Annotated in this window: 55 protein-coding genes, 1 tRNA gene and 1 pseudogene; 9 read left to right on the forward strand and 48 right to left on the reverse strand. The window is 70.4% G+C overall.

The annotated features are described in order from the left end of the window. Positions 1 to 201, forward strand: a pseudogene (locus tag JOB34_RS00225) (hypothetical protein); the annotation flags it as partial. On the opposite strand, the gene JOB34_RS00230 reads toward JOB34_RS00225, so the two are convergent. From JOB34_RS00230 to JOB34_RS00255, 6 genes are all read right to left on the reverse strand, one after another. Continuing rightward, positions 193 to 265 (reverse strand) — tRNA-Ala (locus JOB34_RS00230). The pseudogene JOB34_RS00225 and the gene JOB34_RS00230 overlap by 9 nt on opposite strands. A 69-nt stretch (positions 266 to 334) precedes the next feature. Continuing rightward, complete coding sequence (locus tag JOB34_RS00235; RefSeq protein ID WP_179479899.1) at positions 335 to 853, reverse strand: DUF4442 domain-containing protein; 519 nt, start codon at positions 851 to 853, stop codon at positions 335 to 337. Next, positions 850 to 1,512, reverse strand: coding sequence for a histidine phosphatase family protein (locus tag JOB34_RS00240; protein ID WP_208050851.1), 663 nt, complete (start codon positions 1,510 to 1,512; stop codon positions 850 to 852). The genes JOB34_RS00235 and JOB34_RS00240 overlap by 4 nt, the downstream gene beginning before the upstream one ends. Further along, positions 1,509 to 1,865, reverse strand: a complete 357-nt coding sequence (gene rsfS / locus JOB34_RS00245) for a ribosome silencing factor (protein WP_208050852.1) — start codon at positions 1,863 to 1,865, stop codon at positions 1,509 to 1,511. Before rsfS ends, JOB34_RS00240 begins: the two co-directional genes overlap by 4 nt. Further along, positions 1,866 to 2,468 (reverse strand): nicotinate-nucleotide adenylyltransferase, encoded by a 603-nt coding sequence (nadD, locus tag JOB34_RS00250; RefSeq protein ID WP_343048601.1) that lies wholly within the window; start codon positions 2,466 to 2,468, stop codon positions 1,866 to 1,868. 2 nt (positions 2,469 to 2,470) lie between these two features. Then, on the reverse strand, positions 2,471 to 2,665 hold the full coding sequence (locus JOB34_RS00255) for a hypothetical protein (RefSeq protein ID WP_179479892.1): 195 nt from the start codon (positions 2,663 to 2,665) through the stop codon (positions 2,471 to 2,473). Between the two features lie 62 nt (positions 2,666 to 2,727). On the opposite strand from JOB34_RS00255, the gene JOB34_RS00260 reads away from it, so the two are divergent. Then, on the forward strand, positions 2,728 to 3,744 hold the full coding sequence (locus tag JOB34_RS00260; RefSeq protein WP_208050853.1) for a glycosyltransferase family 2 protein: 1,017 nt from the start codon (positions 2,728 to 2,730) through the stop codon (positions 3,742 to 3,744). Here JOB34_RS00260 and JOB34_RS00265 read toward each other — a convergent pair. The 31 genes from JOB34_RS00265 to JOB34_RS00415 form a co-directional block, all read right to left on the reverse strand. Beyond that, entirely contained in the window at positions 3,741 to 5,012 is a 1,272-nt protein-coding gene (locus tag JOB34_RS00265; RefSeq protein ID WP_208050854.1) for a glutamate-5-semialdehyde dehydrogenase, read from the reverse strand. The two genes, JOB34_RS00260 and JOB34_RS00265, sit on opposite strands and share 4 nt — an antisense overlap. A 42-nt stretch (positions 5,013 to 5,054) precedes the next feature. Next, positions 5,055 to 5,882: a VTT domain-containing protein gene (locus JOB34_RS00270; RefSeq protein ID WP_208050855.1), complete on the reverse strand. Its 828-nt coding sequence runs from the start codon at positions 5,880 to 5,882 to the stop codon at positions 5,055 to 5,057. Continuing rightward, complete coding sequence (gene proB / locus JOB34_RS00275; protein WP_208050856.1) at positions 5,879 to 7,024, reverse strand: glutamate 5-kinase; 1,146 nt, start codon at positions 7,022 to 7,024, stop codon at positions 5,879 to 5,881. Before proB ends, JOB34_RS00270 begins: the two co-directional genes overlap by 4 nt. Beyond that, entirely contained in the window at positions 7,014 to 8,564 is a 1,551-nt protein-coding gene (obgE, locus tag JOB34_RS00280) for a GTPase ObgE (RefSeq protein WP_208050857.1), read from the reverse strand. The genes proB and obgE overlap by 11 nt, the downstream gene beginning before the upstream one ends. Positions 8,565 to 8,639: 75 nt before the next feature. Next, complete coding sequence (gene rpmA, locus JOB34_RS00285; RefSeq protein WP_179479886.1) at positions 8,640 to 8,912, reverse strand: 50S ribosomal protein L27; 273 nt, start codon at positions 8,910 to 8,912, stop codon at positions 8,640 to 8,642. A 52-nt stretch (positions 8,913 to 8,964) separates the two neighbouring features. Then, positions 8,965 to 9,273, reverse strand: coding sequence for a 50S ribosomal protein L21 (gene rplU / locus JOB34_RS00290; RefSeq protein ID WP_179479884.1), 309 nt, complete (start codon positions 9,271 to 9,273; stop codon positions 8,965 to 8,967). A gap of 103 nt (positions 9,274 to 9,376) precedes the next feature. Next, on the reverse strand, positions 9,377 to 11,848 hold the full coding sequence (locus JOB34_RS00295) for an Rne/Rng family ribonuclease (protein ID WP_208050858.1): 2,472 nt from the start codon (positions 11,846 to 11,848) through the stop codon (positions 9,377 to 9,379). 327 nt (positions 11,849 to 12,175) lie between these two features. Next, positions 12,176 to 13,438: a glycosyltransferase gene (locus JOB34_RS00300; protein WP_208050859.1), complete on the reverse strand. Its 1,263-nt coding sequence runs from the start codon at positions 13,436 to 13,438 to the stop codon at positions 12,176 to 12,178. Between the two features lie 101 nt (positions 13,439 to 13,539). Then, the gene (locus tag JOB34_RS00305) at positions 13,540 to 14,508 is read right to left on the reverse strand and encodes a glycosyltransferase (protein WP_208050860.1); all 969 of its coding nucleotides are present in this window, start codon (positions 14,506 to 14,508) and stop codon (positions 13,540 to 13,542) included. A 64-nt stretch (positions 14,509 to 14,572) separates the two neighbouring features. Beyond that, complete coding sequence (locus tag JOB34_RS00310) at positions 14,573 to 15,334, reverse strand: TIGR03936 family radical SAM-associated protein (RefSeq protein WP_347813666.1); 762 nt, start codon at positions 15,332 to 15,334, stop codon at positions 14,573 to 14,575. A gap of 139 nt (positions 15,335 to 15,473) precedes the next feature. Next, positions 15,474 to 15,758 carry an excalibur calcium-binding domain-containing protein gene (locus JOB34_RS00315; RefSeq protein WP_208050861.1) on the reverse strand — a complete coding sequence of 95 codons (285 nt, stop codon included), beginning with the start codon at positions 15,756 to 15,758 and terminating at the stop codon, positions 15,474 to 15,476. A 90-nt stretch (positions 15,759 to 15,848) separates the two neighbouring features. Beyond that, on the reverse strand, positions 15,849 to 17,804 hold the full coding sequence (locus tag JOB34_RS00320) for a TIGR03960 family B12-binding radical SAM protein (RefSeq protein ID WP_208050862.1): 1,956 nt from the start codon (positions 17,802 to 17,804) through the stop codon (positions 15,849 to 15,851). A gap of 49 nt (positions 17,805 to 17,853) precedes the next feature. After that, entirely contained in the window at positions 17,854 to 19,683 is a 1,830-nt protein-coding gene (locus JOB34_RS00325; protein ID WP_208050863.1) for a long-chain fatty acid--CoA ligase, read from the reverse strand. 54 nt (positions 19,684 to 19,737) lie between these two features. Beyond that, positions 19,738 to 20,676 (reverse strand): bifunctional riboflavin kinase/FAD synthetase, encoded by a 939-nt coding sequence (locus tag JOB34_RS00330; protein ID WP_208050864.1) that lies wholly within the window; start codon positions 20,674 to 20,676, stop codon positions 19,738 to 19,740. Positions 20,677 to 20,685: 9 nt separating this feature from the next. Then, positions 20,686 to 21,807 (reverse strand): HoxN/HupN/NixA family nickel/cobalt transporter, encoded by a 1,122-nt coding sequence (locus JOB34_RS00335; RefSeq protein ID WP_347813667.1) that lies wholly within the window; start codon positions 21,805 to 21,807, stop codon positions 20,686 to 20,688. A 74-nt stretch (positions 21,808 to 21,881) separates the two neighbouring features. Beyond that, positions 21,882 to 22,790, reverse strand: a complete 909-nt coding sequence (gene truB / locus JOB34_RS00340; RefSeq protein ID WP_208050893.1) for a tRNA pseudouridine(55) synthase TruB — start codon at positions 22,788 to 22,790, stop codon at positions 21,882 to 21,884. Positions 22,791 to 22,794: 4 nt separating this feature from the next. Then, positions 22,795 to 23,214 carry a 30S ribosome-binding factor RbfA gene (gene rbfA / locus JOB34_RS00345; protein ID WP_179479866.1) on the reverse strand — a complete coding sequence of 140 codons (420 nt, stop codon included), beginning with the start codon at positions 23,212 to 23,214 and terminating at the stop codon, positions 22,795 to 22,797. Between the two features lie 43 nt (positions 23,215 to 23,257). Next, on the reverse strand, positions 23,258 to 24,283 hold the full coding sequence (locus JOB34_RS00350; RefSeq protein WP_208050865.1) for an SAM-dependent methyltransferase: 1,026 nt from the start codon (positions 24,281 to 24,283) through the stop codon (positions 23,258 to 23,260). A 243-nt stretch (positions 24,284 to 24,526) separates the two neighbouring features. Continuing rightward, positions 24,527 to 27,406, reverse strand: a complete 2,880-nt coding sequence (infB, locus tag JOB34_RS00355) for a translation initiation factor IF-2 (RefSeq protein WP_208050866.1) — start codon at positions 27,404 to 27,406, stop codon at positions 24,527 to 24,529. Between the two features lie 180 nt (positions 27,407 to 27,586). Beyond that, the gene (locus JOB34_RS00360; RefSeq protein ID WP_208050867.1) at positions 27,587 to 27,904 is read right to left on the reverse strand and encodes a YlxR family protein; all 318 of its coding nucleotides are present in this window, start codon (positions 27,902 to 27,904) and stop codon (positions 27,587 to 27,589) included. A gap of 8 nt (positions 27,905 to 27,912) precedes the next feature. Next, entirely contained in the window at positions 27,913 to 28,986 is a 1,074-nt protein-coding gene (gene nusA, locus JOB34_RS00365; RefSeq protein WP_208050868.1) for a transcription termination factor NusA, read from the reverse strand. Beyond that, positions 28,986 to 29,528: a ribosome maturation factor RimP gene (gene rimP, locus JOB34_RS00370; protein WP_208050869.1), complete on the reverse strand. Its 543-nt coding sequence runs from the start codon at positions 29,526 to 29,528 to the stop codon at positions 28,986 to 28,988. Before rimP ends, nusA begins: the two co-directional genes overlap by 1 nt. A 122-nt stretch (positions 29,529 to 29,650) precedes the next feature. Then, positions 29,651 to 30,559 carry an ABC transporter permease gene (locus JOB34_RS00375; RefSeq protein ID WP_208050870.1) on the reverse strand — a complete coding sequence of 303 codons (909 nt, stop codon included), beginning with the start codon at positions 30,557 to 30,559 and terminating at the stop codon, positions 29,651 to 29,653. Then, a complete protein-coding gene (locus JOB34_RS00380; protein ID WP_179479858.1) occupies positions 30,546 to 31,325 on the reverse strand; it encodes an ABC transporter ATP-binding protein in 780 nt (259 codons plus the stop codon). The genes JOB34_RS00375 and JOB34_RS00380 overlap by 14 nt, the downstream gene beginning before the upstream one ends. Next, positions 31,325 to 32,431, reverse strand: a complete 1,107-nt coding sequence (locus JOB34_RS00385) for an ABC transporter substrate-binding protein (protein WP_208050871.1) — start codon at positions 32,429 to 32,431, stop codon at positions 31,325 to 31,327. The genes JOB34_RS00380 and JOB34_RS00385 overlap by 1 nt, the downstream gene beginning before the upstream one ends. A gap of 50 nt (positions 32,432 to 32,481) precedes the next feature. Next, complete coding sequence (locus JOB34_RS00390) at positions 32,482 to 33,771, reverse strand: GTP-binding protein (RefSeq protein ID WP_208050872.1); 1,290 nt, start codon at positions 33,769 to 33,771, stop codon at positions 32,482 to 32,484. Then, positions 33,771 to 34,694, reverse strand: coding sequence for a sulfate adenylyltransferase subunit CysD (cysD, locus tag JOB34_RS00395; protein WP_208050873.1), 924 nt, complete (start codon positions 34,692 to 34,694; stop codon positions 33,771 to 33,773). Before cysD ends, JOB34_RS00390 begins: the two co-directional genes overlap by 1 nt. Further along, positions 34,691 to 35,227: an adenylyl-sulfate kinase gene (cysC, locus tag JOB34_RS00400; RefSeq protein ID WP_347813668.1), complete on the reverse strand. Its 537-nt coding sequence runs from the start codon at positions 35,225 to 35,227 to the stop codon at positions 34,691 to 34,693. Before cysC ends, cysD begins: the two co-directional genes overlap by 4 nt. Then, positions 35,224 to 35,916, reverse strand: a complete 693-nt coding sequence (locus JOB34_RS00405) for a phosphoadenylyl-sulfate reductase (protein ID WP_208050875.1) — start codon at positions 35,914 to 35,916, stop codon at positions 35,224 to 35,226. Before JOB34_RS00405 ends, cysC begins: the two co-directional genes overlap by 4 nt. Then, positions 35,913 to 36,071 carry an Insertion element protein gene (locus JOB34_RS00410; RefSeq protein ID WP_179479853.1) on the reverse strand — a complete coding sequence of 53 codons (159 nt, stop codon included), beginning with the start codon at positions 36,069 to 36,071 and terminating at the stop codon, positions 35,913 to 35,915. Before JOB34_RS00410 ends, JOB34_RS00405 begins: the two co-directional genes overlap by 4 nt. Further along, positions 36,068 to 37,717, reverse strand: a complete 1,650-nt coding sequence (locus JOB34_RS00415) for a nitrite/sulfite reductase (protein WP_243757434.1) — start codon at positions 37,715 to 37,717, stop codon at positions 36,068 to 36,070. Before JOB34_RS00415 ends, JOB34_RS00410 begins: the two co-directional genes overlap by 4 nt. A 92-nt stretch (positions 37,718 to 37,809) precedes the next feature. Here JOB34_RS00415 and JOB34_RS00420 point away from each other — a divergent pair, with 92 nt between their 5' ends. From JOB34_RS00420 to JOB34_RS00435, 4 genes are all read left to right on the forward strand, one after another. Next, entirely contained in the window at positions 37,810 to 38,724 is a 915-nt protein-coding gene (locus tag JOB34_RS00420) for a hypothetical protein (protein ID WP_208050877.1), read from the forward strand. After that, the gene (locus tag JOB34_RS00425) at positions 38,721 to 39,644 is read left to right on the forward strand and encodes an aminoglycoside phosphotransferase family protein (protein WP_208050878.1); all 924 of its coding nucleotides are present in this window, start codon (positions 38,721 to 38,723) and stop codon (positions 39,642 to 39,644) included. The genes JOB34_RS00420 and JOB34_RS00425 overlap by 4 nt, the downstream gene beginning before the upstream one ends. A 64-nt stretch (positions 39,645 to 39,708) precedes the next feature. Further along, on the forward strand, positions 39,709 to 40,575 hold the full coding sequence (locus JOB34_RS00430) for a DUF929 family protein (RefSeq protein WP_208050879.1): 867 nt from the start codon (positions 39,709 to 39,711) through the stop codon (positions 40,573 to 40,575). A gap of 3 nt (positions 40,576 to 40,578) precedes the next feature. Beyond that, positions 40,579 to 41,100, forward strand: coding sequence for a vitamin K epoxide reductase family protein (locus JOB34_RS00435; protein WP_208050880.1), 522 nt, complete (start codon positions 40,579 to 40,581; stop codon positions 41,098 to 41,100). A 3-nt stretch (positions 41,101 to 41,103) separates the two neighbouring features. On the opposite strand, the gene JOB34_RS00440 is transcribed toward JOB34_RS00435, so the two are convergent. The 3 genes from JOB34_RS00440 to JOB34_RS00450 all read right to left on the reverse strand — a co-directional run bounded on the left by JOB34_RS00440 (position 41,104) and on the right by JOB34_RS00450 (position 45,362). Continuing rightward, positions 41,104 to 41,820 carry an HAD family hydrolase gene (locus JOB34_RS00440; protein WP_208050881.1) on the reverse strand — a complete coding sequence of 239 codons (717 nt, stop codon included), beginning with the start codon at positions 41,818 to 41,820 and terminating at the stop codon, positions 41,104 to 41,106. Continuing rightward, positions 41,817 to 43,583: a proline--tRNA ligase gene (locus tag JOB34_RS00445; protein ID WP_208050882.1), complete on the reverse strand. Its 1,767-nt coding sequence runs from the start codon at positions 43,581 to 43,583 to the stop codon at positions 41,817 to 41,819. The genes JOB34_RS00440 and JOB34_RS00445 overlap by 4 nt, the downstream gene beginning before the upstream one ends. Positions 43,584 to 43,694: 111 nt before the next feature. Then, the gene (locus tag JOB34_RS00450; protein ID WP_208050883.1) at positions 43,695 to 45,362 is read right to left on the reverse strand and encodes an acyl-CoA dehydrogenase family protein; all 1,668 of its coding nucleotides are present in this window, start codon (positions 45,360 to 45,362) and stop codon (positions 43,695 to 43,697) included. Between the two features lie 40 nt (positions 45,363 to 45,402). Between JOB34_RS00450 and JOB34_RS00455 the strand changes: the two genes are divergently transcribed. Beyond that, positions 45,403 to 46,170, forward strand: coding sequence for a maleylpyruvate isomerase family mycothiol-dependent enzyme (locus JOB34_RS00455; protein WP_179479844.1), 768 nt, complete (start codon positions 45,403 to 45,405; stop codon positions 46,168 to 46,170). After that, positions 46,161 to 47,126: a dihydropteroate synthase gene (gene folP, locus JOB34_RS00460; RefSeq protein ID WP_347813669.1), complete on the forward strand. Its 966-nt coding sequence runs from the start codon at positions 46,161 to 46,163 to the stop codon at positions 47,124 to 47,126. The genes JOB34_RS00455 and folP overlap by 10 nt, the downstream gene beginning before the upstream one ends. A 19-nt stretch (positions 47,127 to 47,145) precedes the next feature. On the opposite strand, the gene JOB34_RS00465 is transcribed toward folP, so the two are convergent. Both JOB34_RS00465 and JOB34_RS00470 read right to left on the reverse strand, forming a co-directional pair. Continuing rightward, complete coding sequence (locus JOB34_RS00465; protein ID WP_208050884.1) at positions 47,146 to 47,538, reverse strand: DoxX family protein; 393 nt, start codon at positions 47,536 to 47,538, stop codon at positions 47,146 to 47,148. A gap of 35 nt (positions 47,539 to 47,573) precedes the next feature. After that, a complete protein-coding gene (locus JOB34_RS00470) occupies positions 47,574 to 48,413 on the reverse strand; it encodes a GNAT family N-acetyltransferase (protein WP_347813670.1) in 840 nt (279 codons plus the stop codon). A gap of 76 nt (positions 48,414 to 48,489) precedes the next feature. On the opposite strand from JOB34_RS00470, the gene JOB34_RS00475 reads away from it, so the two are divergent. Continuing rightward, positions 48,490 to 49,029, forward strand: a complete 540-nt coding sequence (locus tag JOB34_RS00475) for a DUF402 domain-containing protein (RefSeq protein ID WP_208050885.1) — start codon at positions 48,490 to 48,492, stop codon at positions 49,027 to 49,029. Positions 49,030 to 49,045: 16 nt separating this feature from the next. Here JOB34_RS00475 and ispG read toward each other — a convergent pair whose 3' ends face one another. The 6 genes from ispG to JOB34_RS00505 are packed head-to-tail and all read right to left on the reverse strand — an operon-like array spanning position 49,046 to position 54,403. Continuing rightward, a complete protein-coding gene (ispG, locus tag JOB34_RS00480) occupies positions 49,046 to 50,203 on the reverse strand; it encodes a flavodoxin-dependent (E)-4-hydroxy-3-methylbut-2-enyl-diphosphate synthase (RefSeq protein ID WP_208050886.1) in 1,158 nt (385 codons plus the stop codon). A gap of 29 nt (positions 50,204 to 50,232) precedes the next feature. Next, positions 50,233 to 51,555: a site-2 protease family protein gene (locus tag JOB34_RS00485; protein ID WP_208050896.1), complete on the reverse strand. Its 1,323-nt coding sequence runs from the start codon at positions 51,553 to 51,555 to the stop codon at positions 50,233 to 50,235. 40 nt (positions 51,556 to 51,595) lie between these two features. Continuing rightward, positions 51,596 to 52,789 (reverse strand): 1-deoxy-D-xylulose-5-phosphate reductoisomerase, encoded by a 1,194-nt coding sequence (dxr, locus tag JOB34_RS00490; protein ID WP_208050887.1) that lies wholly within the window; start codon positions 52,787 to 52,789, stop codon positions 51,596 to 51,598. Between the two features lie 41 nt (positions 52,790 to 52,830). Next, positions 52,831 to 53,496 carry a hypothetical protein gene (locus JOB34_RS00495; protein ID WP_208050888.1) on the reverse strand — a complete coding sequence of 222 codons (666 nt, stop codon included), beginning with the start codon at positions 53,494 to 53,496 and terminating at the stop codon, positions 52,831 to 52,833. After that, the gene (locus tag JOB34_RS00500; protein ID WP_208050889.1) at positions 53,493 to 54,107 is read right to left on the reverse strand and encodes a hypothetical protein; all 615 of its coding nucleotides are present in this window, start codon (positions 54,105 to 54,107) and stop codon (positions 53,493 to 53,495) included. Before JOB34_RS00500 ends, JOB34_RS00495 begins: the two co-directional genes overlap by 4 nt. Continuing rightward, on the reverse strand, positions 54,104 to 54,403 hold the full coding sequence (locus JOB34_RS00505) for a hypothetical protein (protein ID WP_208050890.1): 300 nt from the start codon (positions 54,401 to 54,403) through the stop codon (positions 54,104 to 54,106). The genes JOB34_RS00500 and JOB34_RS00505 overlap by 4 nt, the downstream gene beginning before the upstream one ends. Positions 54,404 to 54,720 lie beyond the last annotated feature (317 nt).

The raw sequence follows: 54,720 nt of genomic DNA on the forward strand, positions 1-54,720 counted from the left end.
GGGCCGGCGAGTCCCGACCGGGTGCCACAGTGGCCCCGCCGGAAGACTCTCAAGGAGTCACCGATGCCTCGATTCATGGATGTCCACTCGATCGACGGCGGCGTGAGGGTCGAGGACGTGGCGAAGGCCCACGCCGCCGACCGCATGCGAGAAGTCCCGGACCACGTGGTCCGGGACTTCTCGTGTGTGAAGTGGAGCTGAGGGGATTCGAACCCCTGACCCCTTCCATGCCATGGAAGTGCGCTACCAACTGCGCCACAGCCCCGTGGTCCACCGCGGTGGACGACCGGCACACTCTATCCGGCGCCTCAGCGCGAGCCAAATCGGCGTCGTATCAAGCCGATCCAACCCCTTCTGGCGTGTCCCGCTCCATCGCCTCGCGCTTCTTGCGCGCGTAGACCTGACGGCGCGCACGGGCGACGACGGTGCCGTCGGCGAGGGTCAGGTCGACCTCGAACCAGTGCAGCACCTTCTCCCCCGCGTCACAGCGCTCCCGGATCTGTGCAGCGACCGACGTCGGCACCTCGAAGACTCCGTAGACCGTCCCGGTGCCCGGTGAGACGTACTCCAGCTGCGCGGCCTGGTCCCAGACCTTGTAGTCCTTGCCGAGCTGGTGCATGAGCAGCAGCGCGTAGAACGCGTCGGTCATCGCGCCGATGGAGCCGCCGAAGGCCGTCCCGTGCTGGTTGCGGTTGATCCGGGTGAGCACGAGCTTGACCCGCGCCCGGGTCCAGTCGTCGTTGATCTCCTGCACTCGGATCCCCGCGCCGAGCATCGGCGGCCACAGGTTGAGCAGCCGGTTCAGCCGTTGCGGGGTGAAGTGTCTGCGCGACTTCGTCGGCTGATCGCTCATCGGTCGGCGTTCCAGCGTTCGATGCGCCACCCGGAGCGGTGCTCGACGAGTTGCGCCCAGTGGCAGTTGAACAGGCCGCCCAGGCAGTGCCACGCGACGCCCTGCTGCATGCCGACCAGTTGCGCGGCCAGCGCGCGGCCGGTGACACCGTGCGAGACGACGGCCATGGTCGCGCCGGGTGGGAGCGTCGACACGACATCCTCGATGAAGGCGTCGACACGCGTCGCCACGTGGGCGACCGACTCGCCGGTGCGGCCGCGTCGCAGGTCGTCACCGGCCGTGATGGCCGCCTGCTCGTCGGGGAACTGCTCGGTGACCTCGGTGGTCGTCATGCCGGCCCACTCCCCGACATCGATCTCGCGCAGCCGCGCGTCGCAGACCGGGTCGATTCCGACGGCCGCGCCAAGGGCCCGAGCGGTATCGAGAGCGCGTGAGAGGTCGGAGGTGTAGATGACCTCGATGTCGTACGCCGCGAGAGCGGCCGCCGCGTCCTGCGCCTGCCGCCGGCCGAGGTCGGACAATGGTGCGTCCAGCCGTCCCTGCCAGATGCCGGCGGCGTTGAAGGTGGTCTGCCCGTGCCGCAGCACGATGATGCGGCGGGGTGGGACCGCTTCCGCCGCCCGGGAGCCCGCGGACTCCCCACCGGCGGTGGTACTCATGCCTCGAGCTCGATCACCGGACAGTCACGCCACAGTCGGTCGAGCGCGTAGAAGTCGCGCTCCTCCTCGTGTTGCACGTGCACCACGATGTCTCCGAAGTCCAGGAGAACCCACCGGTCCTCGCGCTGGCCCTCACGCCGGATCGGCTTCACGCCGAGGGTGTGCAGGCGCTCGAGCACGCCGTCGACGATGGAGGCGATCTGCCGTTCGTTCCCGGCCGCGGCCACGACGAAGACGTCGGTGAGGGCCAGTTGGTCGCTCACGTCGATCGCGATGACCGACGTCGCGAGTTTGTCGTCCGCGGCCGCGGCGGCGGCCCTGGCCAGATCGACGGCCTGCTGCGTGGCAGCCACTCAGTCCTCCCTGATCTCACCGGCACCTGGCCGGTAGAGGTTGTACTTCCCGATGTACTGCACGACGCCGTCCGGCACGAGGTACCAGACGGGTTGACCCGACTGGACCCGTCGCCTGCAGTCGGTGGAGCTGATGGCCATGGCCGGGATCTCCTTCAGGATCACCCGTTCCCGCGGCAACCCCGCGTCCGAGAGCAGATGCCCCGGCCGGGTCACGCCGATGAACTGGGCCATGTCCCACATCTGATCGACCCCGCGCCAGGACAGGATCTGCGACAACGCGTCGGCGCCGGTGATGAAGAAGAGTTCGGCGTCCGGGCGCTGGCGCTGCAGGTCCTTCAGCGTGTCCAGGGTGTACGTCGGGCCCTCCCGGTCGATGTCGACCCGGCTGACGCTGAACCTGGGGTTGGACGCCGTAGCGATCACCGTCATCAGATACCGGTGCTCAGCGGGCGTCACCCGCTGGTTGGCCTTCTGCCAGGGCTGACCGGTGGGCACGAAGACCACCTCGTCCAGTCCGAGCAGCGTCTGGACCTCACTGGCGGCGACCAGGTGGCCGTGGTGGATGGGGTCGAACGTGCCGCCCATCACCCCGAGCCGGATGGTCAGTGGTCGATCTTCCGACCGGCCTGCGAGCGCGGCTTGCCGGCGGTGTTGCGGAAGGACCACAGCACCGCGAGGAGCGCCAGGAAGACACAGAACGCGATGGCCCCGTAGGCCAGGTGCGCCATCGGCAGTTCGTGCTCTTTGAGCGCGGGCACCGAGTCGTCCGTCGCGAAGGAGACGAGCGAGGATTTCATAGCCGCAGCGTAGCCGGTTAGCTCAGCAATCCCGCAGCCGCGCCGGATACTCTGACCCTGCCATGAGAGTCGAGCTGTCCGTCGTCGTCCCGATGTTCAATGAGGAGGCGGTCCTCCCGCTGTTCGTCGAGAGGCTGCGGCCGGTGCTCGACCGGATCGGCGCGACGTACGAGGTGGTCGCCGTGGACGACGGGTCCGGTGACCTCACCGCCGCGACGCTGCAGAGGATGAAGCGGACCTGGCCGGAGCTGCGGGTGCTGCGCCTGCGCACCAACTCCGGGCACCAGGCGGCGATCTCGGCAGGGCTGGTCGCCGCGCGGGGCGACTGGATGGTCACCATCGACGCCGATCTGCAGGACCCGCCCGAGGTGATCGCCGAGATGCTCGACGTGGGGCGTCGTGAACGGGTCGACGTCATCTACGGCGTGCGCACCGACCGCAGCACCGACACCGCCTTCAAGCGCGGCACCGCCAGACTCTTCTACCGCACCATGCGACGCATCTCCGGTGTCGATGCTCCGGTCGACGCCGGCGACTTCCGGATGATGTCGCGGGCCACGGTCGATGCGGTGAACGCGCTGCCCTCCCACGGCCGGGTCATCCGCCTCGTCGTGCCGACGCTGGGCTTCCCCTCCGCATCCGTCGGCTACCGGCGCGACGAGCGCGCGGCGGGCAGCTCGAAGTACCCGCTCGGCAAGATGCTCCGACTGACCCTCGACTCCATCACCGGCTTCTCCCAGGCCCCCCTGCGCTTCGCCACCTGGTTCGGGTTGGGCGGCTTCGTGCTCGCCTTCGCGATGCTGGTGCTCGCCGTGGTCCGCAAGCTGGAGGGTGACGCCGTCTCGGGGTGGCCCTCCACCGTGGTGATCGTGGCCGGTTTCGCCGGCCTGCAGCTGCTGTGCCTGGGCATCCTCGGGGAGTACGTCGGACGCATCCACGCGAGCCTGCAGGGCCGGCCGACGTACTACGTCGCGTACGACTCGCTCATCGCGGACCAGGGCGCCCGCTCCGGGCCGACCTCCGGGGAGGCGCTGCTCCCTTCGGAGACGGCGACGCGTCACCCGTCCGCGGAGTTCTAGCGCCGGATCTGCCCGTCGCCCTCGACGACCCATTTGGTGCTGGTCAGCTCCTGCAGCGCCATCGGGCCGCGGGCGTGCAGCTTCTGGGTGGAGATGCCGATCTCGGCGCCGAAGCCGAACTCCCCGCCGTCGGTGAAACGGCTCGACGCGTTCACCATGACCACCGCGGCGTCCACCTGTGCGACGAACTGCCGGGCCCGCGCCCGGTCCTCGGTGACGATGACCTCGGTGTGACCGGTGCCGTAGCGGTCGATGTGCGCGATCGCGTCCTCGAGCGAGTCGAGCACTCCCACACTCATCTCCAGCCCGTGGAACTCCGCCGCCCAGGCCTGCTCGGTCACCGCGCGGTACGGCGTACCCGACCGGTCGGCGTACGCTGCAGCGCGCGCGTCGAGGTCCAGGACCACCCCCGCGGTGTGCAGGTCTGCCAGGAGCTCTGGGAGTACTGCGTCCGCCGCGTCGCGGTGCACGAGCAGCGACTCGGCGGCGTTGCAGACGCTGGGCCGCTGGGTCTTGGCGTTGAGCGCGATGTCGCGGGCCATCGCCGGGTCGGCGCCGGCATCGACGTACACGTGGCAGTTGCCGACGCCCGTCTCGATCACCGGCACCGTCGCGCCGAGGACTACCGTCCGGATCAGGTCCGCGCCACCACGCGGGATGACCAGATCGACGAGCCCGCGTGCCGTGATCAGCGCGGTGACCTCGTCGCGGTCGCCCGAGAGCAACTGCACCGCATCCGCCGGGAGGTCGCGTTCCTCCAGGGCGCGCCGCATCGTCGCCACCAGGACGGCGTTGCTGTCGGCGGCCGCGGAGCCGCCGCGCAGGATCATCGCGTTGCCGCTCTTCAGGCCGAGGCCGGCCGCATCGACGGTGACGTTGGGGCGGGCCTCGTAGATCATCCCGACGACGCCCATCGGCACCCGGACCTGACGTATCTGCAGACCGTTGGGCAGGGTCGAGCCGCGGACGACCTCGCCCACCGGGTCGGCGAGTCCGGCCAGGTCACGCAGGGCGGCCGCGATGGCCTCCACCCGTCCGGAGGTCAGCCGCAGGCGGTCCTGCAGGCTCTGGGGCATGTCGGCCTCGGCGCCGCGGCGCAGGTCGCAGGCGTTGGCGCGCACGATGTCGTCGCTCGCCGCCACGACCGCGTCGGCCAGCGCCATGAGCGCCGCGTCCTTCTCGGCGCGCGACAGCAGCGCGAGCCGGCGGCTCGCCGTGTGGGCGCGCTCCCCCGCGGCGCGTACGCGGGCGTCCGCGGTGCTCGTCATGGCGCGATTCTAGGGCGGGGCTGCCCGCGCCCCGAGTGCATCTCAGGCGCGCCGGATCGGCTGTCGCCGGCTGCGCACGATGGTGCCGACCACCACGATCGCGATGGTGGCGTACGTGAGGTAGGTGCTGTAGCGGGACAGGGTGTGCACGAAGTCCTTGGCGGGAGCGCCGATCTGATAGCCGGCGTACATCCAGATCCCCCGGTAGACGATGGCGGCCGCGAAGTCGATCAGCAGGAACCTGCGCAACCGCATACCCACGTCGCCGACGAACGCGTTGACGATGGCAGAGGGGAGGAAGGGCACGAACCAGACGAGGAAGACGGCCGGGCCACCGAACCGCTTCGCCAGTCGCTCGGCGATGGCAGCCGTCCGGGCGGCCCAGCGCGATCGCCCGGCGACGACCTCGATGATGCCGTGCCCCCACAGGCGCCCGGCCCACCAGAAGATCCAGTCGAACTTGATCGACGTGAGAGCGGCCATCAGCAGGCCGACCCACCAGTACGGCTGGTGCCCGGTGCGCAACCGGGCGCCGATGTCGACCATCGCGATGTTGGAGCCGCTGAATGCCGCGAGGGCGTAGGTGTTGAGGCCGAGCAGGAAGGCACGCAGGGGCAGCGTGGCCAGGCCGTAGATGCCGAGGACCGCGATGCACCCCCAGCACCAGAGGTCCTTGCGTCCGGGTTTGCCGGTCCATGGCATCCGCGGGTCGTCCCACCATTCCCGGGGCGCGTCCTCCTCGACGGGCGGAAGTTCGCCGGGCTCGGAGCGGACCCTCTGGCGCACGGGCTTGGTCAGGTCCACCGCGGCCGGCGGCTTCTGCCCCGGCGGCAGATCGGGGCGTGCCGACCACGGATCGGTGCCACTCATCGACGCCTCCTGCTCAGCACCACGAGATCGTCGCGATGGATCACTTCACGTTCGTACGCGGGCCCGAGCTCCCGGGCGAGCTCCTTGGTGCCCCGCCCCAGCAGAGCGGGCAGCTCGCGGGAGTCGTAGTTCACCAGTCCTCGTGCGACGACCCCACCGGAGGGGTCCACGACGTCAACGGCGTCACCGGTGCTGAAGGTTCCCTCCACGGCTCGGATCCCGGCGGGCAGCAACGACTTACGCCGCTCCGTGACCGCGGCGACCGCTCCGTCGTCGAGCACCAGCCGGCCCTGGGGAGCGGTCGCGTGCTCGAGCCAGATCCTTCGGGCGCGGCCACGGCCGCGGGTCGGCGCGAAGACCGTGCCCACGTCGGCCGCCGACAGTGCGGCACGGGCCTGGGTGGCGGAGGTGAGCAGCGTGGGCACACCGGCCGAGGTCGCGATCGCAGCCGCTTCCACCTTGGTCACCATGCCGCCGGTGCCGACTCCCGACTCCGACCCGCCGATCCGCACGTCCTGCAGCGCATCGACCGTCGGGACGAACGGCACGCGCACGCTCCCGGGCAGCGACGGCGGACCGTCGTAGAGCGCATCGACGTCGGAGAGCAGCAGCAGGCCGTGCGCGTCGATGAGCTGCGCGACCAGCGCAGCGAGCCGGTCGTTGTCACCGAAGCGGATCTCCTGCGTGGCGACCGTGTCGTTCTCGTTGACGACCGGCACCACGCCCATCGTCAGCAGTCGCTCGAGGGTGCGCCGCGCGTTCAGGTAGTGACCGCGCCGGGTCACGTCGTCGGCGGTCAGCAGCACCTGCCCGACGACCAGGCCGCGCGCCGCGAACGCCGCGGTGTACGCCGCGAGCAGCACTCCCTGCCCGACGCTCGCCGCGGCCTGCTGGGTCGGCAGGTCGCTGGGCCGCCGCGGCAGGTCCAGGGGCGCCATCCCGGCCGCGATGGCGCCGGAGGAGACCAGCACGACCGAACGTCCCGCGGCGCGGTGCGCTGCCAGGGTGTCCACCAGCGCGGTGAGCGCGGCGAGGTCGAGGCGCCCGCGGGCATCGGTCAGCGAGCTGGAACCGACCTTGACGACCAGGGGCGAGGCAGCTGCGAGTCGCTGCCGCAGCCCCTGCTCGTCCTCAGCCGTCATCGTCGGAATCCGCCGACTCGGTCACCTCGACGGGATCGCGGTGGGTCCAGACCTCGGCGCGTCGTTCGGCGGCCAGATCCTCGCGGGCCTCGCGCTGGCCGTCCTTGCGGGCGTGGAACTGATCACGCCGCTCGGCGCGGGTCGGGCGGGCCGGCTCGTCGAGCCGCAGGTCACTGCCGCGCGCGCCCAGCAGTTCCGCGCCGGCGGCCATCGTCGGCTCCCAGTCGAAGACCACGGAGTTCTCGACCGGCCCGATGAGCACGGTCGACCCGGGCACGGCGCCGGCCTTGAAGAGCGCGTCCTCCACGCCGAGCCGCGCCAGGCGGTCGGCGAGGTAGCCGACGGCCTCGTCGTTGGCGAAGTCCGTCTGACGCACCCACCGGGTGGGCCTGTCGCCCACGATCCGGAAGAGCTCGCCGTCCGGCGTGTTCTCGCGGCGCACCTCGAAGCCGGAGTCGTCCACGGCCCGGGGGCGCAACACGATCCGCTGGGGCACGATCTCGGCGGCCTCGGCGCGGGCCTCCTGTACGTGCGCGGCGAGCGCGAAGCTCAACTCCCGCAGGCCCACGTGCGAGGCGGCCGAGACGATGAACACCTGCAGTCCGCGGGCCTCCAGGTCCGGTCGCACCATCTCGGCCAGCTCCTGGGCGTCCGGTACGTCGGCCTTGTTCAGGATCACGATGCGGGTGCGCTCGGACAGCGGCCGGCCGCCGAGGGAGTCGTCCGCGACGTACTCCGAGAGCTCGTGCTCGATGGCGTCCAGATCCGACATGGGATCGCGGTCCGGTTCCAGCGTGGCGCAGTCGACGACGTGGGCGAGCACCGAGCAGCGCTCCACGTGCCGCAGGAACTCCAGCCCGAGGCCCTTGCCCTGGCTCGCGCCGGGGATCAGACCCGGGACGTCGGCGATCGTGTACCTCAGGGACCCGGCGGTCACGACGCCCAGGTTCGGCACCAGCGTGGTGAAGGGGTAGTCGGCGATCTTCGGCTTGGCCGCCGACATCACCGACACCAGGCTGGACTTGCCGGCGGACGGGAATCCGATCAGCGCCACATCGGCGAGCGTCTTCAGCTCGAGCACGATGTCGAGCGCGTCCCCCGGCTCCCCCAGCAGCGCGAACCCGGGCGCCTTACGACGCGGCGAGGCCAGCGACTTGTTGCCCAGGCCGCCGCGACCGCCGCGCGCGACGATGTAGCGGGTGCCCATCCCTACCAGATCGGCCAGCACCGTGCCCTGACCGTTGGTCACGACCGTGCCCTCCGGGACCGGCAGCACCAGATCTTCGCCGTCGGCGCCGTTGCGCTCGTCACCGGCGCCGGGACGGCCGTTGCCGGCGACACGGTGCGGACTGCGGTGGTACTCCAGCAGGGTCGTCGACTGCGGGTCGACCTCGAGGACGACGTCCCCGCCACGGCCACCGTTGCCGCCGTCCGGTCCACCGAGCGGCTTGAACTTCTCGCGTTTCACGGACGCGACGCCGTGACCACCACTGCCCGCACCCACATGCAACTGCACGCGATCGACGAAATTAGTGGCCACGGAGGTACTCCTTCAAAGAAAAATCGGGGGCGGGTCCGACCCGGACCCGCCCCCGTCACAACGTGGCTGAACGTCTCAGACGGAGACGTCCGCCAGCTGTGCATCGACGATGTTGACAGTCTTGCGACCGCCCTTCTGCCCGAACTTCACAGCGCCGGGAACGAGCGCGAACAAGGTGTCGTCCTTGCCGCGGCCGACGTTCACACCGGGGTGGAAGTGGGTGCCGCGCTGGCGGACGATGATCTCGCCGGCGCTGACGACCTGACCGCCGAAGCGCTTCACGCCGAGTCGCTGCGCGTTGGAATCGCGGCCGTTCTTGGAGGACGACGCGCCCTTCTTGTGTGCCATGTCTGAAGCCTTACGTGTGGAGGGGAGAGACGATCAGTCGGTCAGACCGAACTCAAGAATTGATCTCGGTGACCTTGACCTGCGTCAGCGGCTGACGGTGGCCCTGGCGCTTGCGGTAACCGGTCTTGTTCTTGTACTTGATGATGGTGATCTTGGGGCCCTTGGCCGCCTTCACCACCTCAGCCTTCACGGTGACCTTCGCCAGCTTGGCGGCGTCACTGGTGACGGTCTCGCCGTCCACCAGGAGCAGCGGCTTGAGGTCGATGCTCTGACCGGCCTCCACGGAGACCTTGTCGATGATGAGGACGTCGCCCACGGAGACCTTCTCCTGGCGACCGCCTGCGCGAACAATCGCGTACACGTCGAAACTGCCTTTCGTTGAGGCGCACTCGCTCTGGTGAGACCGCCCGACAGCGACCCTGCGGTGCAGGACGTCGGGACGGTGGGCGCGCCAGCGTTCGATTCTACTGGTCGGTGATGGCGGCTTCCAAATTCGCCGCATCCCCGGCGACGGGGGGTCCGGCGGGCGCCACGACCCGCTTACGCTTGCGACGCGCCGGCGGGGCCGTCGCGGGGGCGGTCGCCACCACGGGTGCCGGCTGCGCCACGGCGGGTGCCGGGGCCTCGGAGGCCAGCACGGTAGCGGGCTGCTCGGGGGCGGGCTCGGCCTGGGGGGCGGGACCGGCCGCGGCCTCGACCCGGCGCACGTCGTCGTGCACGGCCTCGATCGATTCCTGCGCCGCGTCGCCGGCCTTCTCCCCCGCGCTCAGCGCGGCGGCGTGCGCGGCCGCGGCGATCTGCGCCGCCGACGGGCCGGTGGGTGCGGGCTGCTGCGGCGGTGCCGCAGGGGCCTCGGAGCGGTTCTTGCCGCGCCGGCCGCGACCGCCGTTGCCGATGTTGTTGCCATTGCCGTTGCTGCTGCCCGAGCCGCTGGTGGAGCCCGAGGTGTCCCCACCCTTGTCGACCGGGTGGTCGTGCACGATGATCCCGCGTCCACCGCAGGCGGTGCACTCCTCGGAGAAGACCTCGATCAGGCCGGATCCGACCCGCTTGCGGGTCATCTGCACCAGCCCCAGCGAGGTGACCTCGGCGACCTGGTGCTTGGTGCGGTCGCGCCCCAGGCACTCCAGCAGGCGGCGTACGACCAGATCCCGGTTGGACTCCAGCACCATGTCGATGAAGTCGACCACGATGATCCCGCCGATGTCGCGCAGCCGCAGCTGGCGCACGATCTCCTCGGCGGCCTCGATGTTGTTCTTGGTGACCGTCTCCTCCAGGTTGCCGCCGGAGCCGACGAACTTGCCGGTGTTGACGTCGACGACGGTCATCGCCTCGGTGCGGTCGATGACGAGCGATCCGCCGGAGGGCAGCCAGACCTTGCGGTCCATGGCCTTGGCGAGCTGCTCGTCGACGCGGTGCACGGTGAACAGGTCCTGCTCACCGGTCCACTTCTCCAGGCGTCCGGCGAGGTCGGGGGCGACGGCCTGCAGGTAGCCCTGCACCTGGTCCCAGGCCCGGTCACCGGAGATGACGAGCTTGGTGAAGTCCTCGTTGAAGACGTCTCGGATGACGCGGAGCGCAAGGTCCGGCTCACCGTGCAGCAGCGACGGGGCGTGTCCGGTCTTGGCGTCGGACTGGATCTTGTCCCAGGTGCCCTGCAGTCGCTCGACGTCGGCCTTGAGGTCCTCTTCGCTGGCGCCCTCGGCCGCCGTACGGACGATCACACCGGCGTCCGCGGGCACGACCTCCTTGAGGATCTTCTTCAGCCGGGCTCGCTCGGTGTCGGGCAGCTTGCGGGAGATGCCGGTCATGGCGTGACCCGGCACATAGACCAGGAAGCGGCCGGGCAGGGAGATCTGCGAGGTGAGGCGGGCGCCCTTGTGACCGATGGGGTCCTTGGTGACCTGGGCCAGCACCGTCTCGCCCGACTTCAGGGCGTTCTCGATGCGCTTGGCCTGCCCGTTCTCCAGGCCGGCGGCATCCCAGTTGACCTCGCCGGCGTAGAGGACGGCGTTGCGACCGCGACCGACGTCGACGAACGCCGCCTCCATGCTGGGCAGCACGTTCTGCACGCGGCCGAGGTAGATGTTGCCGGCCATCGAGGACTGCTGGGAGTCGCGGGAGACGTAGTGCTCGACGAGGACGCCGTCCTCGAGGACGCCGATCTGGGTGCGGCCGTCGCGCTCACGCACGACCATCACCCGGTCGACGCTCTCGCGACGGGCGAGGAACTCGGCCTCGGTGATGACGGTCCGGCGACGACCGGCCTCGCGGCCCTCGCGGCGGCGCTGCTTCTTGGCCTCCAATCGGGTGGAGCCCTTGATCGCGGTGACCTCGTCGCGGCCGGCGCGCGGCTCGCGCACCTTGGTCACGGTGCCGGGCGGGTCCTCGCTGTCCCCTCCCCCGGAGCCGCTGCGCCGACGGCGGCGGGTGCGGCGGCGGCCGTCACCCTCGGCGCGGCCCTCGGAGTCGGTGGCTTCGTCGGGGCCGGTCTCGTCGACCGAGGCGTCGCCGGCGTCGGCGTCGGCGTCATCCCCGCCGGACTGCTTCTTCGCCGTACGCGGCGGGTTCTTGCGACCGCCCTCGTCCTGAGTGCCGTCACCCTGTTCGGTGTCAGCCGACGGCGCACCCTCGCTCTTGCTCTTGCGTCCGCGTCCACCGCGGCGACGGGGCCGGGCACCGTCGCCCGCGTCCGGGTCGGCGTCAGAGTTGGACCCGTTGGACACGTTGGAGCGGTCGCGGTTGTCCTCCGGGGCCCGCCAGCGCTCGTCGGAGGTGTCCTCCGGCGGGGGCGAGGCGGGGATGCGCGGCGCCCGTGCGGTGGTGTCGGGTGCTTGGAACAGCAACCCGAACGCCGGGGGCACCACCGGGGCGGACGGCGCGTTCGCGGTGTCGTCGGTGTTGTTCGTGCTGGTCTGGTCGTTCTCGGGGCCCATGGCCCCTCCTTCGCGTCAGCACGCGGTGCGTCCACAACAAGGGGGCCCGAAGGCCCGCACGCCCGCGTGGTGCGGGTATGGCCGGTCGCGGGATGTCGCGACCGAAAAGTCGGCTGTTGCGGTCTGCCTGGCTCGCGCGGAGCGCGGCACCGAGGTGACCGTCGTCCTTGGACCCGGCTTCAGGAGCGGCGAAGTCAGCGCCGCCGCTGAGTGCGGGGAGGACGGGGCATTCGACACGTTGTGCTGCGCCGAACGACCGATGCGATTGTCTCATACGCGCGGGTGCGGATCGCGAACCTGGAGGACGACACCACGCGCCGGAGGATCTCAACGACCGAAGAACCGCGATCCGATGTAGGCCCAGGGCCCGGACAGCAGAGCGCGGTGTTCGATCGACGACACGTCGACGACGCCGGGCGCCTGCGGCCGGGGAGTGCGTGCGAGCAGGGGGCGGTGTGCACGCAACCTCCCGCGTGCGCGGGCCTCCCGACGGGCGAGCACCCGCACCCCACGCACCAGGTCCTGAGGACTGAGCAACAGCTTGGTCGCCCACGCCGCCAGCCCACAGCCGTACCCGTCGATCTGCGACTCCAACGCCTCCTGGGTGTCGCGATGCCGGTGCCAGACCAGCGCCGACGGTTCGTAGACGAGGGAACCGCCTCGGGCGATCACGCGGTAGAACAAATCGATGTCCTCCCCTCCCTTGCTGCGGGTGCCCGCACCGAGGTCGGGGTCGAAGCCGCCGAGCCGCAGCACCGCCGAGCGGCGCACCGCGAAGTTGGCGCCGGTGCCGTAGCGGCCCACCTCGAAGGGGAAGTACGGAACATCCTGCGGCGGTTCGCGCAACATGTAGGTCCGCGGCAGCAGATCCCGGCTCCATCCGACGCGCTGGTCGAACCAGGCCTGCGGCGGGGTACGCAGTTCGCCGGTGGGCACCAGACCGCTCACGCACCACGCGTTGTCTCCTTCGCGAGCGAAGGCGCACGCGAGCCCTGTCAGCCACAGCGGATCGGTCACGACGTCGTCGTCGGTGAACGCGATGAGCTCGTGGCGCGCTGCCGCCACCCCCGCGTTCCGGGCCCGCGAGACACCGGGCGCCGGCTCGGTGACGAGCCGGATCCTCTCGTCGCCGAGCGCACGGACCACCTCGCGGGTGGCGTCGGTGACCGGTGCGTTGTCCACCACGACGATCTCGTACTCGCCGTCGTACTCCTGATGGAGCAGGGACCGCAGTGCGGTGCGTACGTCGGTCGGTCGGTCGCGCGTGCAGAGCACCACGCTGATTGGCTCGGACCTGGCCGGTCGCTGGTCCGTTTGCGGCGCGGCGGCCTCCGGCAGTCGCGCGATCTCGGCCGCCAGCCGATCGGCATCGACCCTCCCGTTTGACAGGTCGACGGTCACGAAACCCCACACCTGGTGCCGACCCCGCACGAGCAGACGCGCCCGGGCGAATCCGTCGGCACCGTCCAGGACCAAGTCGACAGGAGCCTCCTGCGAGGGCACATCGTCGAGAAACACCTCACCCACCCACGTGGCGCCGGCCCAGACGGGCGCGGTCGGCACAGCGAAGATCGGCCCCTTGATGCGCATGCCGAGGCGACCTCTTCCCGTCGAGTTGATGAATGTCTCGGACCCTAACCGAGTGTCGGCGCGATCCGCCGGGCAACGTCCAACGCCGCCCTCGGGCACGGTCATGTCGGCCAGACAGCCCCGGCGCGCATCCACCGCTGACGCACCGGCAGCACCGTCCAGGTGAGCTTGCGACTCACCTCTGCCAGGACTCGATCGCGTCTGGGGAGGCCCCAGGCCGGGTCGGCGCAGATCCGCCTGACCAGCTCGCCCAACTCCTGGTACTGCTCGGGCGAGTGCGCGGCTGAGAGCGCCTGCGGGCTGACCCGGAAGGCCGCGAGCTCGTCGGGCTGCCCGATGAAGCTTCCCCTGCTCAACAGCCGCACCCACAGGTCCAGGTCCATCGGGTGCACCAGCGAGCCGTCCCATCCGCCGACGGCGTCGTAGTCCCGCCGGCGGAACGTCACGGCGGCCGGCTCCCCCACCGGATTCACGCCGCCACCGAGCACCGTTCGTCGCGCGATGCGCCGACCGGTCTGCGGTCCGAGCAGGCCGTACAGTCCCATGGCGTGGGCGAGTACCCGCCCGTCCTCGTTGATCAGGGCGCGCCTGCTCGCGACCACGCTGACCTCGGGGTGTTCCGCGAGCACCGCAGCCTGCAGCCGGGTGGCCGAGCGATGGATCAGGTCGTCGGCGCAGAGCAGCTTCACGTACCGACCGCGGGACACCTCGATGACGCGCCGCCAGTTGGTCGGCAGGTCGACGGTCTCGTGATTGCGCTGCACGACGAGTCGCGGATCGTCGAAGCCGTCCAGGATCTCAGGAGTCCGATCGGTGCTCGCGTTGTCGAGGACCACGACCTCGAAGTCGTCGCTGTCCTGGGCGAGCGCGGAGCGGACGGTCTCGGCGAGGAACCGCTCACCCTGGTAGGTGGGTATGCAGATCGAGATCAGCGGCGCCTCGCCGCATTCCCGTTCCCCAGCCGAATGTTCGTCGGTGCCCATCCCCTCGTGACCGTCCTGCGGGCCGGAGACCGTGCTGGTCCGCTCGTGCGAGAGCCGCCGGTGGCTCTGGAACGCCTCTGAATGCACCCGACCCTAAACCCGGCCGACTCCCTACCGGGTCCGGTTGTGCGCATCCGATTCCGCGGCAACATCAGTCCGGCGCGCGGACCTCGTCCGGCGTGGCCGCGAGCGGATCGGCGACGGTCCCATCCGGGCGCAGCGGTCCCTGACGGGACCGGGTGACCAACGGGGGGCGTGCCGGGCGAAGGTCGGCCACCTCCACGAGCGCGCTGAGGACGTCGTCCGGGCGCACCGCGGGGGTCAGGTGGCGCAGTCGCAGACCCAGTCGGGAGGCGTAGGGCGGGCCGTCGGCCGGTCCGGCCTGCGCGTGCAGCACCGCCTCGCGGACGTCGAAGGTGCGTGGACCGCGCTTCATCATCCGGGTCACCTCGATGCGGTCGCTCGCCAGGAGTTGGTCGGTGGCCGCGGTGAGGGTCGCGAGGTCCACGTCGGCGAAGTCCAGCACCCAGTCGCTCGCCTCCAGCAGGTCCGCGAGCGCGCCGGTGGCCGCCTCCCGTACGACGACCACGTCCAGGCCGTCCGGGAGCGCCTCGTCCAGGTCGCGGTGCAGCACCGCCGGGTCGCGGTGCTCGCGCAGCTGTATCTCGAAGTACTCCGCCTCGCTCGCCGTACCCGTCGGGGCGGCGTTCGCGTAGCTGATCCGGGGGTGGGGGTGGAAGCCGGCCGAGAACGCCATCGGCACCGACGCCCGTCGCAACGCACGCTCCAACGCGCGCTGGAAGTCACGCGTGGAGGAGAACCGCAGCCGTCCGCGTTTGGCGTACTGGATGCGCAGCTTCTGGACGGCCGGGTCGGGGGCGGGCCCGTCCGGGACGCGTTGACGGGGTGGCACGGGAGGCCACGGTAGCCGTCGGCCGGCGTCGCACGCTGACGGCGTTCGCGTTCATCGACGGCGTTCGAACGCCGTCAGTCGTCACGAACACCGTCAGCGTCACGCGTCGGGTCGCCGGCCGGCGCCGTCCCGCTAGGGTTCAGCGCTCGCAGGCGATGCCGTCCTTGTCCGCGTCCGAGTGCTTGTTGGCGTTGTAGAGCGCGGTGTTGACGTAGAAGTTGGTCACCGGGTGCTTCTTACGCGCACCGTGCGGACCGGTGTCACGCGCGCCCTTGCGGCCGACCCCGTGAGGGTATTTCTTGTGCATGTTGTCGCAGCCATGGAAGTTCACGATGGCCGGCGCGGCATGCGCGGGCGCGACGATCGTGGCGGCGGGGATGAGGGAGGCGCACACCGTCAGGACGACGGGCAGGGCACGGGGCATCGCTGTGAACTCGTTTCGCGGAGGGGCGGCCCAGATGCCGCCGCCGAAGAATATCGACCGCGGAGCGTGCGTGGGGCTTTCAGGCCCCGATCAGACGACACTCAGGGGAAGCAGCTTCTTGCCGGTCGGCCCGACCTGGATGTCGGTGTTCATCTGAGGGCAGACGCCGCAGTCGAAACACGGTGTCCAGCGGCAGTCGTCGACCTCGGTCTCATCCAGCGCGTCCTGCCAGTCGGCCCAGAGCCAGTCCTTGTCCAGCCCCGAGTCCAGGTGGTCCCACGGCAGCACTTCGTGCTCGCTGCGCTCCCGGGTGGTGTACCAGGCCACGTCGACGTCCGTGCCCTCGAACGCAGCCGTCGCGCACCGCATCCAGCGCTCATAGGAGAAGTGCTCGCTCCAGCCGTCGAACCGGCCGCCATCGCGCCAGACGGCCTCGATGACCCGCCCGACCCGGCGGTCGCCGCGGGAGAGCAGTCCTTCGACCAGGCCCGGCTCGCCGTCGTGGTAGCGCATGCCGATCGCCGCGCCGTAGCGCTTGTCGGAGCGGATCGCCTCCCGCAGCTTGGCCAGGCGAGCATCGGTCTGTTCGGGGTCCAGCTGCGCGCACCACTGGAAGGGGGTGTGCGGCTTCGGCACGAAACCGCCGATCGAGACGGTGCAGCGGATGTCGCGGCGACCGCTGACCTCCCGGCCGACGTCGATGACCCGCTTGGCCAGGTCGGCGATCTGCAGCACGTCCTCGTCGGTCTCGGTGGGCAGACCGCACATGAAGTAGAGCTTGACCTGCCGCCAGCCCGCGCCGTAGGCCGCGGCGACAGTCTTGATCAGGTCCTCTTCGCTCACCATCTTGTTGATGACCTTGCGGATCCGCTCCGAGCCTCCCTCGGGTGCGAAGGTCAGGCCGGAACGGCGCCCGCCGCGCGTCAGCTCGTTCGCCAGGTCGATGTTGAACGCGTCGACCCGGGTGGACGGCAGGGAGAGCCCGGTCTGGGTGCCTTCGTAGCGGTCGGCGAGACCCTTGGCGATGTCGGCGATCTCGGAGTGGTCGGCCGAGGACAGCGACAGCAGCCCGACCTCTTCGAAACCGGTGGCCTCCAGGCCCTTCTTGACCATCTCGCCGATACCGGTGATGGACCGCTCGCGCACCGGCCGGGTGATCATCCCGGCCTGGCAGAAGCGGCAGCCGCGGGTGCACCCGCGGAAGATCTCCACCGACATGCGCTCGTGCACGGACTCCGCCAACGGCACCAGCGGCTGCTTGGGGTAGGGCCAGGCGTCCAGGTCCATCACGGTGTGCTTGGAGACCCGCCACGGCACGCCGACCGTGTCCGCGGCCGGCGCGACGCGCTGGATGCGCCCGTCGGGCAGGTAGTCCACGTCGTAGAACGCCGGGACGTAGACACCACCGGTGCGCGCGAGGCGCAGCAGCAGCTCCCGTCGGCCACCGGGTCGGCCCTGCCGCTTCCAGGCGGAGATGTGATCGGTGATGGCGAGGACGGCCTCTTCCCCGTCGCCGACGACCGCGGCGTCGATGAAGTCCGACACCGGCTCGGGGTTGAACGCCGCGTGGCCACCGGCCAGGACGATCGGGTCGTCCTCGCCACGGTCCGCCGCGTGCAACGGGATGCCGGCCAGATCCAGCGCGGTGAGCATGTTGGTGTAGCCGAGCTCGGTGGAGAAGGAGAGCCCGAAGACGTCGAAATCGCCGACCGGACGGTGCGCGTCGACGGTGAACTGCGGCAGCTCGGCGGCACGCATGGCCGCCTCCATGTCGGGCCACACCGAGTAGGTGCGCTCGGCGAGGGTGTCCGTCCGCTCGTTGAGGACCTCGTACAGGATCATCACGCCCTGGTTGGGCACGCCGACCTCGTACGCGTCGGGGTACATCAGCGCCCACCGCACGGTCAGCTCGTGACCGTCGGCGTCGTACCCGCCGCACTGCCAGTCCTTGACGGTGGAGTTGAGCTCCCCGCCCACGTACTGGATCGGCTTGCTCACCTGCTCCAGCAGTGGTTCGAGGTCATAGAAGATCGACGCGCCCGGCATGCCACCAGGGTAGAGCCGCCCGGCGGCACACCCGCCGGGCGTTCGCCGCTCAGGCGTAGAGCGCGTCCAGGTCGTCGCTGTACTTGGTGATGACGACCTTGCGCTTGAGCTTCAGGCTGGGCGTGATCTCGCCGTCCTCGACGGTCAGATCGTGGTCCAGGATGAGGAAGCGCTTGATCTGCTCCCAGCGGTTCAGACCGGCGTTCAACTTGTCGACGTAACCCTGCACCATCTCGCGCGCGGCGGCGGAGGTCACGATCGTGCGGTAGTCCTGGCCCGCCATCCCGTGGCTCTTCGCCCAGTCCGTGATGGCCTCTTCGTCGAGGGTGATGAGGGCCGAGACGAACGTGCGACTCTCTCCCTCCACCACCAACTGGGAGGCGTAGGGGCACAGCCCCTTGAAGGTGGCCTCGATCTGACCCGGCGCGACGTACTTGCCGTTGGAGGTCTTGAAAAGGTCCTTCTTGCGGTCGGTGATGCGCACGTGGCCGCTGGGGAGGATCTCGGCGATGTCACCGGTGTGCAGCCAGCCGTCGGTCAGGGTCTCGGCCGTGGCCTCGTCCAACCCGCGGTAGCCCTGCATCACACCAGGGCCCTTGACCAGCAGCTCTCCGTCGTCGGCGAGCTTCAGCTCAGTGCCCGGCAGCGGCCACCCGACCGTGCCGATCTTGTTGGCGTACGGGCGGTTCACGCAGGTCGCGGCGCTCGTCTCGGTCATGCCGTAGCCCTCCAGGACCGGCATGCCCATGGCGTCGAACCACTTGGCGACCTCGGAGTTGAGGGCGGCCGACCCGGAGATGAAGAAGCGCACGCGCCCGCCGAAGCGCTCGCGGATCTTGGCCAGCACGATCTTGTCGCCGATCCGGTGCTGCGCGCCGAGGAGCGCGCCGACCGGCTTCTCCTCCGAGCGGCGCTCGGCGACCTGCTTGCCGTTGGCGCTGGCCCAGTGGAAGAGCTTGGCCTTCACCCCGCCCTCGTCGTCCATCATCGTGGTGATGCGGCCGTAGACCTTCTCGAAGATCCGCGGTGCCGCGCCCATCCAGGTGGGGCGGACGACGGCAAGGTTCTCCACGATCTTATCGACACGACCGTCGATCGCGGTCGGGAAGCCGACCTGGATCGGCAGGGTCAGCAGCAGCTTGCCGAAGACGTGCGAGAGCGGAAGCCAGAGGTACTGCAGGTCATCGGGGGTGAGCAGACCCGTCGAGCCGGTCGCCGCGACCTCGTACATCCACGCGTCGTGGGGCAGCCGCACGCCCTTCGGCTTGCCGGTCGTGCCCGAGGTGTAGATGAGGGTGGCCAGGTCCTGCGGCCCGAGCTGGTCGACCCGCTCCTCGAGGACGCCCTCGTGGTCGCCGACGTAGTCGGTGCCGAGCTTCTCCAGATCCGCCAGGGACAGCACCCAGTCGCCGTCACTCTCGCCGTCGATCACGACCACCTTGGCAACGTCCGGGATGGCGTCGCGGCCCTGCTTGAGCAGGGCGACCTTGGCCTCGTCCTCGGCGATCACGACGGTGCTGCCGGAGTCGGAGACGATGTAGAGGACGTCGTCCGGGGTCGAGGTCGGGTAGATCGTGGTGGTCGCTGCAGCGGCGAGCATCACGCCGAGGTCGGCCAGCGCCCACTCCACACGGGTGGCGGAGGCGATCGCGACGCGGTCACCCGGCTGGACTCCCACGGCGACCAGGCCGCCGGCGATGGCGCGCACCCGTTCCTCGGCCTGCGCCCACGTCAGCTGCGTCCAGTCCTCGCCGGACGGATAGCTGTAGGCGTGCGCCGACGGGGTCTGCTTGACCCGGTCGAGGAAGAGTCGGGCGACCGACGGTGCTCGCCCGTCGATGGCGGACTGGTCGTACTTCTCGTCCTGCGCGCTGATCATGTGCTGGCTGCTCCACGGTGGGTTCGAGGGGGTGCCGTTACGGCGTGGGCCACCCTACTGCCCGGTCAACAACGTCCGCGCCCGATCGACGTCATGACCCATCTGCTCGATCAGGGGCTCGATCGAGTCGAACCGGACGTTGCTGCGCAACCGGTCGGTGAACTCCACGGCGACCACCTCGTCGTACAGGTCCAGGTCGGTGCGGTCGAGCACGTACGCCTCGACCGTGCGCTGGGTGCCGTCGAACGTCGGGTTCGTACCGACCGAGATGGCCGCGGGGAGCCGCTCACCGCCGTGCTGGATGCGCACGAGCCACCCCGCATAGACGCCGTCGGCGGGCACGAAGCCGGTCGCGTCCTGGGCGAGATTCGCAGTGGGATAACCGAGTTCGCGTCCACGCTGCGCACCGCGAACGACCATGCCGGTCACGGCGTGCGGGCGGCCCAGGATGCGGGACGCGGCAGCGACGTCGCCCGCCACCAGGTCCGAGCGGACCTCGGTCGAGGAGTAACGGCCTCCCTCGCCGACGTCCTCCTGCACCTGCACCTCGAAGCCGAACTCCGCCCCGAGCTCGCGCAGCGTGTCGACGTCGCCCTCGTTGCGGGCGCCGAACCGGGTGTCCCGGCCGACGACGACCGCGTGGGCACGCAATCCGTCGACGAAGACCTCTCGCACGAAGTCGCGGGGTGACATCGCGGCAAGCTCCAGGGTGAACGGCATCACCAGCACCGCGTCGAGCCCGATCTGCTCCATCGTGGCGAGCCTGTCCTCCAGCGAGCTCACGAGCACCGGGGCGTGGTCGGGATGCAGCACCGCCAGTGGGTGCGGCTCGAAGGTGACCGCGACGCTGGCGAGCCCCTCGCGCTGCGCTCGCTGCACCACGGCCGCCAGGAGCGTGCGGTGCCCGAGGTGTACGCCATCGAAGTTGCCGATGGTGACCACGCTGGGACCGAATTCCGACGGCAGGTCGGCGGTTTCGGTCAGGCGCAGCACGCCGCAACTCTAGCTGGCGGTCAGTTCCCTCTTGTTCAGGCCGAACGCGTACCAGGCGCCGACGGCCAGGAGCCAGGTCAGGACGAACACGCCGACGATCACGAAGCCGATGCCGTCGAGGTTGATCGACCCGACGGCGGCGATCGGGCCACGGGTGATGCGCAGCTGGTCGGCGAAGATCGAGCACAGCTCGATGCTGCCGATGACGACCGCGACGAAGATCGACAGCCCGGTGACGGTGGCGTTGTAGTACAGCCGGCGCAGCGGCTTGGCGAACGCCCACTTGTAGGCCTTGCCCATGAAGATCCCGTCCGCGGCGTCCAGCAGGCTCATGCCCGCGGTGAACAGCACCGGCAGGGTGAGGATGGCGTACCAGGGCAGCGCGACCGCGGCGGCGCCGCCCGCGATGACGAGCAGGCTGATCTCGGTCGCGGTGTCGAAGCCGAGGCCGAAGAGCAGTCCGATGGGGTACATCTGCGTCGGTCGGGTGACCGAGCGGGTGAGCCTGCCGAGGAAGCGGTTGAAGAAGCCGCGGTTGCGCAGGTGCTCCTCCAGTGCCTCCTCGTCCAACTCGCCGCCGCGCGCCCGCCGCCAGACGCGCACGATGCCGACCAGCGCCACCAGGTTGAGCAGCGCGATGAGCCAGAGGAACAGGCCGGACACCGAGGTGCCGACGACCGCGGTCGCCGTGTGCAGCGTGGATCCGCCGTTCTTGACCGACGAGGCGAGTGCGCGCACCCCGAAGGACAGCAGCACGCACAGGCCGAAGACGACCGAGGAGTGACCGAGGGAGAACCAGAAGCCGACGCTCAGCGGGCGCTTGCCGTCGGTCAGGAGTTTGCGGGTGGTGTTGTCGATCGCGGCGATGTGGTCGGCGTCGAAGGCGTGCCGCATGCCGAGGGTGTACGCCGTGATGCCGAGGCCGACGCCGAAGACGCCCTGGCTGCCGACCTTGTAATGATGGGGGGCGATGACCGCGAAGAGGGTGACGAAGCCGATCACGTGCAGCGCGAGGACGGCCAGCGCCATCCCGGCCACCGACCGGCGGTCCGCCGGCGTGAATTCGGCTGCGAAGGAACGCAACCGGCCCGGCCGACCGCCCGTGGAGAGGTCTGCGACGGACTGGACCACGTGATGCCTCCCGGAGTGATTAATCGACTCCGACGACCCTACAGCTCAGATGCGACTGAGTCGCAAGTGCGTCGTCAAACCTGTTCGAAAGGAGGGAAGACGACCTGGGATCTCGTCGAGTCCCCGGACTCGTCGAGGATGGCCACCAGGTCCCCGGCCGGGCCGATGCCTGCGACCGGGTCCTGCCGTACGCCGTCGTGCGCGATGCGTTTCCCGTGCCGAAGGTCGCGTTCCTGGTCCGCCGTCAGCTCCCGCACCGCGAACTGCCCTCGCGCGGCCTGCGCGAGCGGCAGGACGGGAAGCGCGGCGCCCTCTTCCCGCAGGGCCGTGAGGTCCTGCAGCGTGTCCGCGGCGGTGATGTCGAAGCGCCCGACCCGGATGCGGCGCAGCGCGGTCAGGTGGCCGCCCACCCCCAGATCCGCGCCGAGGTCACGTGCCAGCGCACGCACGTACGTGCCGGAACTCACCTGCACCTCGATATCCAGGTCGAGCACCGGCAGACCGTCCACGGCAGAGGCGCGTTGCGCGCGGACGTCGAACCGCGCCACCCGCACCGGACGGGCCTTGAGCTCGACCTCCTCGCCGCCGCGCACCCGCGCGTACGAGCGCACCCCGTCGATCTTGATGGCGCTGACACTGCTCGGCACCTGCTCGATGTCGCCGGTCAAGGACGCGACGGCCCGCTCCAGCTCGGCCGGGTCGACGTTCCGCGCACCGAGCGACTCGACCACGTCGCCCTCGGCATCGTCGGTCACCGTGCTCTGGCCGAGTCGGACCGTCGCCGTGTACGTCTTGTCACAGCCGACGAGGAAGGTCAGCAGCTTCGTGGCCCGTCCGATGCCGATGATCAGCAGCCCAGTGGCCATCGGGTCGAGGGTGCCCGCGTGGCCCACGCGCCGGGTGCCCGCCAGGCGCCGGCAGCGCGCGACGACATCGTGACTGGTCCAGCCGGCGGGTTTGTCGACGAGCAGCAGTCCGTCGATCCGACTACTCCGACTTCTTGTACGGGTCGGCCTCGCCGGCGAAGCTCGCCTGCCGCTTCTTCTCAGCCAGCTCCTCGTCGCGGGTACGCGCTGCCCGCAGGGCGTCCTCGATCTGCGCCACGCCCTCGGGGATGGCGTCGGGCACGAACTCCAGGGCAGGCGTCAGCCGGATGCCCAGGCCCTTGCCGACGTGCGAGCGGATCCGTCCACGGTTGTCCTCCAACGCCGCCTCGCTGTCGGCGCGCTCCTGGTCCGTGCCCAGGAAGGTGTAGAAAACCGAGGCGTGCTGCAGGTCACCGGTGACCCGCACGTCGGTGATGGTGAGAAAGCCGAGACGCTCGTCCTTCAGCCGGTGCTCGAGATAGTCGGCCACCAGGAACTTGATGCGTTCGGCGATCTTGCGTGCGCGTGCGGGGTCGGCCATGGCGCGATTCTCGCACCGCGACACGGTCCAGCACCAAACCGGCCTACGGCTTGGTAGCGACGATCAGGTCGCGGTCGATGGAGGCGTCCACACGGTGCCGCAGGTCGTCGTACCCGGGGCCGGTGCGGACCTGCAGGCCGTGCTCGGCGAGCAGCTGGTCCAGCGCGTCCCGCGGCGCGACATGCCGGTTGTAGGACAGGCCGACCGCTCCCCCGCCGCGCAGCACCCGCACCCACCCCGGAAGCGCCTGATCGAGCAGTTCCAGTGGGCTGCGGGCCAGTTCGTCGGCCTGGGAGCCGTGCTGCACGCCGTACGGCGCGTCGGCCACCACCACATCGACACTGCGAGCCCGCAGGAGCCCGTCCAGGTCGCGGGTGTCGGTGTTGAGGTACTCCACCCGCTGCACCTCACCGGCGCGGAAACTCTCCTTGCTCGCCGCGAGCTCGATCTGCAGCCGCCGACCGCGCATCCGCCCGTCGGTGCGCAGCGCGCTCTCCTGCACGGTGTGCTTGTAACGATGGGTCCGCATCCAGGTCTTGATGAACGCCGCGTACGCGTCGTGATCCTTGCGGTCGATCTCGACGCCCGTCACGTCGTAGCCGAGGGACAACGCCAGGTTGAGCGTGGTGCCGCGCCCGCACATCGGATCGAGCACGTTCAGCGAACCGTCCAGCCAGCGCTGCGGCCGTGCGGTCGCGGCAGCCGTGACACCGAGCACCAGCCGGGTCCACTGCTCGTTGGTCTTACCGGAGTACTTGGGGATCGTCACCAGGTCGCTGGGGTAGATCTCCCTGCGCCGCAACGGCACCGGCCGCAGCAGCTCGCCCTCCCGTTCGAAGAGGGCTGCGCTGGCCGAGAGGTTGGAGAGCACGTCGACCAGCTCGCCGGCGTCGCCATCGGCGCTCGCCGCCAGATACTCCACGCCGGCCAGGTCGGCGGGCTCCACCTCGACCGGACGGTCGCACAGCACCCCGGTGAGGACGCGCGCCTCCGCGGCGACCAGAGCCCGGGCGGCGCCGGCGTACACCCGGTTGGCGCTGGGGGCGATCATCAACAGCAGCTCCGTCACGGGAGCACACGCTATCTGCCGCAGGGCGGGGCTACGTTGCCCTCATCGGCGGGCGGCGGCCACCGATGAGGGCTCGAGGCCCCGAGACGACGAACGGCCCGACACCCTCGTGGGTGTCGGGCCGTTCGTGCATGCACTCGTCCTTCACAGGACGAACTGAGCCTTCTCCGCTCCGCTTCCTCACACTCCGCTTCGGCCGCCGACTCGGCTAGCGCCTCGTCGACAACCTCCGCTGCGTGTTCGTCAGCTGCGCGGCTTCTCGCGCATCTCGTACGTCGTGATGAGGTCACCATCCTGCAGGTCGTTGAACGACCCGAGGTTGATACCGCACTCGTATCCGTCGCGGACCTCGGTCACGTCGTCCTTGAAGCGCCGCAGACCGGCGATCTCCAGGCTTTCGGTGATGACCACGCCGTTTCGCGTGATCCGCGCCTTCGAACCGCGTCGGATGAGCCCCGAGCGCACCAGCGAACCGGCGATGTTGCCGAACTTGGAACTGCGGAAGATCTCGCGGATCTCCGCCGTGCCCAGCTCGACCTCTTCGAACTCCGGCTTGAGCATGCCCTTGAGGGCCGCCTCGATCTCCTCGATGGCCTGGTAGATCACCGAGTAGTACCGGATCTCCACGCCCTCCTTCTCGGCGAACGCGGCGTTCTGGCCCTCGGCCCGGACGTTGAAGCCGATGATGACGGCGGTCGCGGCCACAGCGAGGTTGATGTTGTTCATCGTGATCGCGCCGACACCGCGGTCGATGATGCGGATCTCGACCTCTTCGCCGACGTCGATCTGCATCAAGGCGTCTTCCAGAGCCTCGACCGAACCGGAACCGTCACCCTTGAGGATCAGGTTGAGGGTCTCGACCTTGCCCTGTGCGAGCGTCTGGTCCAGGTCCTCCAGGCTGATCAGCTTGCGAGCCCTGATCAGCGAGGCGCGACGGTCGTCGGCTTCGCGCTGCTCGGCGATCTGACGCGCCGTGCGGTCGTCCGGCACCACGATGAACGTGTCGCCGGCGCGGGGCACCGCTGCCAGACCGGTGACGAGCACGGGACGGGACGGACCCGCCTCCTGCACGTTGCCACCGTGTTCGTCGAGCATGGCGCGGACACGGCCGTGCGCCACGCCGGCGACGATCGAGTCACCCACGCGCAGCGTGCCGGACTGCACCAGCACAGTGGCCACCGCACCGCGACCGCGGTCCAGGTTGGCCTCGATCGCGACACCGCGAGCTTCCTTGTCCGGGTTGGCGCGCAGATCCAGCGCCGCATCGGCGGTCAACAGGACCGCTTCGAGCAGACCGTCGATGTTCTGCCCCTGCTTGGCCGAGACGTTGACGAACATCGTGTCGCCGCCGTACTCCTCGGCGATCAGGTTGTACTCGGTGAGCTGCTGACGCACCTTGTCCGGGTTGGCGCCGTCGACGTCGATCTTGTTGACCGCGACGACGATGGGTACGTCGGCCGCCTGGGCGTGGTTGAGCGCCTCGATCGTCTGCGGCATGACGCCGTCGTCGGCCGCGACGACCAGGATGGCGATGTCGGTCACCTTGGCACCACGGGCACGCATGGCCGTGAAGGCCTCGTGACCGGGGGTGTCGATGAAGGTGATCGCGCGGTCCACGCCCTCGTGCTCGGCGTGCACCTGGTAGGCGCCGATGTGCTGGGTGATGCCACCGGCCTCGCCCTCGGCCACCTCCGCGTTGCGGATGGCGTCCAGCAGTCGCGTCTTACCGTGGTCGACGTGACCCATGACGGTCACGACCGGCGGACGAGCCTGCAGCTCCTCGTCGGTCTCGGCCTCGGCCTCGGCCTCCAGGTCGATGTTGAAGGCGCCGAACAGCTCCTTCTCCTCGTCCTCGGGCGAGACGACCTGAATCTGGTAGCCCAGCTCGGCACCGAGCGCCATGAAGGTGTCCTCGTCGAGCGACTGGGTCGCCGTGGCCATCTCACCGAGGTGGAACAGCACGGTGACCAGGCTCGCCGGGTTGGCGTTGATGCGGTCGCCGAAGTCGCTCAGGGACGCACCGCGTCGCACGCGCACGACGGTGTTGCCGTCGCCGTGCGGCACGCTGACGCCACCGATGGTGGGCGCCTGCATCTGCTCGAACTCCTGGCGCTTGGCACGCTTGGACTTGCGCCCGCGCACCTTGCCGCTACCGCGTCCGAAGGCACCGGGCGCAGCGCCGCGGGCCGGCCCGCGGCCGCCACCCGGACGACCGGCGAAACCGCCGGTGCGAGCGGGACCGCCACCGGCACCGGGCGCACCACGACCGCCGCCGCGTGCCGGGCGGTCGCCCGGACGAGCTGCCGCCGCACGATCGGGCATCATGCCCGGGTTCGGACGTGCCCCACCCGGACCGCCGCCGGGCGAACCGGCGCGAGCTGCCGCGGGACGCGGAGCGCCGCCGGGACGCGGGCCTGCCGCGCCACCGGCACCGCGGGCTGCGGCGGGACGGGGCATGCCCTGACTGGGAGCGAACGGGTTGTTGCCGGGGCGCGCGTTGGCGCCGCCCTGACCACCGGTGCGCATGCCCTGACTGGGAGCGAACGGGTTGTTGCCCGGGCGCGGACCGGCCGGACGGGGGGCCGCCGGTCGGGCAGCACCGCCACCGGTGCCGCTGCTCGCGGCAGGGGCCTCAGCGGCCGGGCGAGCGGGAGCGGGAGCAGCTGCTGCCGACTCCTGCGCGGGTGCCGGCTGCGACGTACGCGCCGCGGGGACCTCGGGCGCCGAGGTGGCCGGCTTCGGGCTGGGGGCCGGGGTCTGCCGAGCCGCGGGCGCCACGGGGGCCGCCGGGCCGGGCCGGGCCGACGTGCCACCGGGAACGGCGCTCGGGCGCGCCGACGGCTGGGTTGCCTCGGTCGCGGCCGCGGCGGGCGCGCTGGGAGCTGCCGGGGCGGCAGCGGACGGACGACCGCCGGGCTTCGGTGCGGCGGGAGCGGCCTCCTTGGCGGGCGCGGCGGTGCCGGCACCCGGAGGCGGGTTCTCCTTGATCTTGCGCACGACGGGCGCTTCGATCGTGGAGCTGGCGGTCTTGACGAACTCGCCCTGCTCCTTGAGGTAGTTCAGTAGTTCCTTGCTCTGCATTCCGAGCTCTTTGGCGAGCTCATGCACTCGGACCTTTGCCACGCTTCTCCTGTTCGGGAAATGTGACGGTCCGAGCGGCGGTCCGGAGGTCATCCGGGGCAGCACAGACCGTCTGTCAGTGAATGCTCATTAGTGAGGACTCATCGGGTGCTCATAGCGATAAACCCGCTTCCGGTCTTGTCGTGCCGCACGGTGCGGCAGGTCGCTACATCTTCAACGTGGTCAAGTGGCAGGCACACAGTCGTCGCGCAGAGCCTCGACATCCAGGTCACCGTCGCGTGGCACCGGGAGAGCCCGCTGCAACGCACGACGGCGCACTGCCTGTTCGAGACAGTCCGCGCGCGGATGCAGCCAGGCCCCACGGCCCGGATGCCTACCGCGCCCGTTGGGTACGGCGCACCAGGCGCCGTCCACTGCGATCGCGGCAATCCGCAACAACTGCGACCGATCGGCGCGCTGCCGACATCCCACGCACGTGCGCAAGCCGCGATGAGCGACTGGCGGGGGTGTGGAACGACGGTCGCGTCTCCGCTCGACCATCACCAAGTCTAGCGCAGCCGACCGGCAGGGCCGTCCGCGCCGCTGCTCTCCGGCCCGCCCGGTGCGGCGGTGGCCTCGGGCTCGGCGGCTGCGGTGTCGGACCGGATGTCGATCCGCCAGCCGGTCAGCTTCGCGGCCAGGCGGGCGTTCTGTCCTTCCTTGCCGATCGCGAGGCTGAGCTGGAAGTCGGGCACGATGACCCGGGCCGCGCGCGCCTTCTCATCCACGATCTGCACCGACTGCGCCCGCGAGGGCGACAGGGCCGAGGCGATGAAGTCACGCGGGTCACGGGCGAAGTCGACGATGTCGATCTTCTCCCCGTGCAGTTCGGTCATCACCGCACGCACCCGCGAACCCATCGGGCCGATGCAGGCACCCTTGGCGTTCAGACCCGGCACCGTGGAGTGCACCGCGATCTTGCTGCGGTGCCCGGCCTCACGGGCGAGCGCCGCAATCTCGACGCTGCCGTCGGCGATCTCGGGTACCTCGAGCGCGAAGAGCTTGCGCACGAGGTTGGGGTGGGTGCGCGAGAGGTTGATGGACGGGCCCTTGAACCCGCGCTTCACGGCCACGACGTAGCAGCGCAGCCGCTCACCGTGCACGTAGCGCTCACCGGGCACCTGCTCCGCGAGGGGCAGCACGCCCTCGATGGTGCCGAAGTCGACGTGCACGTTGCGCGGGTCGCCGGACTGCTGGATGACGCCGGCGACGATGTCTCCCTCACGCCCGCGGAAGTCACCCAGGATCGCCTCGTCCTCGACGTCGCGCATCCGCTGGACGATGACCTGACGTGCGGTGGCGGCGGCGATCCGCCCGAAGTCGGTGGGGGTGTCGTCGAACTCGGGCCCACGCTCGGGGACGACGGGGCCGTCCTCGCCGTCCGGCGACGCGGCGGGCTCCTCGCGGGCGAGGACGGTAACCCGACCGCTGGCGCGGTCCAGCTCGACCCGGGCGTCGCGGTAGCTGCCGTCGATGCGGTGGTAGGCCGCCAGCAGCGCCTGCTCGATGGCGGGCACGATGACATCCATCGGGATCTCCCGCTCGCGCTCCAGCGCGCGTAGTGCGGCCATGTCGATGTCCATCAGTCCTGCTCCTCGGTGACGTCGGCTGTGGTGGGCCGGTTGAATTCCAGCTCGACGCGGGCGCGCGAGGACTCGGCGTACCCGAAGGTGCGGGTCGCGCCGGTGTCGTCGGCGAGGTCGAACGAGTCGGTGCCGGCGGCGGTGAGCCGGCCGGTCAGTTGCTCCTCGCCGGTCGTGGTCAGGGCGATCAGACGCCCGACGTTGCGGCGGAAGTGCTGGGGGGCGTTCAGCGGCCGGTCCGTGCCGGGCGAGCTGACTTCGAGCACGTACGCCGCCTCCCCCATGGCATCGGACTCGTCCAGTGCATCGCTCACGGCACGGGTGACCTCGCCCACCTCGTCGAGGCTGAGGGGTTCGACAGGAGATTCGCGATCGGCGTCGTCGACGGTCACGTCCCGGTCGACCAGGACCCGGACCAGGCGCCGTTTGCCGGCGGGCGTGACGGTGACGTCCTCGATGGTCATGCCGCTGCGGGCGACCACAGGAGAGAGGACAGCCACGATGTGCCGGGAGCGTTCGGTGCTGCCCTTGGACGGATCCATCCCAGCGACCTCCTGTGTTCTGTTGTGTGCCGTACGACGGGACACACTACTCGCCGCAGGGGGGTGCCTCCGCTCAGAGAGGCTCAGAGAGCCACAGAGAGACCCGAAAGAGACCGAGGGATTCAGAGACTGGAGGAGGTCAGCCCCCGTCGACGCAGCACGCGGCGCTCGATCGGGTCGAAGACCGCCAGCTCGACCACGACTCCCACCAGCAGGATCAGGATGATCGCACTGAGGACGGTCGGCATGTCGGAGTCCTGAGAGCCGTTGCTCAGCAGTCCCCCGAGCCCCGTGCCCAGCTGCGCCGACGTGGCGACCAGCTCGGCGGCCATCAGGGAGCGCCAGGCGAAGGACCAGCCCTGCTTGAGTCCGGTTAGGTAGGTGGGCAGGGCGGCGGGCAGGAGCACTGAGCGCATCAGTTCGAAGCGTCCGGCGCCGAGCACCGTGCCGGCCTCGCGCAGCAGCGGTGGCGTCTGGTCGACGCCGCCGATGAGGCCGTTGGCGATGGACGGGACCGAACCCAGGAGCACGACGGCGTAGATGAAGGCCGGGCCGCCCTGGAAGATGACCAGCGCGAACGGCACCCAGGCCACCGACGGCAGCGACTGCATCGCCGACAACAACGGCCGGAATCCCTTGCGCAGCAGGGCGACCTGACTCACCAGCGCGCCCAGCACCGTGCCGATCACGATGGAGGCGAGGAAGCCGATGAGGCCGCGGTGCACGCTGACCCAGATCGCCTCCCAGGCGGTGCCGTGAGTGATGAGGCTCCACAGGTTCGAGCCCACCGACGCGGGTGTCGGGACGATGTACGTCGGTTTGAGGTGCGCCCAGCACGCGAGCTGCCACAGCAGGATCAGGCCGACGACGACGGCCAGGGGCGCGAGCACCCCGGTGACGTCGAACCGGTGGCGGCGGCGACCGTCGGGTGCGGCGTCGAGGGCGTCCAGCCCGCCGGCCAGCTGGGCCAGGTCCACGTCGCTCCCGTCCCCCTCGGTGTGTTGGATCGAGCTCTGCTCACGCGTGGGCATGACGACCGATCTCCTCTCGCAGGGCGTGGGTGATCTCGTCGGTGAGCGCGGGCACGTCATCCGGCGGCAGGTCGCGGGTGTCCCAGGTACGTAGCACGCGGCCTGGCCGCGAGGACAGCAGCACGATGCGCTGGCCGAGCAGCACGGCCTCTCGCACGTTGTGGGTCACGAAGACGATCGACAACTCGTCGGCCCGCCACACGTTCAGCAGTTCCTGGTGCAGCAGGTCGCGGGTGATGGCGTCGAGGGCCGCGAAGGGCTCGTCCATCAGCAGCACCCGCGAACCCTGGGCAAGGCTGCGCGCCAGGGCAACCCGCTGGCGTTGCCCTCCCGACAACTCGTGCACCCGACGGCCCGCCACGTTGCCGAGACGGACCGTGTTCAGCAGCTCGTTGCACCGGCCCGCCCGCTCCTGGCGCGGCACTCCCGCGAGGCGCAGCGCGAGCTGCAGGTTGCCCTCGGCGGTCAGCCACGGCATGAGGGCGGATTCCTGGAACATCAGCGCGGGCTGACCGCCCTGCACGTCCACCTCGCCGCCGGTCGGCTGCTCCAGCCCGGCGAGCAGCCGCAGCAGGGTGCTCTTCCCGCACCCGGAGGCGCCGAGCACGGTGACGAACTCGCCCGCGGCGACGTCCAGATCCAGCCCGTCGAGCGCGAGCACGGGTTCACGCGCGCTCCCGAAGGCCTTGCGCAGCCCGTGTACTCGCACGGCCGGCGTACGGCGTTCGTCCACCCGCGGTCCCGGTTGCTTGGTGACTACCGTCATCACGAACTCCCTTCGGCACCCAGACCGCCGTCGGAGACGACGGCCAGCTTCTTGTTCTGCAGCACTGCGTTGAGCGGGCCGAGGTCGTAGATCCCCTGCAGGTCGGCGTCCTTGCTGAGCAGGTCGACGGCCGCGGCGTGCGAGGCGAGCTCCTTCAGCGAGGAGGCGTAGGGGTCCCACCCGACCTTGACGTTCTTCAAGGCGGCGACCACGACGGCCTCGGGCAGCTTCTTGCCGGTCAGCTTGCCGAGGTCGGCGTCGAGCTCGGTCGCCGCCTTGGTGGGGTCGGCGGTGATGGACTGAGCGGTCGCCACCTGCGCGCCGAGCAGCGCTGACACGGTCTTGGGGTTCTTCTTCAGGTAGCTGGTGGACACCAGCAGATTGGTGGTCACGAAGTTGCCACCTGGCCACTGCGACTTCTCGTCGACCAGCACCTTGGCCCCGGCCTGCTGCTGCAGACGCGACACCCAGGGCTCAGGCAGCCAGGCGGCGTCGATGCGGCCCTGCTTGAAGAGCGTGAGCGTCTGGGCGTTGTCCTGGGACACGACGTTGACGTTCTTGCCGCCGCTGCCGGTGAACCCGAGCCCGTGGTTCTTCAGGTAGTACTTCAGCGCTATGTCCTGGGTGCCGCCGCGTTGCGGATCGGCGACGGTCTTGCCCGCCAGCTGCGAGACGTCGGTGATCGACGGCTTCACGACCAGCGCCGCACCGCCGGACGCACCGCCCGCGATCAGCCGCACCGCCGTGCCATGGCTCTTGATGAAGGCGTTGATGGCCGGGTTCGGGCCGACGTACGCCGCGTCGATGGCACCGGACAACAGAGCCTGGACAGCCGTGGGCCCCGCGTTGTAGATCGTGGTGCTCAGCTTGGTCGAGCCGAGGGCCTTGGCGTAGCTGCCGTCGCCGACCCCCACGACCGGGACGGCGTGCGTCACGTTGGCGAAGTAGCCGAGCTTCAGGGTGCCGGCGGTGCCTGAGGGCGCGCCCTTCGGGGCGCCGGCGGCGGCCGACGAGCCGCAGGCGGTCAGGCTCATGCCGGCGGCGGCTGCGAGGGCGACGACCGCACCGGTCGTCGCGAGAGGTCGGATGAGAGAACGAGCAGACATCGGATTCCTATCGGGGACAAGAGGGGGGGGTGAGGAGGGGCCAGGCAGGCTCAGGGGACGAGGGCGCCGAGGTCGGCGCCCGACATACAGGCCGCGAGCGTCGCGCCGGTGGCCGGGTCGACGACGACGAAGGCTCCGGTGCCTCGCAGTCGCCGGTATTCGTCGATGGCGACGTCCTCGGCGAGCTGAACGGTGCATCGCCCGATGTCGTTGAGCTGCAACGGTGCCGAGCTCGGCGTCCAGCGCAGTTCGCTGACGTCCCAGATGTCGGTGACCGGCCCGAGCATCGCCCGGACGGTCTTGGTGCCTGCCTTGACCAGCACGCGTTGCCGGGCTGCCGACGGCGCGTCGCCCATCCAGGTGACGACCGCGTCCAGCACCCGGGTGACGGCGATCGGGTCGTCGGTGGTGAGCACCTCGCCGCGCGCGATGTCCAGCTCCTCCGCCAAGCGGATGGTCACGGACTGACCCGCGACGGCGACCTCGGCCGGCCCCGTCGGGGTGTCGATCGCGATGACCGTCGAGCCGGTGCCGGACGGGCTGGCGTGCACGACGTCGCCCACCTGCACCCGACCCGAGGCCACCCGGCCGGCGAGCCCGCGGTAGTCGGGGTATTGCGCGGTGCGGGGCCGGATGACCAGCTGGACGGGCATCCGGAACGGCTCGGCGGTGTCCTCCAGCTCGGTGTCCAGCTCCTCCAGGAGGGCGAGCAGCGGGCGGCCGAGGTACCAGTCCGGCGCGGCGCGTACGACGCCCTCACCGGTGAGCGCGCTCACCGGGACCGCGACCACGTCACCGAGGCCCACTCCCCTGGCGATCTCGTGCAGTTCGGCCTGCACCTGCTCGAAGCGGTCCTGCGACCAGTCGACCGCGTCCATCTTGTTGACGGCGAACACGACGTGCCGCACCCGCAGCAGGGAGAGCAGGGCGGAGTGCCGCCGGGTCTGGGCCGACGCACCGTTCCGTACGTCGACCAGCACGACAGCGGCATCGGCCGTCGAGGCACCGGTGACAGTATTACGGGTGTACTGAACATGTCCCGGTGTGTCAGCCAGGATGAAGCTTCGCCGGTCGGTCTTGAAGTACCGGTAGGCCACGTCGATGGTGATGCCCTGCTCGCGCTCCGCGCGCAGGCCGTCGGTCAGCAGCGCCAAGTCGAACTCGGTGGCGCCGCGGCTGCGGCTGGCGCTCTCGACGGCGTCGTACTGGTCGGCGAGGATCGACTTGCTGTCGTGCAGCAACCGACCCACGAGGGTGCTCTTGCCGTCGTCGACCGAACCGGCCACGACCAGGCGCAGCGGTGCGTGCTGGGACACGGTGGACACAGTGGTGGTGTTCATCAGAAATATCCCTCGCGCTTGCGGTCTTCCATGGCGGCCTCGGACAGTCGGTCGTCGGCACGGGTGGCACCGCGTTCGGTGAGCCTGCTGACGGTGACCTCCTCGATCACCTGGGCGACCGTGGAGGCCTCGCTCTCGACGGCGCCGGTGCAGGACCCGTCGCCCACGGTGCGGTAGCGCACGGAGCGGGTCGAGAGCGTCTCCGCAGCGCGCGGGCCGCCCCACGGTCCGGGCGTCAGGAGCATCCCGTCGCGCTCGAAGACCGGGCGCTCGTGCGCGAAGTAGATGCTGGGCAGCGGGACGTCCTCCGCTTCGATGTAGCGCCAGACGTCCAGCTCGGTCCAGTTCGAGATCGGGAAGACGCGGGTGTGCTCGCCCGGGGCGTGGCGCCCGTTGTAGATGTGCCACAGCTCGGGGCGCTGGCGGCGAGGGTCCCAGCCGCCGAAGGCGTCGCGGATCGAGAAGATGCGCTCCTTGGCCCGCGCCCTGTCCTCGTCGCGGCGGGCTCCCCCGAGCAGCGCGTCGAAGCGGTGCTCGGCGATCGTGTCGAGCAGCGGAACGGTCTGCAGCGGATTACGGGTGCCATCGGGGCGCTCCTGCAGCCGACCGTCGGCGATCCACTCCTCCACCCGGGCGACCACGAGGTTGACGCCGGCCTCGGCCACGACCCGGTCACGGAACTCGATGACCTCCGGCAGGTTGTGCCCGGTGTCCACGTGCAGCAGCGTGATCGGCAGCGGCGCCGGCCACAGGGCCTTGCGTGCCAGGTGCAGCACGATCGCCGAGTCCTTGCCGCCGCTGAACAGCATTGCGGGACGGTCGAATTCGGCCACCACCTCGCGGATGATCTCGATGGCCTCCGACTCCAGGTCGCGCAGGGCGGCGACGTCGGTGGCGAGTGGTGGTGCGGCTTCGATGGTCATGCGACCTCGCTCTCGGCGCGGACCAGACCGTGCAGCGCGTCGACGGCGTCGTCGAGCGGCACGCGGCTGGTGTCGATGGTCAGATCGGGATCGGTGGGCGGCTCGTAGGGGTCGTCGACGCCGGTCATCGCGCTCAGTCCGCCCGCCGCGGAGCGCGCGTACAGGCCCTTGACGTCCCGCTCCTGGCACACGGTCAGCGGGGTGGAGACGTAGACCTCGCGGTACGACGTCCCGCGGTCGCGGTGGTGGGCGCGGACTACGGCGCGTGCGTCGGCGTAGGGCGCTATCACCGGGACGACGACCGTCACGCCGTGCCGAGCGAGCAGCTCCGCGACGAATCCGACCCGCCGGACGTGGGTGTCCCGGTCCTCCCGGCTGAAGCCGAGCCCTGCGGACAGGTTGGTCCGCAGCTCGTCGCCGTCGAGGATCTCGACCGGCACGCCGTCGGCCGCGAGCTGCGCGGCGAACTCGCGGGCCACGGTGGTCTTGCCGGCGCCGGACAGCCCGGTCATCCAGATCGTCTGCCCGCTCACAGGTGGATACCGCACTCGACCTTGTCGGTGCCCGACCAGCGACCGGACCGCGGGTCGGCCCCCGGCGCCACGCGGGCCGTGCAGGTCTCGCACCCGATCGATGGGTACCCCTGCGACAGCAGCGGGTTCATGATCACGCCGTGTTCGCGCACGTAGTCCTCGATGTCCTGGTCGCTCCACGCGGCCAGCGGCGCGATCTTGATCCGCTCACGGCGCTCGTCGAAGGAGACGACGGGCGTGTCCGCCCGCGACGCGCTCTCCACCCTGCGCAGTCCGGTGGCCCAGGCGTCGTAGCCGTCGAGGGCGTCGTCCAGCGGGTGGGTCTTGCGCAGCGCGCAGCACAGGTCGGGGTCGCGCTCGTAGAGGCGTGCGCCGTACGTGTCATCCTGTTCGGCCACCGTCTGCGCGGGCGTCAGCGACACCACGTTGACCGGGTAGTCCCGAGCGACCCGGTCGCGCACCTGCAGGGTCTCGGCGAAGTGGTACCCGGTGTCGAGGAAGAGCGCGTCGACGCCGGGCAGGATGCTGCTCGCCAGGTGCAGCAGCACCGTGTCCTGCATCGACGCGGCGACGGCGAACCGATCGCCGAACGTCGTGCCGGCCCAGCCGATGACGTCGGACGCCGAGGCACCCTCCAACTCGCGTGCAGCGTTCGCCGCCACCTCCCGCGCATCCGTGGCGACGCTCACGACGCCGCCTGCCCGCGCAGCCCGTGGAACTGGACGGTGAACACCCGCAGGCAGCTGCCGCAGCTCCACGCACCGCGGGGTTCGACCTCCGGACGCAGATCCTCCTCGGCGCAGTACGGGCAGTGGAACGGCACGACCCGGTTGTTGGCGCTCATCGCAGCGACTCCTCGTTGGCACGCACGGCCCATTGCGCGAATCGTTCTCCGGGAGTGCGCTGTTCGTCGAAGCGGCGGGCGATTCGCTCGATGTAGTCGCCCAGCTCCGCCGACGTGACCTTGAGGGCACGCAGCTTGCGGCCGAATCCGGCATCGAGCCCGAGGCCGCCACCGAGGTGCACCTGGAAACCCTCGACCTGCTTGCCGGCCGCGTCGGTGACGATCTGACCCTTGAGCCCGATGTCGGCGACCTGGATGCGGGCGCACGAGTTGGGACAGCCGTTGAGGTGGATCGCGAGCGGCTGCTCCAGGTGCAGGTCGTCCAGGCGCTGCTCCAGCTCGTCGACCAGTGTCTGCGCGCGGGCCTTGGTCTCGACGATCGCCAGCTTGCAGAACTCGATGCCCGTGCAGGCCATCACCGAACGGCGCCAGGGCGACGGCTTCGCGTGCAACCCGGCCGTCGCCATGCGATCGATCAGCGCGTCGGTCCGCGCGGGATCGACGTCCAGCACCACGAGCTTCTGATGGGTGGTGAGCCGCACCCGGTCCGAGCCGGACGCCTGCGCGGCGGCGGCGATCTCGGTGAGCACCGTGCCGGACACCCGTCCGGCGATCGGTGCGAACCCGACGTACGCGCGTCCGTCGCGCTGCTCGTGCACACCGACGTGGTCCAGCGGCTGCTCGGGCAGCGGCGCCGCCGGGCCGTCCGGCAGGGCACGCTGCAGGTACTCGGTCTCGAGCAGCTCGCGGAACTTCTCTGCGCCCCAGTCGGCGACCAGGAACTTCAGGCGGGCGCGGTGCCGCAGCCGGCGGTAGCCGTAGTCGCGGAAGATGCGGATGACCCCGTGCCACACCTCCGGGATCTCCTCCAGCGGGACGAAGGCACCGAGCCGGGTGGCCAGTTTGGGATTGGTCGACAGGCCGCCACCGACGAGCAGGTCGAACCCCGGGCCGAGCTCGGGGTGCACGACGCCCACGAAGGACACGTCGTTGATCTCGGGCGCGGTGTCGGGCAGCCAGGAGATGGCGGTCTTGAACTTGCGCGGCAGGTTGGACAGCTCCGGGTCGCCGATGAAGCGCTCCCGGATCGCGTCGATGGCGGGAGTGGCGTCGATGACCTCGTCGGCGCTGACGCCCGCGAACGGGGAGCCGAGGATGACGCGCGGGGTGTCGCCGCAGGCCTCGGCCGTGGTCAGACCGGCACCCTCGAGCCGCTCCCAGATCGCCGGTACGTCCTCGATGCGGATCCAGTGCAGCTGGATGTTCTGCCGGTCGGTGAGGTCGGCGGTGTCCCGGCCGTACTGCGTGGACACCTCGCCGATGACCCGCAGCTGCTCGGCGGTGAGGGTGCCGCCGTCGATGCGGACGCGGAGCATGAAGTACTCGTCGTCCAGCTCCTCGGGGGCGATGGAGGCCGTGCGACCGCCCTCGATACCCGGGCGGCGCTGGGTGTAGAGACCCCACCAGCGCATCCGGCCGCGCAGGTCGGACGGGTCGATCGAGGCGAATCCCTCGCGGGAGTAGATCTCCTCGATGCGGGCACGTACGTTGAGTCCGTCGTCCTCCTGCTTGAACACCTCGTTCGGGTTCAAGGGCTCGCGCTCTCCGAGGGCCCACTGGCCGTTGCTGCGCGTGACGGTCGACATGCCCATAACCTTTCCTTTTGGTTGATCCAAGGTCAAATGATGCCTGATGTGTCTCAGACGTCGAGACCGCGGTCTCACCTACGATCGGCAGCGTGACCCGTCCGCAGACCGTCCGCCCGGGTCGGCGCACCGTGCTCGGGGCTCTTGCTCTGGGCGCCGCGTCGAGCCTGACGGGCTGCGGGATCCGGCTCCAGAAAGGGTCACCCGCGGTTCCCGGGATCGCCCACCAGGCGCCGCCGCCCGACCAGGCCGCCCTGCTGCGTGCGCTGGCCTCGGTGCGCGGGCTGCAGGTCGCGGCCACCCGCGCCGATGGCCTGTGGGCGCCCAAGCTGGATGCGGCGTACGGCGCAGCGGCGAACCGCCTCACCGAGGTGATGGCATCCGACGGGATCAGAGTGCCGACCGCCTCCACCACTCCCCCGGCCGCTGCTCTCAGCGCCGCGCAGCTCGGTGCGGCGATCCGGGCGGGACTGTCACCCACCGCGTACGACGACGCCGTGCACGCCACCTCCGCGAACACGGCCATGCTCGCGGCGCTGCTGGCGTTCGACGCTGCAGGTGCGACGGTGCAGGGGGCCGCGCCGGCCTGGGGCGACGAGCAGGTGTCCGGGTCGACCGCCGCCGCGCTACTGCCGTCGGTCCGTACCGCCGTCTACGGCTTGGAGATCGTCGCGGCGAGGACGCCCTCGCGCGCCCGCGCGCTGCCCTCCGCCGCCGTCGTCACGATGGACGCCGCACGGTCCCGGCTCGAACCTGCCGCCGGGACGGAGGCCCCGCCCGCCCGACTGGTCTACCCACTTGCCGTACAGCCCACGACGGAAGACGCCCGCACCACGCTGGCGCGCGATCTGCTCAGCGACGTGGTCACGGCCTGCGCCGCCCAGGTCGGGACGGCGCGGGGCACCCGTGGGGACCTCCTTGCGCTCGCGCACCTGTGGAGCGACGCCACCGCCCTCGGCTGGCGGTGGGGTCTGCCGCCCGAACCGTTCCCCGGTCTGATCGGGTGAGCGGCCTGCCCGTCACGATCCCGCCGGCGTTCTTCGCGAAGGTCGACGGGCGACCGGCCGAGGGTGGTGGACCCGATGGCACCAGCTGGCTGGCCAGCCTGCCCCGGCTCGTCGAGGAGAGCGCGGACCTGTGGCAGCTCGAGCTGAACGACGACCCGTCGGCGACCCGGCACGGGGAGTGCGCTCTCGTCGTACCGTGCCGGCGCGACGGCGAGCCGGCAGTGCTGAAGGTCACCTGGCCACACCCGGAGGCGAAGTACGAGCACCTGGCCCTGCGCACCTGGGACGGCACGGGCGCCGTACGACTCCTCGCGGCAGACCCGGGCCGATGGGCGATGGTGCTCGAACGGCTGCACGGCGACACCAGCCTCGAGACCGTCCCGATACTGGACGCGTGCGAGGTGATCGGAGGGCTCTTCCGTCGTCTCGACGCCCCACCCATGGCACGGGTGACGAATCTGCCCGACGAGTGCAGGAGGTGGCGGGAGCTGTGCCGCGCAGGGTCGCCGCAGGTGCCGCGCCGGATGACCCAGCAGGCCGCATCGCTGCTGGGCGATCTCGCCGAGGGAAGCCGCGCCGATCTGGTCCACCAGGACCTGCATTTCGCCAACGTGCTCGCCGGCGATCGTGAGCCGTGGCTCGCCATCGACCCGAAGCCGATCAACGCACGGTGGGAGTTCGCGGTCGCCCCCGTCATCTGGAACCGCTGGGACGAGGCGCTGCGGGCGACCAGCGTGCGCGCCCACCTGCGCACCCGCCTCGGCGTGCTCTGCGAGAGCGCCGGTCTGGACGAGGACCTCGCACGACACTGGTCCTTCGTACGGCTCGTGCTGAACGCGCTCGGCGAGTGGCTGTCCGGTGCGCCGGACCAGAGCACGCTGTCGTGCTACCTCACGGCGGCGAAGGCCATGCAGGAGTGAGCCGGTCTGACAGGGGGCTGGGTTACTCTGGCGCCGCCATCGAGACCGACACGTAGGGACATCTGTGAGCACCTCGAACGCCCGAGAGACCGGCAAGGCCAAGCTGGCTCGCCTGCAGGCCGAGCAGAAGCGCGAGCGGCAACGCAAGATCATGGCGGCCATCACGGCCGCGGTGGTCGTGGTGGTGCTCGTGGTCGTCGCCGGCTTCTACCTCGTGTCGCGTCAGCAGCAGAAGGACAACGACGCGAAGGCCAAGGCCAACGCCCGCGACTCGGCGTTCATCAGCAAGGTGGAGAACGTCCCCGCCGCCACCTTCGACACCGTGGGCGCCGGCACCGCGTCGCAGGCGCCGAAGGCCACGAACGGATCGGCGGACACCGTCGACGGAAAACCGCGGATCCTCTACATCGGTGCCGAGTACTGCCCCTACTGCGGCATGGAGCGCTGGGCCCTCACCTCGGCGCTGTCCCGCTTCGGCACCTTCAAGGGCGTCGCGAGCGCGGTGTCGTCGCCCACCGACACCGTCGCCAACATTCCCACGATGACCTACCTGAACGCGTCGTACACCTCGCAGTACATCGCGTTCAAGAGCTACGAGACGGAGACCCGCGACGAGCAGCCGCTGCAGAAGGTCTCCGCGGCCGACGCAGCCCTGCAGAACAAGTACGACTCGCAGGGCAGCATCCCGTTCCTGCTCTACGGCGGTCTCTACACCAGCTCCGGCGCGACGTACGACGGGACGGCGCTGCAGAACATGAGCAGCGCAGCCGTCACCCAGCAGATGCTGTCGCCCACCACGGCCATCAGCAAGGGCATCCTCGGCGCGAGCAACGTGATCTCCGCGCAGATCTGCGTGCTCACGAAGGGTGCTCCTGCGAACGTGTGCTCCTCCTCCGGCGTCAAGGCGGCCTCCGCCAAGCTCGCCAGCTGAGTCATGCGCGACCTTCCCCGTCGCCCTCGGTGGCTGCCACCGGTCAGCCTCGGCCTGAGCGTGCTCGGGCTCGCGGTGTCGATCTACCTCACGTATGAGCACTTCACCGGGTCCTCGACCCTCGCGTGCTCCGGATCGGGGCAGGTCGACTGCCTGAAGGTGACCACGAGCCAGTGGTCCAAGCTCTTCGGCATCCCCGTCGCCATGCTCGGGTTGCTCTTCTTCGTGGCGATGACGGCGCTGTGTCTGCCGCCCGTGTGGCGCCGTGCCCCGCGGTGGGTTGACCTGGCGCGCATCGCGGCGACCGGGGTCGGCCTGGTGATGGTGTTCTACCTCATCTGGGCGGAGTTCTTCCGGATCCACGCGATCTGCCTGTGGTGCACCGGGGTGCACGTGATCACCTTCGTGCTGTTCTTCGTGCTCGTCTTCGGGCTGCTGTTCACCGACCCGCCCGAGCTGGTGGCCGAGGACGACGACTCGGACGTCGTCGATCACGACTCCGCGACCAGCCGCCGGGCCGACTGAGGCTCAGCTGCCGGCGTTCCACTCCTGCACGATCGCCAGCACGTCCATCAGTTCCTGGGCGGTGGCGTCGGGTGTGGCGTCGACCTGCACGCGTTGCGCGGCGGGGATGATCGAGTGCGGGATCCAGACCGCGCGCATCCCCACCTGCTGCGGCCCGTGCACATCCTCGAACAGGCGGTCGCCGACGTAGACGCACCGCTCGGGAGGCACGCCGACCGCGGCAGCCGCAGCGCGGAACGCCTCGGGGTGCGGCTTGGTCCAGGCGATCTCGCTGGAGTAGACGTCTGCGTCGATGAGGTGCGCGACGCCGTCCCGCTCGAAGATGGCGCGGTGGTAGTCACTCGACCAGATCGTGTTGGACAGCACGCCGACACGGATGCCGTTGTCCCGCAACGCCGTCCACAGCGGTTCGACCTGCGGGTCGGTGAAGGTGTGCGGCTCCCAGAACTTCTCGTACGCAGCCCGCGCGGCAGCGTGCTCGACCCCGCCGAGTCCGGCGTCCGCCAGGATCTGGTCCATCGCGGCGCTGCTCTGGGACTCCCTCGCCCGGCCCCACGCTTCCCCCTCGGCGCGCTGCAACTCCGACGCCAGCGCGCGGGCCCGGTCCTCCTCCTGGTGCACGGCGCGCGCGAAGACCTGCCACTGCGCTTCCAGGTCGACCTCGTGCCACGGGGTGAGGGTGCCGCCCCAGTCGAAGATGACCGCGTCGACGCGGCTCACGCCGTGGGCCGCACCTCGGCGAGCACCTCGGCGACCGCGTCGCCCACGGCCACCTCCCGGCGTTCGCCGCTACGGCGGTCCTTCAGCTCCACGACGCCGTCGGCCAGGCCCCGGCCGAGCACCAGGATGGTCGGTACGCCGATGAGCTCGGAATCCTTGAACTTCACACCGGGCGACACCTTGCGCCGGTCGTCGTAGAGGACCTCCAGGCCCTGCGCCTCCAGCCCGTGGACGATCTCGTCGGCCTGCAGGAAGACGGACTCGTCCTTACCGGTCGCCACGACGTGCACGTCGGCCGGCGCGACCTCGCGGGGCCAGATCAGACCGATGTCGTCGACGTTGTCCTCGGCGATCACGCCGACGGCGCGCGTGACGCCGACGCCGTACGAGCCCATCGTCACCGTGACGAGCTTGCCGTTCTCGTCGAGGACCTTCAGGCCGAGCGCCTCGGCGTACTTGGTGCCGAGCTGGAAGATGTGGCCCATCTCGATGCCGCGGGCGAGCGACAGGGTGCCGTGGCCGGACGGGCTGAGGTCGCCCTCGCGGATGTTCGCGGCCTGGATGATGCCGTCGGCCTCGAAGTCGCGCCCGTGGACCAGGTCGATGACGTGCCGACCGTGCTCGTCGGCGCCGGTCACCCACGCCGACCCGCGCGCGACGGACGGGTCGAGCAGGTAGCGGATGCCGCTGGCGTTGTCCGCGCCGAGCACGCCCGGACCGATGTAGCCCTTGGCCAGGCTCGGGTTGGCGGCGAAGTCCTTCTCCTCGAACGGGACGACCTCGGCGGGCTGGACCTTGACCTCGAGTCGCTTGGGGTCGACATCGCGGTCGCCGGGCAGACCGATCGCGAGCGGCTCGCGCACGCCGTCGGGGTGCTCGAGCATCACGATGACGTTCTTGAGGGTGTCGGCCGCCGTCCATGCCCGGCCGTCGTCTCGGGGGTGCTTCGCGTTGAGCGCGGTCACGAGGGTCTCGATGGTGGGCGTGTCGGGGGTGTCCTCGACGTGCGCCGGGCCGGCGGTCACCTCGACCTCGGCGGCCTGGGGCACGACGACGGCCTCGACGTTGGCGGCGTACCCGGATTCGTCGCGCACGAAGGTGTCCTCGCCGTGCGGACTGACCGCGAGGAACTCCTCGGACGCCGAACCTCCCATCGCGCCGGAGTCGGCCTGCACGATGACGTACTCGAAGCCGAGGCGCTGGAAGATCCTGATGTAGGCCTCGCGGTGCGAGTCGTAGGACTTCTGCAGTCCCGCCTGGTCGATGTCGAAGGAGTAGGAGTCCTTCATGATGAACTCGCGGCCGCGCAGGATGCCGGCGCGCGGGCGCGCCTCGTCACGGTACTTGTTCTGGATCTGGAACAGGCTGAGCGGCAGGTCCTTGTAGGAGGAGTAGGCGTCCCGGACGGCGAGCGCGAACATCTCCTCGTGGGTGGGGCCGAGCAGCAGGTCGGCGTCCTTGCGGTCCTGCAGCCGGAACAGGTTGGGTCCGTACTCGTTCCACCGCCCGGTGAGGTCGTACGGCTCGCGCGGCAGCAGGGCCGGGAAACGCACCTCCTGCGACCCGATCTGCTCCATCTCCTCGCGGATGATCCCCTCGACCTTGGCCAGCACCTTCATGCCGAGCGGCAGCCAGGTGTAGATGCCGGGGGCGACACGGCGTACGTACCCGGCGCGCACGAGCAGCTTGTGCCCCGGCAGCTCCGCGTCGGCCGGGTCCTCGCGCAGGGTTCGCAGGAACAGGGTCGACATGCGCAGGGCCACGGGTGGGCACTCCTTGATCGGTGCGGTGAACGGGTCGCCACGAGGATATCCGCCCGGCGAGGCGTCCCTCTCCCGAGTTTCCGCCCACCCCCTCCCCGTCGAGCGGAAGGGTCAGGGGTGCGGGAGGGCGCGGCGCACGATGGCCGCGGTGTCCGTAGGACCCACGCTCGGCGGCAGCGCCCCGAATACCCCGCGGTCGCCGACCTCGACCCGGGACGCGAGGAACGCGTCGGCGACGTACGACGTGCTGTGCCGCGCCAGCAACGAGCCCTGCAGCACGACCGCCATCCGTGCGGCGATCCGCCGCGCCCGTCCCTCTCCCGTCACGGGATCCGCTGCTGCAGCGCGCAGTTCGTCGACCACCGATTCCGCAGCGGCATCCAGAGCTGCCGCTCCAGCGAGTGCCACCTCGTCACGCCACGCCTGCACCGCATCGGGCGAACGGGTCGCCGCACGGAGCACGTCCAGCGCGTTGACGTTTCCGCTGCCCTCCCAGATCGAGTTGAGCGGCGACTCGCGCACCAGCAGCGGCATGCCCGACTCCTCGACGTACCCGTTGCCACCCATGCACTCCATCGCCTCGACGCACACCGGCGGCGTGCGCTTGCAGACCCAGAACTTCGCGAGCGGCAGAGCGATCCGCCGTAGCGCGATCTCGTGCGGATCCGTGCGCCTGTCGACCGAGTGCGCGAGGCGCAACGCCAGCATGGTCGCCCCCTCCGATTCCAGCGCCAGATCGGCGATCACACCTGACATCGCGGGCTTCTCGATGAGCACCGAACCGAACGCCGACCGGTGCGCCGCGTGCCAGCTCGCCTCCGCGACCGCTCGCCGCATCAAGGCCGCCGACCCGAGGACGCAGTCCAGCCGGGTGGCGGCCACCATCTCGATGATGGTGCGCACCCCGCGGCCCTCCTCTCCCAGCCGTACGGCGTGCGCGTCCTCGAACTCCAGCTCGGCCGACGCGTTCGACCGGTTACCGAGCTTGTCCTTGAGCCGGACGATGCGCACCGCGTTGCGCGAGCCGTCGGGGCGCACCCGCGGCACGACGAAGCAGCTGAGCCCGCCGGGTGCCTGCGCGAGCACGAAGAACAGGTCGTTCATCGGCGCGGAGGTGAACCACTTGTGCCCGCGCAGCGTGTAGTCACCTGACGAACGAGCCGTGGCCACAGTGCTGTTCGTGCGGACGTCGGATCCGCCCTGCTTCTCGGTCATGCCCATGCCGGCGAGCAGTCCCGCCTTGCCGGTGGGCTCGCGCAGTCCTGGGTCGTACGTCGCAGAGGCCAGCAGCGCGGTCCACCGGGCGGCCTGGGCGGGGTCGGCCGCGAGCGCGGGCACGGCGGCGTAGGTCATCGTCATGGGGCAGGCGTGGCCGGGCTCGATCCCGGTCCACGCGACGAAACCGGCAGCGCGCCTCAGGTGGGCGTCCGGCTCGTCCGAGGTCCACGCGGCTCCGGCGAGCCCCAGACCGACACCCGTGCGCAGCATCCAGTGCCAGCTGGGGTGGAACTCCACCTCGTCGATGCGGAGGCCGAACCGGTCCGCCGTACGCAGCACGGGCGGGTGGGCATTGGCGAGCCGACCGTGTTCGCGCGCTTCCGCCGAGCCGGCGGCGGTGCCGAGCTCCCGCAACGACGCGAGGATCTCAGCGCCCCCACCCTCGGGCGCCTGGGCCCGGATCGCATCCAGCAGCGCGGCGTCCGAGGCGATCGCGTCGTAGCCCTCCAGGGGTGGCGGTTGATTGTCGGGGCTGCGCTCGAACGGGTCCGCATGGCTCATCTGGCGGAGATTAGCCGGGAGCGGAGGTAGCGTCGTCGCCATGGCGTCGACCCTGAGCTTCGAGACCTACCTCGACGGCATCCACGAGGCGACCGCCCGTCTGCGCGAAGAGGCCTGGCAGGCCGGGTCGCTCGCGACCGTCCCCACCTGTCCCCAGTGGAACGTGGGCCACCTCGTGGCCCATCAGGGCATGGTGCACCGGTGGGCCGCGGGCGTGCTGGCAGGTGGCCCCGAGACCGACACCGAGGAGGTGGAACGGGAGGGTCTGGAGACCATCGATCCCGGCGTCTGGCTGCAGGACGGGTGCGATGAGCTCGTCGGCTGCCTGCGGGCCGTACCCGCCGACGCGGACGTCGCGTTCTTCATGGAGAGCCCGATGGGCGGCCGCGACAGCTGGGCGCGACGACAGTGTCACGAGACCACCATCCACTCGATCGACGCCCTCGCCGCGCGGCTCGGCCAGCGGGCGGATGCCGACGAGGTGGACCTGTCACCGGGCTTTGCGGCGGACGGCGTGGATGAGCTGTTGTGTTCCTTCATGCCTCGGCGCAGGTTCGATCTGCGCTCCAGTAGCCCCGTGACCGTCACGGTGCACAGCACGGACACCGGCGACTCGTGGCTTCTCTCCTTCGGAGACGAGCTGCCGGTGGCGCAGCGCGACCGGACCGCGGATCATCCCGACGCCGCGATCGAGGGCACGGCCGTGGAGCTCTATCTGGCGCTGTGGAACCGTGGCGCGCAGATCCGCTGGGAGGGGCGCGATGTGCTCTCCCTCTGGCGCGACCGGATGAAGGTGACGTGGGACTGAGCGCGACCCCGCCGCCCGCGGCGCTGGTGCTGCGCGGCCGCACCTACGACGCCGCGAACCCCGCCGTGATGGCGATCGTCAACCGCACGCCGGACTCGTTCTGGGAGGGCAACCGCCACCACGACCTGTCCGCGGCCATCGATGCGCTGCACCTGGCGGTCGCCGACGGTGCCGACATCATCGATGTCGGCGGAGTGCGGGCCGGCCAGGAGGGCCCGGCGGTCGACGCCGCACTCGAACGCCGCAGGGTGCTGCCGTTCCTCGAGGCTGCGCGCACGGCGTACCCGCACCTCGTGCTGAGCCTGGACACCTGGCGCAGCGAGGTGGCACAGGCGGCCGAGGGTGTGGTCGACCTGATCAACGACACGTGGGCCGGCCACGACCAGCGGCTGGTGCAGGTGGCCGCGCGGATGGGCGCCGGCATCGTGTGCTCGCACACCGGTGGACTGCCGCCGCGCACCGATCCGGTCGCGGTGCGCTACGCCCGGACCGACGGCGGCGACGTCAGCGACGCCGGTGAGGAGGAAGCCCTGCTGCGCGACGTGCGCTCTCGGCTCACCGGGGCCGCTCGCGTCGCCATGGACGCGGGCATCCCCCGAGAGCGGATCCTCATCGACCCGACCCTCGACTTCGGCAAGACGACACGGCACTCCCTGAGCCTGCTGCGGCGTACATCCGACGTGGTTGCCCTGGGTTTCCCTGTGCTGCAGGCGATCTCACGTAAGGACTTCCTGGGCGAGACCCTCGACCTGCCGACCGATCAGAGGTTGGAGGCCGGGCTCGCTGCCACCGCCGTGGCGGCCTGGCAGGGCGCCACCGTCTTCCGCACCCACGACGTACTGGCGACCCGACGCGTCCTCGACATGGTGGCGGTGATCCGCGGTGACCGGGAGCCGCAGCGCGCGGTCCGCGGCGAACCGGGTCGATCAGCCGAACCGGGCGCAGCCGAAGGGTGAACGACGCGCCGGTCGTGCGTTACCGAGCGCTCCGTGCCTTCCATGCCCAGCGGACCAGCGGCCACTGCAGCGGCAGACGCACGAGCAGCACCCCGAGCGTCACGCCTCGCGCCGTGGTGGCGCCGTTGCGGACCAGGTCCTCGCCGGCGTCCACGACCATCTGCACGTTGGCCGGGAAGACCGCGACGAGCAGCGCCGCTGACGCGATCGCGGCGTAGTGCCGGGTGCGCGGCACCATGAGCCCCGCAGCGCACAGGATCTCGGCGGCGCCGGACAGGTAGACCAGCTCGCGGTGGTAGGGCAGGAAATGCGGGACGGTGTCCTCGAAGACCTGCGGACGGAACGTGTGGATCACGCTGGACCCCGCGAAGAGGGCTGCGACGACCTTGGTCCCGTTGGTGAGCGGTGGCATGCGGCCCACCCTCGCAGACGCGGCGCCGCGCACCGTCAGAGGATGACGGTGGCGAAGGTCTCGATCTCCTCGAAACCGGTGGCCTGGTAGGTGCGCAGCGCCGGCTCGTTGTAGGAGTTGACGTAGAGGGTGACGTCGGGGGCGAGGTGGTCCTGGACGTGCTGCACGACGGCATTCATGGCCGGCTCGGCGATGCCATGCCCGCGGGCCTGCGGCGCGACCCACACCCCCTGGATCTGCGCGACGCCGAAGGCCAGCGACCCGACGTCGGCCTTGAAGATGATGCGACCGCCCTCGCTGATCACGTAGGTATGGCCGGCGCGGATCAGTCCGCGCACCATCCGCCGGTAGTCCTGGTCTGATCCCACGTACGGCGGGTAGCCGATCTCGGCGGTGAACATGTGCGCCGAGGCGGGCATCACCAGGTCCAGCTCGTCCTCCCGCGCGAGCCGCACCCGCGGATCCATCGGTCGTCCGACCTCACGCGGCGACGTCGTCACCGCCATCATCGGCTGCTCGGGCCGGATGGATCGCGCGGTGCCCCACATCGGCTCCAGCCGCTCCCACAGGCCGAGCACCTGCTCCGCCTCGCCGAAGATCGAGGAGCACCGGCGCCGGTAGCGGCGCAGCTTCGCGGCGAAGACGTCCAGTGCGGCGTCGTTGCACGAGATGGGCACGACGTTGGCCGAGACCCAGCACATCGCGGTCAGCTCCGCGCCTCCCAGGCCGAGCAGCGAGCTGGCGAACGCCGGACCGCCCTCCACCAGGCGCGCACCCACGAAGACGTTGCCCATCGCGTCCTGACGACACAGCGCGAGCGCGGCGTCGTAATCGCTCGACCCGAGGGTCCGCGCGGGACTGGAGGTACGCAACACGGTGTCAGCCTGCCTCGGATCGGATGGAGAGATGGTGCAAACGACCAGTATCCCTGCGGTTGGTAGCGTCGCCGCCATGCCCGACGAGACTCCGACCGTGCCCGGCACGCCCGTCCTCGTGAATTTCCGCAAGTGGGACGGGCGCGAGCACTGGCAGGAGCCGACGACCTACCTCGGCACAGACGAGCACGGAGTGTGGCTCGGCATGCGACGCGGTACGACGTTCCACCGCCCCGGGTACGAGGTGGTCTCCCAGGCCGACTCGGTGAAGCTGGCGTCGTACGGCGGCTGGTTCGCGACGTTCAACGGACCTGGCCACCAGATCCAAACCTACGTCGACATCACCACCATCGGCGACTGGTCCCGGTCCGCCGACGGTTTCGTCTTCACCCTCGTCGACCTCGACCTCGACATCGTGCGGGAGCACGACGGCCGGGTCTTCGTCGACGACGAGGACGAGTTCGCCGACCATCAGAAGCTGTTCGGGTACCCGGACGATGTGATTCAGACGGCCGAACGCGACTGCGCCTACGTCTTCGAGGCCGTCGGTGCCCGCGCCGAACCCTTCGCGGGGCGCCCCGACGACTGGATGGCTCAGCTGCTCGCCGACGTCTGATCCCGCGCCGAGGGGTTCAGCTGACGGTGACGCTCGGGGCGCCGCCCTCGCCGTCGACCGGCTCGCCCATCTCCTCGGCGATGCGCATGGCTTCGTCGATCAGGGTCTCGACGATCTGGCTTTCCGGGACCGTCCGCACGACCTCGCCCTTGACGAAGATCTGGCCCTTGCCGTTGCCGGACGCGACACCCAGGTCGGCCTCGCGGGCCTCCCCCGGGCCGTTGACGACGCAGCCCATGACGGCCACCCGCAGCGGCACGGTCAGGCCCTCGAGACCCGCAGTGACCTCGTCCGCGAGCTTGTAGACGTCGACCTGAGCGCGCCCGCAGGACGGGCAGGACACGATCTCCAGCTTGCGCGGCTTGAGGTTGAGCGACTGCAGGATCTGGTTGCCGACCTTGACCTCCTCCACCGGCGGCGCCGACAGGGAGACCCGGATCGTGTCGCCGATGCCCTTGGACAGCAGCGCGCCGAACGCGGTCGCGGACTTGATGGTGCCCTGGAACGCCGGTCCGGCCTCGGTCACGCCGAGGTGCAGCGGCCAGTCGCCGCGCTCGGAGAGCATTTCGTACGCGGCCACCATGATCACCGGGTCGTTGTGCTTGACCGAGATCTTGAAGTCGTGGAAGCCGTGCTCCTCGAAGAGCGAGGCCTCCCAGACGGCCGACTCGACCAGCGCCTCGGGCGTGGCCTTGCCGTACTTGTCCATGATCCGCTTGTCGAGCGACCCGGCGTTCACGCCGATCCGGATCGAGACGCCGGCGTCCTTGGCGGCCTGGGCGATCTGCTTGACCTGGTCGTCGAACTTGCGGATGTTGCCCGGGTTGACCCGGACCGCCGCGCAGCCGGCGTCGATCGCCGCGAAGACGTACTTGGGCTGGAAGTGGATGTCCGCGATGACCGGGATCTGGCTCTTGCGGGCGATCGCGGGCAGCGCGTCGGCGTCGTCCTGGCTGGGGCAGGCGACGCGCACGATGTCGCACCCGGACGCGGTCAGCTCGGCGATCTGCTGCAGCGTCGCGTTGATGTCGGTGGTCGGGGTCGTGCACATGGACTGCACGGAGATCGGCGCGTCACCGCCGACGAACACCTTGCCCACCTTGATCTTGCGGGTGGGGCGGCGCGGTGCCAGGACGGGTGCGGGGGCGGACGGCATACCGAGCGAGACGGTCATCTGTTGGCCAGCATTCCTTCGAAAGGAGGTCAGTTGAGTTTGACGGGGTTGACGATGTCGGCATAGAAGAGCAGCCCGAACATCACGAGCAGCACCATCGAGACGCCGTACGCGACCGGCAGCGCCTTGGCGACGTCGACGTAGATCGGACCCTTGAGACCGCGGGCCCGCGCGATCGGGCGTTTGACGGCCTCCCACAGCGCACCGGCGATGTGACCGCCGTCGAGCGGCAGCAGCGGAACGAGGTTGAAGACGAAGAGGGCCAGGTTGAGGGATGCCAGGAGTCCGAGCAGCAGCTCCACCTTGTCCACGGTCGAGACCTGGTGGCTCTCGGTGACGTCACCGGCGACGCGGCCCACGCCCACCACGGACATCGGGCCGTTCGGGTCGCGCTGGCCGCTGCCGAACGCCGCATTGAAGACCCCGACCATCTTCTGCGGGATCTTCACGAAGACCGATGCGGTCTGCCGTACTCCGTCGCCGACGATGGAGGGTGCGTCGGTGAGCGGCTGACGACGTACGACGTTCGTGCCGCCGATGCCTGCGCCGATCAGGCCGCCGCGGATGGTCTCGGTGCGCCCGGACCAGTTGAGGACCGGGTTGCCCTGAGCGTCGGTCTTGGGCAGGGTCCGCAGCGCGGGCGTGATGTGCAGGGTGCGGCGGACGCCGTCGCGCAGGACGACCATCGGGATCTGCTGCTGCGGGTGAGCCCGGATGACCTTCGTCGCGCCCGTCGTGGTGCTGACCTTGACGCCGTCGACGGACTCGATGCGGTCACCGGTCCGCAGGCCGGCCGCGGCCGCGGGCGACGGGGTGGGGCAGGTCTTCGGGGCGCTGCCGGAGCTGGTGGCCAGGCACGGCATCACCGAGCCGACGTCGGCCGTGACCTGGGTGGGCAGGCCGATGCCGCAGGCGATGATGATCAGCAGCACCGCGGCGATGACCAGGTTCATGAACGGGCCGCCGAACATGATGATGACCTTGCGGTGGGTCGGCAGCTTGTAGAAGACCCGATGGGCCTCGTGCGGCTCGATCTCCTCGAACGCCGCGTCGCGAGCCTGGTCGACCAGCTGGCTCCAGCGGCCGGTCGAGGACGCGCGTACCCGGTTGGGGTCCTCGCCCGGTGCGGGCGGGAACATGCCGACCATCCGGATGTAGCCGCCGAGGGGGATCGCCTTCACGCCGTACTCGGTCTCGCCACGGCGACGCGAGAACACGGTCGGCCCGAAACCGATCATGTACTGGGTGACTTTCACGCCGAATTTCTTGGCGGGCGCCATGTGGCCGAGTTCGTGCAGCGCGATCGAGATGGCGACGCCGATCACCATCAACACGACACCGAGCAGGAACATCACCCGACTAGGTTCTCATGCGCGGCGAAACCCGCCTCGCTCACTGCGCCGCGAGAAGTTCCTGTGCGCGGGCGCGCGCCCAGTCCTCGGCCTGTAGCACCTGCTCGACGGTCAACTCCCCCGCCTGCGCCTGATGGTCGCCGACCACCTTCGCCACCGTGTCGACGATGGCCGTGAAGCGCAGTCGCCCGTCGTGGAAGGCGTCGACGCACTCCTCGTTGGCTGCGTTGTAGACGGCGGGGTACGTCGCTCCGGCCGAACCGACCTGCCGCGCGAGCCCGACGGAGGGGAACGCCTCGTCGTCCAGCGGTTCGAAGTCCCAGCTGGAGGCCGTGGTCCAGTCGATGCGGGGCCCGGCGTCCGGCACGTGACGCGGCCACCCGAGGCCGAGCGCGATCGGCACCAGCATGCTCGGTGGCCCGCATTGGGCGATGGTGGAGCCGTCGACGAACTCGACCATCGAGTGGATCATCTGCTGCGGGTGCACGACCACGTCGATCCGCTCCAGCGGGATGTCGAAGAGCAGGTGGGCCTCGATGACCTCCAGACCCTTGTTGACCAGGGTCGCGGAGTTGGTGGTGATCACCCGGCCCATCGAGAAGTTGGGGTGCGCGAGCGCCTGCTGCGGGGTGACGTCGTGCAGCTCCTCTCGCGGCCGACCACGGAACGGTCCGCCGCTCGCCGTGACCAGCAGCCGGCGTACCTCGTCGTGGTCGCCGGCTTTGAGGCACTGCGCGATGGCGCTGTGCTCGCTGTCGACCGGCACGATCTGCCCCGGCGCGGCGAGGGCCTTCACGATCGGTCCGCCGACGATGAGCGACTCCTTGTTGGCCAGGGCCAGCGTCGAACCCGCGCGCAGCGCCGCCAGCGTCGGGCGCAGTCCGATCGATCCGGTGATGCCGTTGAGGACGACGTCGGCTCCGCACTGAGCCGCCTGCGTCGCCGCGTCCGGCCCGACCACGATCCGTGGTGCGTACGACGGTCGGCCCGCCGAGCGCGCCACGTCATCGATCATCCGGCGTAGATCTGCTTCGGCGCCGGCCGCTACGGCGACCAGTTCGGCGTTCAACTCGACCGCCTGGCTGGCTACCAGCTCCAGATCCCGCCCGCCCGCAGCGATCGCGACGACATCGAACGCCTCGGGGTGCTGACGCACGATCTGGACGGCCTGGGTGCCGATCGACCCGGTCGAACCGAGCAGGGCGATGGTGCGGGGACGGGCGTCGGTGCTCACTGCGCCATTGTGCCCGGGAACCTCTGGTGGGGTGCCGTCGCTCAGCTCGCCTGCTCGATGCCGAGGTGCGCGGCGATCATCCGGCACAGTCCGCGGGCGTCTGGCGCTGTGAGATCGGCGGCTGGGCTCACCACGTAGGTGCCGGAGTCGCCCCAGATGACGCACACCGTGGTGGCCGCTTGTCCGGGTGCGCGCACGGTCACGTCGGCCGTCGCCAGAGCGCGGCCCCAGGGCGCCGGTTCAGACGTAGACCAGGGGCTGACGACGACCCTCCCACGCAGGGAGACTCCGTCGGGCTCGGACTGCAGCTCCGGTGTCAGCGCGGCGAGCACCAGCTGCACGGAGCGATCCGCCGGCAGCACGTCGAAGTCGTGCAACCCGTCGATCGAGATGTCCTCGCACACCGTGGTGCCGCCTGCGTCGTACACGTGGCGCAGCGACCGCGCACCCTCCGCGCATACCTCGATCCGGTACGAACGCTCGGGATTCGCACGCACCTGAAGCAGGTGCACCAGCTCGTCCGGCATCAGCAGACCTTCACCTGCCTCAAGCGCGACACCGTGTGCGCACAGGGCTCGGTAGGCGACGTCCACCGCGACCGACCGCTGCGCCGCGCCCAACCGGTCCAGGTACGGCGTGTCGACATCGTCCGCGGCGCCGAACAGCTGCAGCTCCTCGTCGGTGAGCCGGAACAGCGGGGCCGTCACGGGAGCACCACCGGCCGCTGGACCGCCAGGAGCCGTCGAACCGGTCCGGTGCGCATACGGCCGGGACCCCAGAGGCCGGCGCGCGGCTCGGCGCCGATAGGCCGCACCGGTCCGGTGCGCATACGCCCTGGATCGACGACCCCCAGTTCGGGCATCCGCACCGGGCCCGTGCGCATGCGGCCCCCGGGAACCGGGGCGGCGCGCTGCAGGTCCACGCTGTCCAGCGAGAGCGCGAATCGCGCCTGATGGCAGCGGATCGAGGACCACACCTCCGCGATCCGGACGTCGAGATGGGACGCGGCCGGGGCGCTCGTGCTGGCGCGTTGCGCTTCGAGTCGGCCGAGGTCGACCAGATCCCGGTCCAGGTGCAGAGCCACCGCGGTCGCCTCTCCGGCGACCTGCCCCAACCGGGTTGCGGTGGCCCGCAGGCCCCGGGTGTAGTCGCCGATGGCACCCGCGTGCACCAACGCGGCGCTCCCCGTCCAACGCCCTTCGAGACGGAAGATACAGGCGGCCGCGACCGACGCATCGTGCTCCAGGTCTTCCGCCGCGCGCATGATCTGACGCGCCGCGGCGCGGATCGCGACGGGGTCGGGCCGCCGGCCGTTCATGGCCCCGGCCGCATCCCGGCCTCGACCTCGGCCTCCTGACCTGCGTAGGCCGCCGCGGCGCGCCGCAGTGCGCAGGTCAGACCCGCGCGCTGCTCGTCCAGCCCGGCGAATGCCGTTGTCGACCGCTGACCGAATCTCACGGCAGCAGAGAGCGACTCGGCTCCCGACACCGCCGCAGCCAGAGCCAGGACAATCCGCGCGGCGCCGTACTCCGCTGGGTGCGGGATCGCGCCGAGCGCCCCCGCCTCATGCTCCAGGGCGTCCGGCGACACCTGCCATCGACCTCGTCGATCCACCGCCGTCTCCCTCCACCGCGTGCGACTGGTTGCACGTTAGGAGCAGACCGCCGGAGCCCGCAGAAGTTGTCCACAGGGCCAGGGCCGGCCACCCGGCACACGGCAGCACCAGTTCGATGCGCCGGCGCGCAAGCGCGGCCGGCTGGTCGAATCATCATCATCCGCAGGCATATTCGTCATGTTTTCCATTGCGCCACCTATCGAACAGGAGTATGATTCAGAGTAGATGGCAAGGGGTGCCATCACCAGCGCAGGAGGGGCCATGGCGCAGTCGACGACCGACATCCACCACCCCGCTGCGCCGGGTGCTGGCGCTC

The sequence above is a fragment of the Allobranchiibius sp. GilTou38 genome (assembly GCF_017565325.1).
Classification (GTDB): Bacteria; Actinomycetota; Actinomycetes; order Actinomycetales; family Dermatophilaceae; genus Allobranchiibius; species Allobranchiibius huperziae.

What these genes read in the sequence shown, in the direction of transcription:
- JOB34_RS00235 (WP_179479899.1), bottom strand. Translation starts at nt 853, where the DNA reads ATGAGCGATCAGCCGACGAAGTCGCGCAGACACTTCACCCCGCAACGG.
- JOB34_RS00240 (WP_208050851.1), bottom strand. Translation starts at nt 1,512, where the DNA reads ATGAGTACCACCGCCGGTGGGGAGTCCGCGGGCTCCCGGGCGGCGGAA.
- JOB34_RS00255 (WP_179479892.1), bottom strand. Translation starts at nt 2,665, where the DNA reads ATGAAATCCTCGCTCGTCTCCTTCGCGACGGACGACTCGGTGCCCGCG.
- JOB34_RS00260 (WP_208050853.1), top strand. Translation starts at nt 2,728, where the DNA reads ATGAGAGTCGAGCTGTCCGTCGTCGTCCCGATGTTCAATGAGGAGGCG.
- JOB34_RS00265 (WP_208050854.1), bottom strand. Translation starts at nt 5,012, where the DNA reads ATGACGAGCACCGCGGACGCCCGCGTACGCGCCGCGGGGGAGCGCGCC.
- JOB34_RS00270 (WP_208050855.1), bottom strand. Translation starts at nt 5,882, where the DNA reads ATGAGTGGCACCGATCCGTGGTCGGCACGCCCCGATCTGCCGCCGGGG.
- proB (WP_208050856.1), bottom strand. Translation starts at nt 7,024, where the DNA reads ATGACGGCTGAGGACGAGCAGGGGCTGCGGCAGCGACTCGCAGCTGCC.
- rpmA (WP_179479886.1), bottom strand. Translation starts at nt 8,912, where the DNA reads ATGGCACACAAGAAGGGCGCGTCGTCCTCCAAGAACGGCCGCGATTCC.
- JOB34_RS00295 (WP_208050858.1), bottom strand. Translation starts at nt 11,848, where the DNA reads ATGGGCCCCGAGAACGACCAGACCAGCACGAACAACACCGACGACACC.
- JOB34_RS00300 (WP_208050859.1), bottom strand. Translation starts at nt 13,438, where the DNA reads ATGCGCATCAAGGGGCCGATCTTCGCTGTGCCGACCGCGCCCGTCTGG.
- JOB34_RS00315 (WP_208050861.1), bottom strand. Translation starts at nt 15,758, where the DNA reads ATGCCCCGTGCCCTGCCCGTCGTCCTGACGGTGTGCGCCTCCCTCATC.
- JOB34_RS00320 (WP_208050862.1), bottom strand. Translation starts at nt 17,804, where the DNA reads ATGCCGGGCGCGTCGATCTTCTATGACCTCGAACCACTGCTGGAGCAG.
- JOB34_RS00325 (WP_208050863.1), bottom strand. Translation starts at nt 19,683, where the DNA reads ATGATCAGCGCGCAGGACGAGAAGTACGACCAGTCCGCCATCGACGGG.
- rbfA (WP_179479866.1), bottom strand. Translation starts at nt 23,214, where the DNA reads ATGGCCGACCCCGCACGCGCACGCAAGATCGCCGAACGCATCAAGTTC.
- JOB34_RS00360 (WP_208050867.1), bottom strand. Translation starts at nt 27,904, where the DNA reads ATGGTCGAGCGGAGACGCGACCGTCGTTCCACACCCCCGCCAGTCGCT.
- nusA (WP_208050868.1), bottom strand. Translation starts at nt 28,986, where the DNA reads ATGGACATCGACATGGCCGCACTACGCGCGCTGGAGCGCGAGCGGGAG.
- rimP (WP_208050869.1), bottom strand. Translation starts at nt 29,528, where the DNA reads ATGGATCCGTCCAAGGGCAGCACCGAACGCTCCCGGCACATCGTGGCT.
- JOB34_RS00375 (WP_208050870.1), bottom strand. Translation starts at nt 30,559, where the DNA reads ATGCCCACGCGTGAGCAGAGCTCGATCCAACACACCGAGGGGGACGGG.
- JOB34_RS00380 (WP_179479858.1), bottom strand. Translation starts at nt 31,325, where the DNA reads ATGACGGTAGTCACCAAGCAACCGGGACCGCGGGTGGACGAACGCCGT.
- JOB34_RS00385 (WP_208050871.1), bottom strand. Translation starts at nt 32,431, where the DNA reads ATGTCTGCTCGTTCTCTCATCCGACCTCTCGCGACGACCGGTGCGGTC.
- JOB34_RS00390 (WP_208050872.1), bottom strand. Translation starts at nt 33,771, where the DNA reads ATGAACACCACCACTGTGTCCACCGTGTCCCAGCACGCACCGCTGCGC.
- cysD (WP_208050873.1), bottom strand. Translation starts at nt 34,694, where the DNA reads ATGACCATCGAAGCCGCACCACCACTCGCCACCGACGTCGCCGCCCTG.
- JOB34_RS00410 (WP_179479853.1), bottom strand. Translation starts at nt 36,071, where the DNA reads ATGAGCGCCAACAACCGGGTCGTGCCGTTCCACTGCCCGTACTGCGCC.
- JOB34_RS00415 (WP_243757434.1), bottom strand. Translation starts at nt 37,717, where the DNA reads ATGTCGACCGTCACGCGCAGCAACGGCCAGTGGGCCCTCGGAGAGCGC.
- JOB34_RS00435 (WP_208050880.1), top strand. Translation starts at nt 40,579, where the DNA reads ATGCGCGACCTTCCCCGTCGCCCTCGGTGGCTGCCACCGGTCAGCCTC.
- JOB34_RS00450 (WP_208050883.1), bottom strand. Translation starts at nt 45,362, where the DNA reads ATGAGCCATGCGGACCCGTTCGAGCGCAGCCCCGACAATCAACCGCCA.
- JOB34_RS00455 (WP_179479844.1), top strand. Translation starts at nt 45,403, where the DNA reads ATGGCGTCGACCCTGAGCTTCGAGACCTACCTCGACGGCATCCACGAG.
- JOB34_RS00465 (WP_208050884.1), bottom strand. Translation starts at nt 47,538, where the DNA reads ATGCCACCGCTCACCAACGGGACCAAGGTCGTCGCAGCCCTCTTCGCG.
- JOB34_RS00475 (WP_208050885.1), top strand. Translation starts at nt 48,490, where the DNA reads ATGCCCGACGAGACTCCGACCGTGCCCGGCACGCCCGTCCTCGTGAAT.
- ispG (WP_208050886.1), bottom strand. Translation starts at nt 50,203, where the DNA reads ATGACCGTCTCGCTCGGTATGCCGTCCGCCCCCGCACCCGTCCTGGCA.
- JOB34_RS00485 (WP_208050896.1), bottom strand. Translation starts at nt 51,555, where the DNA reads ATGTTCCTGCTCGGTGTCGTGTTGATGGTGATCGGCGTCGCCATCTCG.
- JOB34_RS00500 (WP_208050889.1), bottom strand. Translation starts at nt 54,107, where the DNA reads ATGAACGGCCGGCGGCCCGACCCCGTCGCGATCCGCGCCGCGGCGCGT.